Source organism: Halobacillus sp. A5, assembly GCF_024189315.1.
Classification (GTDB): domain Bacteria; phylum Bacillota; class Bacilli; order Bacillales; family Halobacillaceae; genus Halobacillus_A.
This window is the reverse complement of the sequence record NZ_JAIZEO010000004.1, coordinates 230,686-288,356: the sequence shown is the minus strand read 5'-3', so window position 1 is coordinate 288,356 and position 57,671 is coordinate 230,686. Positions and strand designations below refer to the sequence as shown.

Below are 57,671 nucleotides of genomic sequence, written 5' to 3'. Positions count from 1 at the left end.
TGTTCTTAAAAATTGAAACAGATGAAGGAATCAGCGGCTGGGGAGAGCCTGTGGTTGAAGGGCGTTCTCATACCGTGGAGGCCTGTGTTACGGAACTGATGGATTATTTGATAGGCAGGGATCCCCGCCAAATTGAAGATCACTTTCAAGTTCTGTACCGGGGCGGGTTCTATCGCGGCGGCCCCATTCTGATGAGTGCTATTTCCGGGATTGAGCAAGCCCTTTGGGATATAAAAGGCAAGTATCACGATATGCCTGTTTATGAAATGCTGGGAGGTGCTGTACGTGATAATATCCAGGTGTATTCCTGGATTGGAGGGGACCGGCCGGGTGATGTCGGCACCGCTGCTAAAGAAAAAGCAGATGCCGGCTTTACAGCGATCAAAATGAACGGAACCGAAGAGATGAATTACATTGACAGCTATACAAAAGTAGACGCGGCGGTCGAGCGGGTGGCGGCGATCCGCGAGGCGGCAGGGAATGATTTTGGAATTGGGATTGATTTTCACGGACGCGTTCACAAAGGAATGGCAAAAATTCTTGTAAAGGAATTGGAGCCTTATCGTCCAATGTTTATCGAAGAGCCCGTCCTCGTAGAGAACCTTGAAGCTTTTAAGGAAATCGCCAAACATACGACGACGCCTATTGCGACAGGAGAACGAAATTATACGCGCTGGGGATTTAAACAGATGCTGATGGATGGAGTAGTGGATATTGTCCAGCCGGATCTATCACACGCCGGCGGTATCTTAGAGACTAAGAAAATTGCTTCGATGGCCGAGGCGTTTGATGTAGCGGTGGCCCCTCATGCCCCGCTGGGCCCGATCAACCTGGCCGCTTCCCTGCAGGTCGATGCATGTACACCGAACTGCATCATTCAGGAACAAAGCCTGGGCATCCATTACAATAAAGGCAGTGATCTTTTGGATTACCTTGTGGATCCGGAAGTGTTCCGCTATCAATCTGGAGCTGTCACTATGCCTGTCGGGTCCGGTCTCGGAATTGAAATTAATGAAGAACGCGTGAAAGAAGCTTCCAAAGAAGCACATCAATGGAAGAATCCAATCTGGCGTAATGCCGATGGCACAGTCGCCGAATGGTAGAGATTATAAACTGCCAGATTATGAAACTAATTACATTACTATTGAAAGGAGCGGATTAAAATGTCTGCAGCAGGATTAATATTGCTTGCCGCTTTCGGTGTCGCGTTATTACTTTTCCTTGTGATCAGAACAAAGTTACAGGCGTTTATAGCCTTGATTCTCGTCAGTTATATTGTAGGTCTTCTCTCTGGGATGAGTTCTGGAGAAGTATTGGATGCCGTGTCGGAAGGTATGGGAGGAACAGTGGCTGAAGTCGCCATCATCATCGGGATTGGTGCCATGTTCGGTGAAATCCTGAAAGCTTCCGGCGGAGCAGAACGTTTAGCTTTGACGCTTATGAATAAATTTGGAGAAAAACGTGTGAACTGGGCGATGGTGCTGACAGGTTTTATCATTTCTATTCCTGTATTCCTTGATGTCGCTTTTGTAATTTTAGTACCGATCCTGTACAGCCTGGCTCAGAAAACAGGTAAATCACTCTTGTACTATGGAATTCCGCTGTTGGCCGGGTTAGCCGTTACCCACAGCTTCGTTCCACCTACACCGGGACCCATTTCAGTGGCTTCTCTGCTTGGGGCTAACATTGGCTGGGTAATCCTATTTGGTTTCCTGGCTGGAATACCCGCAGCGATTCTTGCGGGGCCGGTCTTTGGTACGTACATCGCTAAGAAAATTCATGCGACTGTGCCAAAAGAGATGATGAGAAATATGGCGGAGGAAGCGAAAGGCAAGCAATATGATAAAGACCTGCCAAGCTTCCGAATGATTGCTGGCCTGATTTTGCTGCCGTTGTTTTTAATCCTGCTGAATACGTTCGGCTCTCTTTTACTTCCGGAGGAAAGTACATGGGTATCTGTCTTGACTTTCATTGGTGATCCAGGTGTAGCATTGACTATTACAGCACTGGTCACTTTCTATTTATTAGGTACACGCCGTGGATACTCTAAGGAAGAAATTCAGGAAATTGCAACGAAATCCCTGGAGCCTGCCGGTGTTATTATTTTGATTACCGGAGCCGGCGGTGTATTCGGAACGGTGCTGGTTGAAGCCGGAATCGGAGATGTACTAGCTGATACGATGAGTAATCTCAACATGCCGATCATTGTATTTGCTTTCATTGTTGCATCAGCAGTACGTATTGCACAAGGTTCAGCTACGGTAGCGATGGTAACAGCCGCCAGTCTGATCTCGCCTGTTATCGATACGCTCGGTATAGAAGGCCCGATGCTGGCCCTGCTCGTGATTACGATCGCTTCCGGGGCGACCATTGCTTCCCACGTGAATGATTCAGGGTTCTGGATGGTTAACCGATTCTTTGGATTATCGGAGAAGGACACGTTAAAGTCATGGACGGTAATGGAAACGATTATCGCCCTGGTCGGGTTTAGTGTCACTCTTGTTATAAGCTTCTTTATTTCATAAAAAAGGAAGCATGATGGGTCCTCTTATATAGAGGGCCTTTTCTCTTTAGAAGGAAGATGTTTTCTCGCGGCAGTATGCTAAGCTGATAAAAAAGGAGGCAGTTTATGAAAATTCATAAAATCATTGTGGCAGGATGCGGAACGATGGCTCATACCTGGTTAGACTATGCTTCTCAGCGTAATAACGCAGAGGTGGCCGGGGTCGTTGACGTAAATGCAGCAGCAGCAAAAGAATTAGCTGAGAGTCACAGCCTGCAGGTTCCTGTCTTTACAAATCTCGCCGACGCACTCGAGCAGACGGATGCCTCGCTTGTATTTGATGTCACTGTACCGGCTGCTCACAAACAGGTTGTGACGACAGCACTTAAAGGTGGCTGTCATGTATTTGGAGAGAAACCAATAGCTGAAACTTTAAAAGACGCAAGTGAAGTAGTAAAAACAGCCCAGAAAACGGGAAAGAACTATTTTGTAATGCAAAACCGCAGGTACCAAAAAGAAATACGGGCGTTTAAATACCTTTTAGACAGCCGGGTGATCGGCCGGATTGGATCGATCCATGCTGATTTTTTCCTGGGACCTCATTTTGGAGGATTCCGGGAAGCAATGAAAAGCCCGCTTATTATGGATATGGCCATACATACATTCGATCAGGCTCGTTTTATAACGGGAGCGGATGCGGTTTCTGTGTATTGTCACGAATACAATCCACCCGGATCCTGGTATGAAGGCGATTCCTCGGCTGTTTGTATTTTTGAAATGAGTGACGGCTCCATATTTACGTACCGCGGCTCGTGGTCGGCAGTTGGTCATTCAACGTCGTGGGAAGCAGACTGGCGGGTGATGGGAAGTAAAGGATCGGTTCGTTGGAATGGCAGCGACGATCCGGCTTGTGAAATCATCGACGAATCTCGTCCTCAAGGTTTCATGGATAGCGTGAAAGTTGTTGAAGAGGAGAATGCATGGTCTGGACGGGAAGGGCATTTCGGCTGTCTGGATGAGATGTTTGCTGCTCTGGAGGAAGCGAGACCCGCAGAAACGGATTGCCGGGATAACTTTAAAAGTATGGAAATGGTGTTTAAGGCAATGGAAAGTGCAAGGTCTGGAAAGAAAATCACATTTTAATACAGGGCAGCAAAGCCTCTCATTCGTTCTAATAACGGTTGGGAGGCTTTTTACGTAGTGTGGATAATTATAAAAACGCATTCATTTTATAAATTTTCAAAAAATTATTGTGTTCAGCTTTAGGCTTTGTTAGTATATTAATTAACATACAATGTTAGAAAATATGACATGAAGGAGAAGGACACAAAATGGATGCTACTTTTTTGATGAATAACTTATGGATTATCGTGTGTACGGTACTGGTTTTTCTTATGCAGGGTGGATTTATTCTTCTTGAAGCAGGTTCGACGAGAATGAAGAACGCGGGTCACATTGCAGGGAAGACAGTGTTTACAGTTGGGATTGTGTCGCTGGTGTTCTGGGCAGTAGGTTATGGTCTGATTTATGGTGAAGGTAATGCTCTTATAGGTTTTTCTGATTTCTTCTATGGTGATGCATCGACAATGGGAGAAGGGCTGGCTGGCTCTGTTGATTTCATGTTCCAGCTTGTATTTGCAGCCATTGCAATGACGATTGCGTTTGGCGGATTTGCTGAACGTGCGAAGTTGATTGCTTATGTTATCTTTGCAGTTCTGTTTTCAATCGTGATTTACCCTGTAATTGCTCACTGGATCTGGGGCGGCGGCTGGTTAGCTGATCACGGTAAACAGGACTTTGCCGGTTCAACCGTTGTTCACTTAACAGGTGCAGCAGCTGCTCTTGCGGCAACGATTATACTTAAACCGCGTTTCGGAAAGTACAATAAAGATGGATCCTCGAATGAAATTGCGGGTCACAACCAGGTATTCACAGCTTTAGGGGTTCTGCTTCTATGGGTCGGCTGGTTCGGTTTTAATGCAGGAAGTACGTTTGGGGTAGAGGATGCATTCTTTGGATACGTTGCTTTGAACACGCAGCTTGCAGCAGGTGCTGGTGCAATTGGTGCAATGCTGATGGTATGGGCTGTAACTGGTAAAGCGGATGTGCCGACGACGTTAAATGGTGCACTTGCGGGTCTGGTTGCGATTACTGCATCTTGTGCGTTTGTTGAGCCCTGGGCAGCTGTTTTGATCGGTTTAGTCGGTGGAGCGTTTGTATTCTTCAGTATGAGGTTTTTTGATAAGAAAAAAATTGACGATCCAATCTTCGCGCTTTCTGTGCACGGTACAGTTGGTATTTGGGGAACGCTGTCTAACGGACTATTTGCTACACCGGAACTAGCTTCTGTCGGCCGTCCGGGATTGTTCTACGGCGGCGGCTTTGAGCAGCTTGGTGTTCAGCTTATGGGAGTTGTTGCTTGTGGTCTTTATGCCTTCCTCGTTTCTTTTATCATTTTGAAGGTTATGGATAAAGTGAAGGGCAGTATACGTGTAACGGAAGAAGAGGAAATTATGGGGCTTGATATTAGTGAGCATGGCGGGTATGGTTACCCAGAGAACCTTACAACCTCTAATACCAAATCTGGAGCGTAATCGCGCTCGAAGGAATGGATACGAATGTTTCAAACCTATGAAGATATAAAGCAATGGCGTCTTGAGACGATACCGTCCATTGCCGATGATCATTTTCAATTAAATGCTTTTCACGATCAAGTAATGTATCAAACCGTAGGGATCGCGAAAACGAAGCTGGAAAGTGAGCAGGGGATACCACCTGCTCCTTTTGCGTTCTTTCTAATGGGCAGCGCCGGACGCTTTGAACAGTCAGTATGGAGCGATCAGGATCATGGTCTTATATTTGAATCCGGTGATCAGGATTACTTTTTAAAACTGGGTGATGAAATCAGTCATGGGCTGGCGGTGGCCGGATACGAGCTGTGTGAAGGCAGGGTAATGGCTTCTAACCCGCTATGGTGTCAATCGGCCGAGGCATATAAAGAACAGGTAGGTGCGTGGCTTGAAGAAGCAAGCTGGCAGTCGATGCGGAACTTTTCGATCCTGTTTGACTCCCGTGTCTTGTATGGGGATGAAGAACTGCTGCTGCAATTAAAGCAGGACGCCTTTACGATGCTGGAGCGTGAACCGCAGCTGTATGCTCGATTGATGGAGAACTTCGAGTTTATTAAAAAGGGTGTCGGTGTATTTGGGCAGCTGCTTACCGAGCAAAGACAGGGGATGAAGGGGGAGATTCATTTAAAGGAAACAGCTTATTTTCCTTACGTGAATGCCATCCGCATCTTAGCACTGAGAAAGGGCGTGAGTGATGCATCTACGCTGGATAGGTTTATATCGCTCGGCGATACGTTCCCTTTTATTAAAGAATATGAACAGGATTTCCGCCAGCTGCTCGATTTCCGGCTGCAGTTTCGAAAAGAAGCAGCCAACTACGAGAAAGTTCATTTACTGCCAATTGAGCGCTTATCAAGAGAAGATAAACAGAAGTTGAAGTATTTGATCAGACGGGGCAACCAGCTTTTTGCCAAAGCAAAATCCATCCTTAAAGAAGAAGGTGCGCTATGAATCCGTTTATGCAATTTGTAAAGGATTTGTCTGATCGGCTTGGCAGCGGATTCTCTTCGATAAATCAGAACGACCCTTCCAAAGTAGCATATATGCGTAATCTTGAGCGGGAAATGAAGAACAGGGATGTGCTCGATATTCCTTTTGAAGAATTAAGCGTGGTCGTTTTCGATTTAGAAACGACAGGCTTCTATCCGTATAAGGGAGATCAGATCTTATCGATTGGTGCAGTTAAGGTGGAGGGAACGACTATTCTTGAAAATGAAACCTTTTATTCGCTCGTGCAATGCGATACGCCTCCTTCTCAGGAAATTGAAGAACTGACGGGCATTACCCAGGAAATGCTGGTGGCAGCAGACCCTTTACGTGATGTGTTGAAGCGTTTCTATTCCTATATTCGAAGCGATGTATTGGTGGCGCACCACGCGAATCATGAGAAGCAGTTTATGAACCACGCAACTTGGCTTGCGCTGAGGAAGAATTTTCAGCACCGCATTGTAGATACGAACTTTTTAACAAAAATTGCACATCAAGATTTGGTGAGCTTAGATGAATGCTGTGCTCATTACGATATATCAATTGAGCAGCGACACCATGCGTTAGAAGATGCGAAAGCAACAGCTAAACTGTGGGTAGAGAGTATTCGGGAAATTAAAGAGCATAACTTTACAACTCTTCAGGATGTGTATACTCATTTAGCAACTTCGAGGTAATTTATTCGACAATTAAAGCATTTCCCGGGAAATATCATACAAGTAATCGACAATAAACCGCCTTTCCTTGGCTGGAAAGGCGGTTAAGTCGCTATATTTTTCGTTAGGGCATTGTCTAACTGATTTAAGTCGTTATTATTTTTGTTGGGGACTTATCTGCTGACATTAGGGTGTTATCGCATGGCGTTATCAACTCAACCCGCATCCAAAAAAAGAAGGGAAGCCTCAGCTCCCCCTACAAATTCTCGCTTTTCCAGTCTAGGAAAGGCGATTTTATTAGCTTGATTTCTCTAAAGCGAGATCCTGTTCTGTGGTACGGACAGTTACAACACTTACAATGCCCATCACGACAAAAGATGTGAGTGAGCTGATTAACATGGCAATAAAAATATTACCGATTAATTCCTGAGTGGTAAACAATACATAAAGAGAGGCTCCGGTAATTAAAGCTGCGATTGCTCCATAGTTATTGGCTTTATTCCAAAAGTATCCAAGCGTGATTGGAGCGATAATCCCGGAGATAATCGCAGAATAGCTGAACTGGATTAAGAAAGCCAGAGAATCTGGACGTTCTAAGGAAAGGTATAGGGAAAGCAGTCCCACTCCAACCAGCGACCATTTTGCAACTTTTAACGATTGATTTTCAAGGTCTTTTTCATCTTTATTTGAAAAGAAAGAAGCAATTACGCCATACAGGTCATTCCCGATGCTTGTTGTTACACCGAGGTAAAGGCTGTCGGTACTTGACAGTATAGCTGATATAATTCCTACGATCATGATCGCAGCGATTAAACTTGGAAAGGCTTCAATTACGTACAATGGAATGGCCGAATCTGCACTATCAAGACTTGGGAACATGACGCGCGCAGCTAAACCGCCGAGTACCATGAGTGTTGAAATTATGCAGAGCACCAATCCTGCTGAAAGTGTGAAGGGTGCGAGGTCCTCTTCGTTTTCAAGCGAAAGGACTTTGTTAAGCAGGTGCGGCATTAAGATGAAGCTGAAGAGCATAAACTGTACCGCCATAATGGCTAATGCACTATTGTATGGTCCTCCGTCTGCGACAGCTGCCGTTAAATTAGGATCGATCGCATGCAATTGATCTGTCAATACACCGAAGACATTTAATCCTCCGCCGATTGTCCATAAAAAGGAGATGACAATAAGGATGGATGTAATGGCCATTAATATGCCTTGAATCCCATCGGTAATCATTTGTGCAAAGGCACCGCCAAGACCAATATAGACGATCGTAATAGCCACACCGATAATGATTCCCCAGAAGTAAGGAATGCCAATGACAGTTTCAAAAATGGTGGCAAGTCCAACGTTTTGACCGACGATATAATACACATTAAATAGAATTAATAATGAAACCAGGATTTGCAGTGCTTTGGAATTATATCGCTTGCCGAGCCATTCCGGTATAGTCGATACACGACCAAGCTTCTTGCCGTACCGCCAAAATGTTTTGGCAAACAGTAATAATCCGATCCAGGACACTCCAAAGCATCCCAGCGTGTACCAAAGGACGGCCGTCCCGTATTGATAAGCAAGACCGGGCACACCGATAAATAAGTTTGCACTTGCATAAGAAGTGGCGAAGCTTGCTCCGACGAGCCATGGGCTGACCTTTCCCCGGGCAGTAGCGAATCCCGCCATGGACTGGCTGTGGGCACGTCCTTTTTTACCTATCCACGTTACAGCGCCAAAGTAGGCAGTCAGCAATATAATTACGGTCCATAGCAGGACACTTGATTCTGTAAGCATAAGTTAATGTTCTCCTTTCTTGCCTGCGTAAAAATATTTCCATAATAGCAGTCCGCCTGCCCAGAATAGAGCGATACATAAGAAATAAGTGAGTATCATATTGTTTCCTCCTTTATTGGTTTGAAAAATGGCAGCGGATGGGGACCGGTGTTCTGGATGTCCATCTCTACTTCCATTTGATAATTGAGTTCGTCTTCGTTTACATTCAAGTGGGTGAGCAGAGATGGCCCTTCAGTGAGCTGGACAACACCGACAACATACGGGGTGTGTTCCTGCCAGGCCGGGTGCCCTGCCCGATGAATGATGCTCCATGTTTTTAATATTCCAGCTCCGGCTGCCTCTTTCCAGGTTAAGGAGCAATGAAAGCAATGAGGGCAGTGTGCCCGTGGATAGAAGATCCATTCGCTGCATTGATCGCACTGCTGAAGCATCAGCCTCCCTTCCTTAATACCGTCCCAAAACGGCTGACTTACTGAGGTGATCGTTGGTGCAGGAAGTGATATGTTTACTTGCTGACTCATTGTTCTCCTCCTAACACGAGAGCATTGGTTTCACTTAGTGTAGCTCCATTGCCTGTAACCAGTGCGTGCCCGGCTTTTGGTATTTGTCTATTGTCGGCTTCCCCGCGGAGCTGGTGAACTGCTTCGATAACGTGAGACATTCCGCCGGCTAAATCCGCCTGACCGAATCCTAACTGTCCGCCGTGTGTATTTAAAGGATATTTGCCATCATGAGAGAAGCTGTGATTTCTCATCAATTCTCCAAACCGGCCGGGCGCACACAGACCGGCACTTTCCAGCTGCACTGCTACAACGCTTGTATAGCAGTCATACAAAGAGAAAAGATCGATATCCTCTACGCTTACCCCGGCCTGTTCCAAAGCACGGGGGATGGAGTAGGTGAACGGCAGCTGATCAATCCGGGGTGCTTGACTGACAGCACGGTGAGTAATTTTTTCACCAGCTCCTTTCAAATAAACCGGCTTGTGCTGTATAACACGCGCGGCTTTCTCCTCAGAGGTGACGATGACAGCCGCTCCGCCGGCCACAGGCATGACAATTTCCAGCAGGTGGAGGGGATCCGCGATCAATGGAGAAGCAGTAATATCTTCAAGTTCGGCCGGTTTTCCATGAAAGATCGCTTTCGGATTCTTTTGTGCATTCTTTCTCGCCCAATAAGCGATACGGGCGAAATCTTCCTGCTGTGATCCATACTCCTCCATATGTTGTCGTTTCAAGAGTGCGTAAGACGTATTGGCTCCTGATGCGCCAAACGGTACATCAAATTCACGTATCGGGTTGCGATTTGGAGAGCGGAGGGTTTCCCCTTTTTCGTTCTTATTGGCAAGCACACAAACGACGGTTTCACACATGCCGGCTTCAATGGCAGCAGCGGCCCGCCAGATCATTCCCGGACCGGATGCACCGCCGAGGTCGACGGTGTTTGACATCGTGGGATCGATTCCTAAATACTCTGAAACTGTAGCTGGAACGTGCTGTGGAGTTTCCCCTACCTGAGGACCGACAAGGAGACCGTCGATTTCATGCTTTGAAATCCCAGCATCCTCAATGGCAAGACGGACTGACTCCGCAATCAGACTGAGTGTAGTTTCTCCTGATGTATAGCGGACCGGCTGTAATTCACCGATTCCTATTATGGCTCCTCTTACGTTACGCTTCATTTACAAATACTCCTTTTCTGGCAGCTCTCGGAATAATTGAAGGCTTAACGGGTTTCGTAATGAAGCTTCATTTTTAACCGTATGGCCTAATGCAGCAGTACGTGCAGCACCTTCAACCTTCTTTCCGTTAATGGTATGAGGAATGCTCTCTACCTGATAGATCCGTTTAGGCACATGACGGGGGGACGCTTTGGACCGGATCAGACGGCGCACTTGATCCGCCAGCTCTTTTGTAAAATGCTTCGTTACGACACAAAGGACGATCTCTTCGTCATTGTCCTTTGGCAGTCCAAACACGACAGAATCCTCAATCTCCGGAATATGTTCAACTACACGGTAGATTTCTGCTGTGCCGATCCGCACGCCTCCCGGGTTCAGTGTGGTATCAGCCCGTCCATAAATAATCAAAGCTTCATCAAGAGTTTGTGCGGCAAGGTCGCCATGCGTCCAAATGTCCCGGCGTTTTGAGAAATAGCTGCGCCGGTACCGTTCATCTCCGTCTTCGCCGACGAAAGTGAGCGGCATGCTCGGGAACGGCTGGGTACAAACTAAGTCCGCTTTTTTTTCATACACTGAAGCACTGCGTTCATCTAAAACATCAACGGCCATACCCAAAGCTTTACAGGCGATTTCCCCGCGTTTTACAGGGTGGACCGGGGATCCCATGACGAAGCAACCAATGATTTCTGTACCTCCGGAAATTGAGGCTAGATGGAGATCGTCCTTGATCGTGTCATAAACCCAGTCATACTGTTCAGGAGCAAGAGGCGCTCCACAGGACATAATACTTTTTAAACGTGAAAGGGAGTGCGTTGATTTTAAATGAACGTCGGCTTTCGCCAGCGATTCTAAATATTTCGGACTCGTTCCAAAATGGGTAACTCCCGCTTCATCTGCTATATCCCATAAATGAGCGATGTTATTTGATTGAACGGGTGAGCCGTCATAAAGCAGCAGGGCAGCCTCACTCGCAAGGCCGGAGACCAGCCAGGGGTACATCATCCACGCTGTGTTGGTGTACCAGAATAAAACATCATTACGCTGAACATCGCAATGGAGTTGATGCTCTTTGACATGCTGGAGCAGCGTGCCTCCGACGGAGTGAACAATCGCTTTAGGGAGACCGGTCGTTCCAGAGGTATAAAGAATATACAGCGGGTCATTGAATCCGGTCTCTGTAAACACAGGGGACTTTGCATCATTCGCACACAACTCAGCCCATGTTTTTGTTTCGACTCCCGGAAGTTCTGCTGTACCGTTTAACGTAATGACAGCCGAAAGGTCTTCAAGATTTTCTGTGGTTTCACGGATTTTCTCTTCAATGTTGAATGGTTTTTCTTTGTACTGGTATTTTAAGGATGCGAACAATACCTTAGGCGCGGCCTGTCCGATCCGGTCCACGATTCCTTTCGTCCCGAAATCTGGAGAACAGGAGGTCCAGACGGCGCCTAGAGAAGTAGCTGCAATTAAGGCAGTTAGTCCATCGATCGTATTTGTCGTTACCCCCGCTATGCAGTCCCCTTTCTGTACGCCTAAGTTCTGTAATCCTTGCTGCGCTTTCGCAACCATCTTTTTTAATTCGCCTAAGGTAATCGTGCGGCTTATTCCTGATTCCCCGGCTTCGTAAGCTGCAAGGCGATCATCGGAACCACGCAGCAGGTTTTCAGCAAAATTCAGTCTGGCGTTTGGAAACCATTCAGCGTCCGGCATAGAGGAGGAAGGAATAATAGTTGTATCTCCTTGATCCCCAATAACCCCGGCATAATTCCACACGCTGGACCAGAATTCACCTATACGCGTAATGGACCAGCGGTGAAACCTTTCGTATGGAAAAAGCGGCTGATTAACGTAGTCAGCAAATGCTTTAATATGAGAGTGATGAGATCTTTCCTCTGAAGGCTCCCAAAGCAGGGGGGAGTGTCTCTTTGATGCAGTTGATAATGTCATGAATGGATCTCCTTTCCAATTACGATTGGGGCACTTCGATAAGAATGGCCATTCCTTGGCCGCCGCCTCCGCACAGGGAAGCGATGCCTTTTCCGCCGCCTCTTCTTTTTAACTCATGAGCCAGGGTAAGTATGAGCCTGAAGCCTGTACCGCCTAATGGGTGACCGAGGGCGATGGCGCCGCCGTTCACGTTGACGCGGCTGTAATCAATTCCAAGATCCCGGCAGCTTGCAATTACTACACTGGCAAAGGCTTCGTTAATTTCATATAAATCGATGTCATCCGTCGTCAGGGAGTGTTTATCCAGCAGATGCTTAATGGCCTGTGAAGGTTTAGTCTGCAGACTCGCATCAGGGCCGGCGACTTCGGACCAGTCCACAATTTCAGCCAGCGGTGTTTTTCCAAGTTCTCTAGCTTTTTGTTCAGAGGTTACAATGCCTATGCTTGCCCCGTCCGTCATTTGGGAGGCGTTGCCGGCAGTGATGGTTCCATCCTTTGAAAAAGCAGGAGAGAGAGAGGCGAGCTTCTCTGAAGTAGTACCAGCCCTCACACCTTCATCCTGTTCTAATAATTCAGAGATCGGGCTGATTTCATCACTCAGCCTTTGATTACTTTGTGCATGGGCTGCACGCTGTTGAGAAAGGGCTGAGTAATCATCCTGGTCCTCGCGGTTAATGTCGAAGCTTCGGTTTTTCTCGTCGGTAAGAGCTCCCATGGAAACATCGGTCAGTGAGCACCATAACCCATCGTTCAGCAGAGTATCCGTAAGTCGGGTATGCCCGATACTTGAGGTTGTGCGGACGGGAGCAGTATGGGGCGCGTTCGTCATCGAATCGAACCCGCCTACGACATAGTACTCTCCTTCCTTCAGCTGAATTCTCCGTGAGGCATCAGCGATAGTAGCAATACCTCCCAGGCAGACATTATTGAGCGTAATGGCCGGAACTGCAGGGTCAAGACCTGCCTTATATGCTGCCTGCCGGGCAGGATTCTGCCCCTGACCGGCTTGAATAACCTGGGCGAGCAGTACTCCGTCTGCCTGCTTTGCTTCAGGCTGTCTTTCGAGTAAAGCCGCCAATGCTTTTTCTCCTAAATCTACGGCAGACAATTTACTTAACGCACCCTTCCATTTTCCAAAAGGGGTACGAGTACCATCTAGTAAAACGGTTTTCATTGGATTTCTCTCCTTTTCATAGAAAAAAGCTCTCCTCGATAAGAAGAGAGCTGGATTCTCTTCTTATCTATCAGGATTTCTCCTGCAGGAATTAGCACCTTTTCAAGCTTCAGCCTGATGGTTGCCGGGCGTCAACGGGCCAGTCCCTCTGCCTCTCTGGATAAGAATTACATATTCGAATGGAAAAAACCTCTCTAATCGTAATGAATAGAGAGGTTTAAGAGATGTATTATTCTCTTATCTTCCTGAGTTAAAACTCAGTAGGATTTGGCACCGTGCTATTTTATATAGCGGTTGCCGGGCTTCGCAGGGCCAGTCCCTCCACCTCTCTGGATAAGAATATCGTTGATTTTATTTTAATTGTGATCATAGCAATTAAATGGTGGAGTGTCAATGCATTTAAAAGAAATATCCGAAAATTGCTTCAATATTTATTCGCAGTGGACAAGAAAGAAGGAAACAAGAGAAAATGAATCCAGGAACTAAATGAGGAAGGTTGGATGCAGACATGAACAAAGATTATTTGGAAGTAACCAGGATTGAAGAAATCGGGGAAGGCATGAGAGTCTGCCTTGACTTAATTGATATTCTCCAGCCGTCAGACGGACTGTATATCGGCAATACAGGGCATGGCTATCTTAAAGTACTCGCTGAGAACCGGGAGTCTAAAGATTATCCCGCTCGGCCCTTTCGTATTAACTGCGGCGCCTTCCACCAATATTTATATCAGAATGCGAAGACTTATTATCTACATGAATTAACCCCGGGCGAGAAACTGACACTGGGTGATGAAGCGGCAGATCGGGAAATTGCAGTCGGACGGGTGAAGATTGAGAAGCGTCCATTTGTACGGGTGGAATGCCGCTGCGGAGAGCAGACGATATCAGCTACTCTTCAACAGTCTTCCAGTGTTTATTTATTAGAAGAAAACTTAGGCGAGGTTTCGATTTTAGATTTGAAGGAAGGACAGAAGGTGTTGGGATTATTGGATAAGCCAGGCCGGCATTTAGGAGAACAGATTGACGAGATTATTGTTGAGAAATAGAGAGGTGCCTCTCTTTTGATGTGTTTTCGTGATTGTGCGAAGATATGGGGAGAATTAATAGAAGCATCGCATAATGAGGTGAATTTCTTATGAAAAAACAAGACGTAGATGATTATTTACAGGAAGGTATCTACGGCGGCAGACAGACAAAACCAGGGGAACGCAAGCAATACCTTGGCACTCTCCGGGAGCGGATCGTTCTTGTTTTAACAAAAGGACAGGTGATGCAGGAAGCTGGAGTAGAAGAATTAAAAGAGAAGATGAAAGAGCATAAGGACGCTCAGCTGCTGTTAAACGGCGAAGTCAGCTATCGTTTTCGAAAACCTTATAGAAATATAGCTGATCAATATGATATTCACCATACGACCATTTCCAATCACGAAACAGACACCGATGCAGGGGCAATTCTGACCGTGGGTTATGCCATCGAGAAAGAAGACATTTACCTGGAAACAAAGGAAGAGCCTCGAGAGGTAAATCGTGAAAATAAAGGGGTAATTGGCTTCCTGAAGTCGTTGTTTAAATCCTCGGAATAAACGTGCATAGATTAGTAGGTCTTTAGCATTAATGAGTGGAAATCGACTGTTTTTAATAGACCTGAGCTCGTAAATGCGGTAGAGTAGACTACAAATCATTTCCAAAATTTAATAGTAGATTCACTAGGGGTGCCTTTATATAAGGGCTGAGATCAAAGTACAACTTTGGGACTCTTTGAACCTGAACTGGCTTTAACACCAGCGGAGGAAAGTGACCGTATGACAAGCGTGATATTAGAGCGATCTATATACTGCGTGCTGTTTACTCATAGACATGCCACTTTCCTAACCGGAAAAGTGGCATTTTTTAATGTCTAAATTAAAGGGGGGACGTGATGAAGCTTACTGCTGTCACGAATGGAAAATTGAATGAAGAACAGCTGCTGCCAATCATTAAGGAAATCGAGCCGCTCGTAGATTCCATTGTGTTACGTGAAAAACAAAAATCGCCTCAAGCATACCTGGAGTTCGTAAATGCATTACTAAAGGCACGGATTCCTGCCGGGAAGCTTAGGGTTCATAGTCATGCAGATATTGCTTGTATGACTGGAGTTCATAACCTTCATCTCCCGGAAAAAGGCATGACAGTAAGAGAAGTGAAAAAGGCTTATCCATTTCTTCATACAGGGCAGGCCGTCCATTCCTTATCATCCGCTATACAAGCGGAAGAAGAAGGAGCAGATTATATCATGTTCGGTCATATCTTTCCTACCGAGAGTAAGAAAGGAATGAAGTCAAGAGGGCTTAAGCAGCTGAGGGAGATCACATCGGCTCTTAGTATTCCAGTCATTGCGATTGGAGGTATCACCATAGAGAACATAAAGAAGCTGACTTCAACAAAGGCGGAAGGAGCCGCGGTTATGTCAGGGATTTTTAATGCCTCATCCCCGATTGAATCCGCACGTCTCTACCAAAAGGAGGTTCGTGAGCTGAATGAATAAGGTCTATGATGTATTAATTATTGGCGGAGGAATTATCGGTCATTCCATTTCCTTTTTCTTAAATAAATGCGGTGTTCATACCGTCGTGGTGGATAAACAGGCGAGTGGAAATAAAGCTACTCAGGCCGCAGCGGGCATGCTTGGAGTCCATACAGAAAATGAAAAAACAGGTGCCTATCACAAGTTTTGTGAAAAAAGCAGAGATTTATACGGGGGCTTACACAAGGAATTAAGAGAGATTACTTCAATCGATATTGAGCTTTCCAAATTTGGGATGGCAGAAGTGGCCGTCCATCCTGATGAAAAGAAAAGGCTGCATTCGAAAAAAATGAGCTTTCCATATCTGACTTGGGAGGAAGGACAGTCGCTTCGTGAGCGGATTCCTGCCCTGTCTGAGAATGCATTAGGAGCCCTTTTTATGCAAGAAGATGGTCACGTCGAACCACGTCAAGTCTGCGAAGCTTTGAAAAGGGCGGCCCTTTATTATGGCGGGGACGTTCTTGAAGACCAGGCCGTAATAGGTTTTAAAAAGAAGGGGGACTCCTTCACTGTTAATATGGAACACTCTACGGTTTCAGCCGAGCATGTGGTTGTTGCTTCCGGTGCAGACAGCGGGCGGTGGTTTAAAGATACCGGCCTGTGCAATCCTATCGTACCGACGAAAGGAGAGTGCTTTTCGATCAAGATGCGGGAAAAATTTTTCAACGAAGCTTTATTTTTTCGTGATTTTTATGTTGTTCCTAAGGCGGATGGACGCTGTATCGTAGGAGCTACTTCAAAGGCGGGCGACCAAAGTACAGATACTTCAGCAGGAGGTCTCTCCGATTTGATGAACCGGGTGTTTTCCCATTTCCCTGAGTGGAGGGAAGCAGCTTTTCTAAATTTTTGGTCTGGTGTCCGGCCGGGGACGGAAGACGGTGTACCTGTAATAGGAGAGCACCCTTCCATTTCGAAGCTTTACTTTGCGACAGGACATTACCGAAATGGCATTTTGCTGGCTCCGGCCACCGGTCAGCTGCTTAAAAACATGATTACTAAGAAGAAGATTGATCCGTCGATTCAAGCATTATTTTCCGCAAACCGCTTAGTTGAGAGAGGAGAGAGTACGTATGAATATTCTAGTTAACGGTCGTACGCTTGATTTTCCAAATGAAAAGGCGACCATTGCTGAGCTTCTGGAGAGTTATCAAATACAGAAAAAGATTGCAGTTGTGGAGCACAACAAACAGATTGTGAAGAAAACAGATTATGAACATACAAAACTAGCAGACGGTGACCATGTGGAAATCGTCCACTTTGTAGGAGGAGGATAAGACATGTTGAAAATAGGAGACCACACCTTTCAGTCCCGCTTAATGCTGGGAACAGGTAAATACCCGAGCTTTGCCAGTCAAAAAGAAGCCGTAAACGTATCAGGTACTGAGATATTAACCTTTGCCGTCCGGCGGATGGATATTTTTGATTCGAACGAACCGAATTTGTTAGAAGAGCTTGATTTGCAGAAATATTCCCTGCTGCCGAATACAGCAGGTGCGAAAACGGCGGAGGAAGCGGTGAGAATAGCTCGCTTAGCCAAAGCTTCCGAGCTGTGTGACATGATTAAAGTAGAGGTGATCGGCTGTGATAAGACACTGCTGCCAGATCCTTTTGAAACGATGAAGGCCTCAGTCCAGCTGCTGGAAGAAGGATTTACCGTTCTTACGTATACGTCCGATGATGTGGTGCTGGCGAGACGCTTAGAAGAGGAGGGCGTCCATGCGATTATGCCGGGGGCCTCTCCAATTGGATCCGGGCAGGGGATTGTGAACCCGCTGAACCTGCAGTTTATTATTGAGCAGGCAAACATCCCTGTAATTGTAGATGCGGGGATTGGCTCGCCTAGTGACGCATCATGCGCGATGGAGCTTGGAGCTGACGGTATTTTATTAAATACTGCGGTTTCCGGGGCTGAGGATCCGGTGAAAATGGCAGAAGCGATGAAGCTTGCGATTGAGTCCGGCCGCTTAGGCTATGAAGCGGGAAGAATTCCGCAGAAAACCTATGCGTCTAAAAGCAGTCCGGAAAGTGGGATGATCGGTTGATGACAGAGCGCTATTCCCGTCAGGAACGATTTACTCCGATCGGCCCTGGCGGTCAGGCTCAGCTCGCAAATAAGCATGTCTTTATTGTTGGTGCTGGCGCACTAGGTTGTGCTAATGCGGAAATGCTGACTCGAGCCGGAGTTGGAAAAATCACCATTATCGACCGTGATTACATCGAGTGGAGCAACCTTGGACGGCAGCAGCTCTACACCGAGAATGATGCGGCCTCGCTGAAGACGAAAGCGTCGGCAGCTGAACAGCGATTGCGGGCAATGAACTCTGAGATAAAAGTTCAAGGCATCGCACAGGAATTTGAAGCGGAAACAGCTGAAGCATTAGTAGACGGAGCAGATTTTCTAATCGACGGCACTGATAATTTTCAGACGCGTTTCGTCATTAATGATGTGGCAGCAAAGATTAAAGTGCCATGGGTTTACGGCGGGTGCTTGAAAAGCTATGGAATCGTACTGCCTATAGTTCCAGGGACAACCCCCTGCCTGCATTGTCTCATTGATCACCTGCCACAGGAAGGAAGTACGTGTGATACTGTCGGAATTATCGGGCCGGCTGTGCAGATGACAGCCGCTTATCAATCAGCTGAATGCCTGAAATTTCTTACGGGCCATTCAATGACCGTAGAAATGGTTTACGCTGATGTGTGGGGGCGTGAGTATTCTTCGATTAATATAAGCGGGCTCCTTAACCCAGAGTGCCCTTCCTGCTCCAGGGACGCCGTTTTCCCTTATTTGAAAAAGGAAAAAGGATTAAAAACTGCAATGCTTTGCGGGAGAAATACTGTACAAGTCAGACCTGATCAATTGTCTACACTCTCTCTATCAGATCTAAGCAGCCACTTAGAAAATGTGACTGATAGAATGAAAGAAAATGCAGAGCTTCTCATGTTTCATGTCGAAGACGTTCGATTCGTCGTTTTTAAGGATGGGAGGACTTTAATTCACGGTACAGAGAATGTGGAGGAAGCGAAGAAGCTGTATCAGAAGTATATCGGGGCTTAACTAGTTGATCCGCTCTTTCACTCTATTCATTGGAAAGGGAAAACTGTTGAACTGCCAAATCCAGATCAACAGATCACGAATTCTGGTATTCTAGTGTTAAAACAAGTGAAGGAAGTGATACTATGGCTGCTAAGAAAATTGTAATGATCGGTGACAGCATTACAGATGCCAATAGATTAAACGATCCAGAAGGAATAGGAGAAGGCTACGTGAAAATCCTGAGGGACCATTACATCACGAAGCACCCGGAAACAGAGGTTCACTTCGTGAATAAGGGAGTATCTGGAGACCGCATCACAGATCTAGAAGAACGATGGGGTCTGGACGTAATTGAGGAAAAACCGGACTGGGTTTCAGTCTCGATAGGCATCAATGACGTATGGCGCAAGCTGGATCAACCCGGGATGGAGCAGGTGGACCCTGACCATTTTTTAACCGTTTATCAAAGGCTGCTTGAGCGGACAGTCGAGGAAATAGGAAGTAACCTCATTCTGATGCAGCCGACAATTATAGAAGAAAACCCAGCATCCCGGGGGAATCAAATGCTCAAGCATTATGTTGAGAGTGTGAATCAACTGGCTGAGAATTATCAAGCAATTCTCGTGCCTGCACATGAAGCCTTTATTGAGCTTCTGGAGAAAAACCCAAGCCCCGGCTTAACGACTGACGGGGTTCATATGACATCAACAGGGAATATGCTGATGGCAAAAACTTGGGCGCGGACAGTGGAGAGAGCGATAATCTAGTTGTTTATTCATAACCTCTTCTAAACTACTGTTTTAGCTTAGAAGAGGTTTTTTTCAGAATTGAAATAAAGGTGAAAACTCCTCCATGAAGAATATATGAAATAAGGAAATCGTAATATATCTGAAGAGAGGTGTGCCGCTTGTCCGTTCGAGCCAAGGCATATGGAGCTTTTGTAAAAAAAGGCGATCACATTTATCGTAAATCGGCCTATTTACAGTGGGGCAAGTCAGATGAATCGTTAGGAGCAAGTTTATTATTGAACCCAGGCTCTGCTGCTTTAGCAAAGGAAGTAGAACATTCTCTTAAACAATACGGGGAAGGCAGTGGACTAATTCCCGCTGGAGATCCTACGATGAAGCAGCTTATTAAAATTGTTGAATGTATTTATGAGAAAAACGGTGAACTGACCGGACGTTTTCATATCTATAACCTCTTTAATTTGCGCCATCCGAGTTGTGTTCCTGCAGTAAATCTATTTGAGGAACTCACGAATAACGGGGAGTATTCTGTTCAAGCTTCTATAGTGTCGAGAGAAGAAGTACAGCAGCACTCCTGGATACTTCTAGGCTGGGGGTTAAATCATCAAAAAAAATGGAAGAACCTTAAATTAATTAAACGAGAATGGGTGCAATTGATTCAAGAGGCTGGTATTCCCTCTATTGGTGTCAAGGACATAAAAAGCGGGGGATATTATCACCCTTGTCCTCATTTATATACCAAAAGGAGAGAAATGGTGAATCACATTGTGGCTCAATATAGGAAGGAGTTCAAACAAGATAACAAGAATATTAGTAAAAGGGTGTCGTTTATGAATTTTGAAGAGTACCTCTTGAATCGTCATAAATTCATCAAGGGTGAAAAGCCAATAAAAGAAACGTCTGCTAAACAATATAATAATAGATTAGTTAATTTGAAGAAGAAAAAGATTTATAAAGAGGAACGGCAGATTAATAGTCAGACACTGGCTAATATTAAAAGGCATTATAAGGATACAACAAACCATTATCCGAGAACAATTAAATATTACATAGAGTACTTAGAACATCTGGATAAAAAAGCTTAGGATAAACCAACCAGCTTTAATCTTCTCCGTTATTCTGTTTGGAAATCGTAAAGTCAATTTTGTAATCTGATAATTCCTTTTGTGATTTGTGAAAGCTGGTCTTTTCTTGTTCCTTGGCCGAATTTCCCTGCTTAACAGCCTGCGATCTCCACCAAAGGAACTTAAGGTAAGTGGGGTGAAACAAATATAACTGCTTAGCTGGCTTCACAAACCTGTTCAATTGTTCAGCAGTCGCCGCTTCTCCTTCAGTCACTCCGTTAGAAGTGTATTTTTTTCCGAAGAAATCCACATAGACGAGAATAAACTCCGCCTCTTCATCCCAGTTAGGGCCTTTCTTAATCGTGAACTCAATTACGTCATCTGAATCGATTTCTCTTACTGGTTTGGAGAGGTAATATTTCATGTTATTATTTTCATCTTTTTCCCGCAGTAACAGTAAAGAGTCAATGCAAATTCCGTTCCCGATGTTTTTTGCAGTGATTTTAAAAATATTCTTTTCTTCATCTTCTGATATGCGGTATTTTCTGTTTTGTATAGCTATAATCGGGGCGTGACTTGCTCTGTAATTCAGTCTGGATAACATAAAAGTGATGATGGAAAGAAGGAGCAGTAATAAGCTGAGGATTTCTGATGTGTTTAAGGCAAAACCTGCAATCATCTTTAACCTCCTCATTATTTCTATTACTAATAACTTCCACAGTGGTTATGAAAATCCTTTAAAAGTTTAGTATTCTCTTTATATATCATTCATAAAGGAGAGTTTACTATGTTTATCAATAATACGTCGTCCATATTACTGCCGAATCATTTAAGAGGAAGAAGTCTTCGCGAAAACGTTATACCAACAGTAAGTAATTTGAGAAATATGCTGATAAAGCTGGAGGAGGTAGACGGAGAAGTAAGCCGATTAAAGCCTTGGGATAAACGAAGCTATGCTGCGTATCATCTAGCTACTATTAAAGAAGAAGCTTTGTCAGCGTCTTCTGAAGAAAGAATTGAATTAGTTAAAAATCATGTTTTACAGACGGACCCAGCTCAACTAGGGGCGAACTGTATCGATATTTATTTAGTTGCGTATGCTGCTGAAACTTTTGGTGCTGGTAAACAAAAATTTTTTGAATACATATTTGATAATGAAGTTACTGAAAAAGAAAACTCAGCTCAAGCCATCTGGCAGGTGGGGAAAGGCGACGGAGTTTACTTAGGTGTTCTAAACGAGGACGGTTCTATTTGTGACTGGAACTTCTTCGCTCATTGGGTAAAAGGAGGATAAAGGTAAACCGCTTGGATTTTATTGTTCAAGCGGTCGGTTTCTTAAATTGTCTCGTGAAGCTAAAGCTGCCTTTACCCGTTTTATGCAAGTTCCTCTGGTAAAGGTGGTTCGAAGGTTTGTATCCACTCCTTAAGTTTAGCTTCGGGTATAACAAAACTTTCATCTGGTTTGTGAGCATTTCTATTCCTTAAACGTTCAAATAGCACCTTTTCTGGTACATCCATAAAATGAATTTTAATGTCGGCCCCTAGTTCCTCAGCACGACAACGAAGCTCTTCTCGTTCCTTTCTGCTCCATAACCCAAAATCCAAAATGACATCAACGCCAAGAACTAAAACTCTAGCTGCAACCTTCCACATAAGAGATTCAACTGCATCGTGTCTGACATTGTGTAATGATTCGTCCGATTCAGTCATGTTATACCCATAATGATGACCTAAACCCGCATGCCAGTCATCGGGGGTAAGGCGAAGTGCAGAGTGTTTTGTTTCAAGTTTGCGAGCAAGAGTAGTTTTACCACTGCAAGGGAGGCCCACCATTAAGTGGAGGGTTGCCATGTCATACCATCTCCTATTCAATAAATTTAGTAACATTACTATATTAATCTGCTTTGATAGTTCGATTGAATTGCTTCACATATTATATATATTTATTTTATCATATACGCTATTTCGCCATCGGTTTATAAGGTTATAAAAGGTTTGTCATTCATAGAAACGTAACACCAGACCAATTAATTTTTATAGTACATTTTAACCATAAAAAAACAGGTCATCTTTATTAAAGATAAAATTACAGTCAAATACGTGATCTCTACTCACACAACCAAATCACTAGTTTTTATAAATTTCTGAAAAATATATTGTAATCGCTTTCAAAATTCGATACAATTCTTATTGAAACGTTTCAATAAATTGATTTCATCCGTAAGTTAAGAGAAGAGGGAAAAGCTTGTCCACGTTAAAAGATGTTGCAAAAAAAGCAAATGTTAGTGTAGCCACGGCATCCTATGTCATGAATGGGAGTGATCTGATTACGAAGCAGACAAAGGAAAAGGTGCTGCTGGCGGCTAAGGAGATTGGCTATCGACCAAATGGAAATGCCAAAAACCTGAAGAAAAATAAAACAAACATCATAGGCCTCTTCTTAAGTGGGTTTACGGGTCCGTTCTTTAATGAACTGTTGGAAGGCATTCAGGTTGCAGTGATCAAGAGAGGGTATGAGATGGTCGTCTGTGCTTCAGATGACAAGCACCGGTTGCTGGTGGAGCGGTATGTGGATGGAGCCATTATCCTCAATTACCATATCAGCAATGAATTATTGGACAGTCTGGCCAGTGAGAAGTTTCCGATTGTAGTTCTCGATCGTGAATTAGAGAATCCTCATGTGAAGGAGGTTTTGCTGCCGAATAAGCACGGCATGGACTACACAGTGAGCCATCTGGTGGAACAGGGACACAAGCGGATTGGTTTCATTGCTGGTTCCAGGGAATCGTTCGACGGGGAAAGCCGCTTGGAAGGGTTCCGGGAATCTCTTTCGAAACATGATCTTCCCTTTAAGGAGACGGATTTAATTCGAGCGGACTTTACGGAAATTAGTGGATTACTCTGCATGGCTAAGTTTTTAGAGGAGAACGAGAATTATCCGACGGCCTTTGTATCTGCGAACGATGAAATGGCGATGGGAGCGATCAAAGCTTCTCAGCAGACAGGTTTAAAGGTTCCTGACGATATTGCGTTTGTCGGATTTGATGACATTGACTTATCGAGATACGTGCAGCCGGCTTTGACGACGGTCCGCGTTCAAAAAAAGCAATGGGGACAGACGGCAGCTGAAGCTTTATTCGCTATGCTGCAAAAGAAAGAAGGAATCGATGAAGCGGAGATACCTATTGAGTTTATTCCGCGTCAATCAAGCTAGAAAGGAGGTGTGAACGATTAAAGTAAAAGATGAGAAGATCATGATCAATGGTACAGAAACGATCGTTTTTGGTGCGGAGCTTCATTATTTTCGAATTCCAAAGGAGGATTGGCTGGATCGTGTCCGTCAGGTTAAGGAAGCGGGGGTTAATATGGTCAGCACCTATGTGCCATGGATCTTTCATGAATACGAAGAGGGGGCCATCGATTTGACAGGGGAGACGAGAGCTGAGCGTGATTTTCAAAGCTTTCTTCAGCTGCTGGCGGATGAAGGGATGTACTGTCTGGTCCGCCCCGGTCCTTACGTTATGGCAGAAATTGTGGATCACGGAGTTCCGACATGGTTTATCGACCATTACCCTGAGGCGCTGGCCTACACGGAGAAGGGGGACGGCCACCCGACACGAGTCGTCAGTTACATGCACCCGGCGTTTTTAGAAAAAGTGGAAAGGTGGTATCACTCGGTTTGTTCTGTAATTGAGCCGTTTCAAATTAAGCATGGCGGTCCTGTCATTATGTTTCAGCTCGATAATGAAGAAGGAATGTTTCACTGGGTGACGAACGAGGGTGATTATAATGAAGTGACGAAGCAGCAATTTGAACAATACTTAAAAGAAAAAGATAACCAAATCGATGCACCCTTTGCGTATATGAGGGAGCACCCGGGAGATCAACAGGCTGAGGTTATAAAAAAAGAGTATTACCTGTTTATGCGCGAGCATTACAAAGTGTACCTGGAGCATTTAAAGATGCTGGCTCATGAGGAAGGCATATCGGTTCCTTTCATTATTAATATTCATGGATTTCATACGATTGACTTTTTAAAAAGAGGAACGCGCTACCCAATTGGCGCTGCCCAGCTGATTGAAGCAGCGAAGCTTGAGAACACGCTGGTGGCAGGAGACTATTACATTGGGAATATTGAATTCGATAACTACGTTGATATTGTCCTCGCTAATTCGTTTACAAAAGCGATCCAATCTCCGGATCAGCCGTTGTTTTCGGCGGAATTCCAGGGAGGTTCGGCATCGGACAAACCGAGGCTGCAGCCGAGTACATTTGATCTGACAACCCGCCTTTGTTTTGCCAATGGCATGAATGCTGTGAACTATTACATGTTTGTCGGCGGCGAGAATTACGAAAACATTGGGTTAAACGGCAGGAGGCATGAGTGGCAGGCACCATTAAGCGCTTCCGGAGAAAAGAAGCCCCATTTTCAAGTGATCCAGCATTTAGGGCGGATGTACCGTACCTATGAAAAACCACTATCAAATGCGAAGCAGAGGACCCAGACGTGCTTTGCTTTCTATCCGGATTACTACATGACGGAATATAGTAATCTTTTTTCTTCACCTTTAATTGAAACGTTTCAATCTGAGCTTGATTTAAACATCTACAATGGTGTTGCCAAAGGGCTTAGAGTTAATCGAATCGTTTTTGACAGCTTGAATATTCAAGATAATAGGAAGATAAACGTGGAAGAAGTGCCGACGCTGTGGATGTTTTCGATGAAATGGATGGACAGCCATGTACAGCAGAAGCTAATCGATTACTTGGAAGACGGTGGTCAGCTTATTCTTTTCCCGTCGATTCCGACTAAAGATCTCAATAATGATGAATGCACTTTGTTAAGAGATTACATTGGTGTGGAGTTGAATGGAAGAAGAAAGGGGTTTGTTACAGTCGGTGACATTGACAGCGTACAGACGAAGTATATGGAAACGTTCGAGGTAACAGAAGGAGCCTTTGCCTGGTCAGAAGACGAGAATAAAGATGTGGCTGCTTTTGAGAAGAGACTTGGAAAAGGCCGTCTGCTTATGTTCGGGATCGGCATGGAACTAAATTTTCACCATCAATACGATGTCATTCGCGAACTTGCCGAACGAGCAGGTGTAATCAGCGAGTTTATCGTAGATGAGGAATTGGACGTTTCCATACGTGAAGTTACCGCAGAAAGTTACTTTGTCTTTCTTCACAACTTGGATGAAGTGGAAAAGGTTACTCCTGTCAGAAGACACAATCAACTATTGTTCGAAGGAACTGCTGTTACCGTTCCCCCAAAAAGCGGGCTCATGCTTCCTGTTAATATTCCGCTTACAGAAGACCTTACTGTCACCTCTGCTACAGCAGAAGTGTTTAATGTGGACCAATCAAGAGAGGGTATATCGGTGGAAGTGAAACTAAAGCAGTCTAAAGAATTACTTATTTTTGAAACGTTTAAATACAAGCCGGTTGAAGCTTTTGGAGTGAAGGTCGAAAGAATCTCCGAAGGACGCTTTACTGTTCATTTGCCGCGGTCTTTAGAAAAAGAAATAACGATTGACTTTGTAAAATCAAATTGACGGCCCTGGTTACTAAAAAAATCGAAGAGGTGGATGTAATGAAAAAATGGTTTTCTATCGTTACGTTGTTGACAGTCTTTGCCCTGCTGGCTGCATGCTCAAATGATTCAGAAGGAGAAGGTGATTCAGGCGGGAGTGAAGACGGTGATGGAGTAACAATAAGTATTGCCAGCTGGGCATTCGGTTCGGAGGGGGAAACCAACCTTGACCGGATGATGATTGACGCCTTCATGGAGGAGAATCCGGATATCAATGTTGAGATTGATGAATCGATCAGTGATCCTTGGGAGGAATCTCTGGCTTCTGCAGCTAGTGCCGGGGAAATGCCGGACGTGTTCGCTCTTTCTCACGTACCGACAGGGATGGCAAATGACTGGATGATGGATGTGAGCGAGTATGTTGAAGAGGATGATGAATACGACATGCTGCCGGATTCAGTAAAAGAAGCCGTGACTTATGGTGATAGTGTTTATTCGGTCCCTTCTTCCCAAAATATCCTTGGCTATTTCGTCAACAAGGATTTATATGAAGAGGCTAACCTCGATGTTCCGTCACTTGGATTAAGCATTGACGAATTCGAAAGCGCTGTCAGTGATATTACCAACGTCAATCAGGGTGTGATTGGTTTAAACGAAGCGAACGCGATCCCTGAATGGTACCCGGCTGCTGCAAGTGAAGAGCTGGGCTGGTACACCTTTAATGAAGGATTCCATTTAGATAGTAATGAGTTTATCAGCGGGGTTGAACTGGCTAACAACATAAACACAAATGGTTATGCTTATGCCACGCTGTCTGAAGATGAAATGGCTAACTTCAATGGAGAAGATGCCAATGAAGTATGGATGAACAATGAAATCGGCATCAGGTGGGATGGAACATGGGCCATCGGCGGATATGAGCAAAACGCAGACTTCGATTGGGACTTTATTGGTATTCCGGGAGACAGAACTGTCATCACCCACGACTTCTATGGTCTTTCCAGTTCTACGGAACATCCGGAAGAAGCATATAAGCTGGCAAAATGGATGGGCTTCGGTAAAGACGGCTACATGAAACGTATGGAGCTTGCTGATGAGGAAGAAGAAGTAAGCTTGTCAGGCGTACCTTTAATTACTGATGAAGAAGTACTTGATGCTTATTTCGAGCGAGTTGACGTGCCGGGTCTTAAGGAAGCTTATGGCAACATTGAGAATGCTGTGATCGAGCCGTATAAGACAACTCCAGGCTATGGACAAGCCCGCTGGGAAGCACCGACAGGCGTAGAAGTAGGCGATGAATCTAATGCTACGATGGGTGCATTAATTGATGCCAGTGTATCAGGGCAGGTAAATATAGAAGATTATGCAAGTCAAATTAACGATTTAGCCAATCAGAAATATGAAGAAGAGTTAGAAGCGATTGGTGAAGAATAAAGTTATGGGAATCAGTTGAGGAGGTAACGTCATGAAGTCTAAAGTGCTGATATGGTCGCTGTTTACCCTGTTATTCATCCCTCACGCCGTTTTGGCAAACGGCGAGGACGAAACGGAAGCCAATGAGCAAATAGAAGAGCAGAGTTATCGCCTCGTACTCAACGAATGGAAGGAACAAGGTGTAGATAGTGCCGCTCAATTTGAGCGGACTATCTCCCCTTCTTCATTTACAGATATGGATGAAGAAGAATTATTATCTTCATCAGAAAGTAAGGGTTATGAGGATCGCGTATTCTATTGGCATAATCAAGAATCATTAACAGTTGAAGTCGAGGTGGAAGAAGAAGGTTTATATGAAATTGGGTTTGATTATTTACCACAAGGTGATTTGATCATGCCAATAGAGGGTGCTATCCAGGTGAACGGGGAGTATCCTTTTGGAGAAAGCCGGCAAATTGAATTCCCAAGTAAATGGAAGAACGAAACAGAAGACTTTGAAACGGATCGATCGGGGAATGAAATCATTCCTGATCAGGAGACGATCGAAGAATGGTCACATGTCAAAGCGGAAGACTCTACATATATGTATAAGCGCCCGCTTCAATATCATTTAGAAGAGGGCACTAACACAATTACCCTCAGTAATCTGCGTGGGGAAATGCTTGTAGGAGATGTTCATGTGACTTCTCCAGAGTCTATCCCTGCTTACGAGGACTATGTAGAGGATTACCCGGACGCTGAAAAACAAGAAGACCTGCAGACGATTGAAGCCGAACATCCGTCTGAGAAAAACAGCTCCTATATCCGTCCTGAAACAACCGAGGATCCTTCGGTGAATCCGTATGACAGGGAACAGCTGCTGTTAAATACATTAGGAGGAGATTCCTGGAGTGAACCGGGCCAGACGGTGAGTTGGGAAGTAGAAGCCGAGGAAGCAGGATTTTACCAATTGTCCTTTAAAACGAGACAGGATAACGAGTCCCGCTCGCCTGTATATCGACAAGTGCTTATTAATGACCGTGTCCCATTTGAAGAGGCACAGTCATACCCCTTTTCCTATAGCAAAGAGTGGAGAAATGAAACGTTAAGCAGTGAGGAGGGGGAGCCGTACTCCTTTTATTTAGAGGAAGGAACGAATACGGTCAGCCTAAAAGCTGATCCGTCTCCTCACGCCGATGTTTTATTTACGATTGATGAAGTGATGCAGGAGATTGATGAGCTGTCGCTGTCGATTCGTAAGCTTGTAGGGAATCAACAGGGATCACGTGACTGGGAGATCGAGGAATACATTCCGGATATTGAGGACCAGTTAAATGGCTGGGCGCACAGACTGAATGAACAGGTCGATTATTTGCTTGAGCTCAATGACGGCGAAGAATCGACGGAAGTATCGTCTATGAAAATTGCCATTGATAAATTAGACAACTTAGCTGACAATCCGGATGAAATTCCGAATAAGCTCACTCAGCTGTCTACAGGGTCTAACTCATCCGCACAGTTACTGGGGGATATATCTATGGATCTATCAGCCCAGCCGCTGCTGCTCGACCGCTTCTACGTTCATGGGGAGGATGAAAATCTCCCGAGTGCCGAGGCTGGATTTTTTGATAAGACGAAGGATTCTGTGTCCGGCTTCTTCCAATCCTTTACGGAGGATAATCTTGCCACCTCAGATGTAGACGATGACACGATTGAAGTCTGGGTGAACCGTCCGAGGCAGTACGTAGAACTGCTGCAGAATATGACAGACCAGAACTTCACGCCAGAAACTGGGATAAAAGTGAAATATTCATTAATGCCGGATGAGCAGAAGCTGGTACTGGCCAGTGCCGCCGATACACAGCCGGATTTAGCGTTTGGTATTAGTAACTGGGTCCCTTATGAGCTGGCCATCCGTGGATCAGCTGTTGATTTAAGAGAATTTGATGATTTCGGTGAAGTCGGGCAGCAGTTTTCACCGGGCGCTTTCCTTCCTTTAACGGTGGAGGATAGTGTCTATGCACTTCCTGAAACGCAGGATTTCTTTGTTCAGTTTTATCGTAAAGATATTGTGGAAGAGCTCGATGTGCCTGTGCCGGATACGTGGGATGAGGTCACTAATATTCTTCCCGAGCTGCAGAGGTATGGAATGAATTACTATACCCCATTAGCAGAAGAGTCAGCGTTTAAGCCATTTCAAACAACTTCTCCATTTATTTATCAATTTGGAGGAGAGATCTATGAAGAGAATGGACTCGGGACGACCATTGATGAAGAAAATGCACTCGAAGGTATACAATATATGGCTGATTTAAGCACCATCTACAGCATGCCGCTTCAAGTGCCAAGATTCTATAACCATTTCCGCTATTCGACGCTGCCGATGGGGGTTGCTCCATTTAGTACGTATGTTGAGCTGACGACGGCCGCCCCTGAAATATCCGGCTTGTGGGACATTACACCACAGCCTGGAATAGAACAGGAGGACGGCACAGTGGAACGCTGGGCCCCGGGATCCGGCCAGGCTTCCATGATGTTTGATAAGAGCGGCAAAAAGGACGACTCCTGGGAATTAATGAAATGGTGGATGTCGACGGATACGCAGACCGAGTTCGCGTCAACATTGCAGACGTTATACGGGCCGGAGTACATGTGGAATACAGCCAACCTGGATTCCTTTGCCCAGCTGCCGCTGCCGCAGGAGCATAAAGACGTAATTCTGGAGCAGTGGGAGTACATGAGGGAAGTACCGAAGACACCGTATTCATATATGGTCGAGCGTGAGATTAGTAACGTATGGAACAAGGTTGTATTTGACGGGGAAAATGCCCGTGCTTCTGTGGATGACAGTGTTATTCTAATTAACCGCGAAATGAGGCGGAAGCTTGAGGAATTTGATTATATGGAAGATGGAGAAGTTGTCAAACCTTATGAAATTCCAACGATCGAAAAAGTAGAAAGGTGGATGGAGACGGATGAATAACAGAGAGAATTTAAGTACATCTGTGTTTCTTGCACCCTATTTAATCTTGTTTTCTATGTTCATCATCATTCCGGTGGTGATTGCCGTCGGATTGTCTTTTACGTACTTTAATACGATCGAATTTCCGTCCTTCATAGGGCTTGCCAACTATGTCAATATCGTGACTCAGGACAATACCTTTATGCAGTATGTCCTGCCCAATACATTGATATTCTCCCTTATTGTAGGCCCCGGAGGCTATATTATGGCCTTTTTGTTAGCCTGGATGCTGGCGCAGATATCAAAAGGCCCCCGGACGATTCTTGCTTTAATTCTCTTCTCGCCGTCAATGACGGCAGGAGTGGCAATGGGTGTCGTCTGGAAGATTATTTTCAGCGGGGATCAGACAGGCTATTTGAATAATTTATTGATCTCTATGGGATTCATTACTGAACCCATTCAATTCCTGCAGTCTCCTAATTACTTAATGTTGATTATGATTCTCGTCACGTTATGGGGCAGCATGGGAGTCGGGTTTCTCGCGATGCTGTCCGGCGTGCTTAATATTGATAAGGAAATTTATGAAGCGGCTTATATTGACGGGATTAGAAACCGTTTTCAGGAAATTATTTATATTACGATTCCTTCGATGAAACCGCAGATGCTCTTTGGAGCGGTGATGGCCGTAGTGACCACATTTCAAGCCGGAGCCATCGGGGTTGAGCTTTCGGGACAGAATCCGACGCCGCAAAACGCGGGTCAGTTAATAGTGAACCACTTGGAGGATTTTGGGTTTATCCGTTATGAAATGGGTTATGCGGCTGCCTTGTCCGTATTGCTGCTTTTATTCATATATGGGTTCTCGCGGGTAGCTATGAAGCTGTTTGCTGAAAAAGACTAATCGATTAGGAGGTGTAACAATGGCATCCTTTCACGGGACAAAAATTAATCCAGATAAGTTTCATAGAAGCCAACTGAAGTTCTACTGCGTGCTTATTCCGATGGCGCTGTTAATGATGATTCCGATCGTCTATATTTTCTCCCATGCGTTTAAACCGATTGATGAACTGTTTGCTTATCCGCCCCGTTTCTTCGTGCAGAAACCGACGCTCGAAAACTTTGTTGACTTAGCAGGCAACACCAACGCAACGGGCGTGCCAATGACGAGGTATTTGTTCAACAGTGTAGTCGTCACTGTGATTGTTGTTTTCTTAACAGTGCTGATCAGTACGATGGCTGGATATGTGTTTTCCAAAAAGCAATTCAAGTTTAAGAACACGATTTTTGAAATTAACACACTGGCATTAATGTTCGTTCCAGCTGCAGTCGTCATTCCGCGTTATTTATTAATTGACGAAGTTGGGCTGCTCGATACATTTTTCGCTCATATCCTTCCTTTATTAGCGATGCCCGTAGGACTATTTTTAGTTAAACAATTTATTGATCAAATTCCAAATGAACTCATTGAAGCTGCAAAAATTGATGGAGCAAATGACTTTCAGATTTTCCTGAAGATTATCGTGCCTTTAGTCAAGCCTGCGATTGCCACCATCTCCATTCTGGCGTTTCAGGCCGTGTGGAACAACGCAGAGACGTCAACGTTATTTGTTGATGATGAAAACTTAAAGACATTTGCCTTTTTCATGTCAACGTTAGCGGCCGACACAGAAGGAAATACTGTTGCCGGGCAGGGGATGGCAGCAGCGGCATCATTAATTATGTTTGTTCCTAACTTGATTATTTTCATCTTTATGCAGAGTAAAGTTATGAACACGATGGCCCATTCAGGAATTAAGTAACGATGAGGAGGAAGGGAAATGAGGGGATTTATTACAGCTGTCATCTGTGTTTGGTTAACCATATTGTTTCCCGCACTTTGCTCTGCTTCCGTTTCTGTACCCTATCCAACAGAAACTTTAACAGCTGATGGAAATGTTATCGAAACCCAAACGGCTTACACACCGATCGGGTTGTTTGCAAAAGGAACGGAAATTATCAATCCAGAGGACATTTATATTGATCAACAGGGTCATATCTATATTGCCGATTCGGGTACACAAACCGTTATGAAGTTCGATGAAGAGGGGAATGAACTAGCGGTATACGGTGAAGAGGAATTGAATCAGCCGTTAGGAGTATACGCAGAGGAGAACGGCGATGTTTATGTGGCTGATTACGGCAATGAAAAAGTCGTGAAGTTCCAGGAGGATGGAGAGCTGATCGACGAGTTTGAACGGCCGGAATCTCCGTTGTTTGGTGCCAATGCGCCTTATAAGCCGGAAAAGGTGTCCGTTGATACTCGCGGCAATATCTATATTATTGGTGAAAGTGCGACGAACGGTATTATTCAACTGAGCGAGGACGGAACCTTTCTAGGGTACTATGGAGCGAATACGCTTGCGCCCTCTGTCGGGACGTTTGTTCAGGATATGATCACCACACAGCGTCAGGAAGCCAATCTATTTATGAAGGAACCCCCGGCTCCAGGGAATATTTCTATTGATGATCAAGGGTTGGTCTATACGACAACATCAGGAACGACGTGGGAAGCGATTCGGAAGCTGAACATTGAAGGGGGCAATATTCTACCTCCTGCAATGACAGAGGAAACGAACTTAGTTGATCTCGCAGTCGGTTCGATTGGAAATATTTATACCGTAGGAAACGACGGCATGATCTATGAATACGACAGCTCGGGCAACCAGCTCTTTTCCTTTGGCGGTAAGACGAATGAGAACAACCGCCTTGGTTTGACGACGCAGCCGTCCAGCATTGAAGTCGATGACGTCGGCCGTCTCTATGTAACCGACCGGGAGCAGGGAAATATTCAAGTCTATGAACCTACGGAATTCACATCCGTCCTTCACCAGGGGCTGGCACTCTTTGAGGAAGGCTACTATATCGAGAGTGAAGAGTATTGGAACGAAATTCTCCGGTTGAATTCATCATTCGGACTCGCTCATTCAGCTAAAGGGGAAGCTCTTTATAAGCAGCAGGAGTACGATGAGGCGTTAGAGGAATTTGAATTAGCCAACGATAAAGAAGGTTATTCCAATGCCTTCTGGGAAATCCGCTATCGCTGGATGGAAGATAATCTGGCGGGTGCGTTTATGATCATTTTTGCATTCTTTGCAGTAAGGTATACGGTTAAGTTCACAGACCGGAAGAAGAATATTCTCGAGCCTGTACGACATACTTCAAGAACCATTAAACGGCAGAAACTAGTTTATGAGCTATTGTTTTTAACAAGATTTATTAAAAGGCCGATCGACAGCATTTATTATTTGAAAAATGGAGAACGGGCGTCGATTCTATCTGCGAGTATTTTATATCTCGTTCTTGTCGTTGAATACTTACTGAGAATCTATTGGACAGGCTTTCTATTTACTGACCGGACGCTGGAAAATGTCAACGTATTCTTTGAAGCGGGGGTCGTGCTGCTTCCTCTTCTCCTATTTATCCTCGTCAACTATTTAATCAGTACGATTACCGAGGGAGAAGGAAGGTTCAGGGATGTTTATATAGGAACGATTTATTCGTTAGCTCCGATTCTATTATTTATCATCCCTGTCACCCTTATTTCAAACATTCTTACTTTTAATGAAGCGTTTATTTATACGTTCTCGATGCAGGTGATCATCATCTGGTCGATGGTTATCCTCTTTACCACCATTAAGGAGGTTCATGATTATTCCTTCTGGGGGACAGTAAGAAACTTTTTGGTCACATTGTTTGGTATGTTCCTGACCGTCTTAGTATTCTTTGTGCTTTACGTACTATTTGATCAATTATTTGACTTTGTCAGCTCGATCATGGAGGAGGTGATGCTGCGTGTTTAATAAGTGGAAGTGGGTCATTCTCATGATCGTCTTACTGTTTCCGGTAACGGCGATTGCCAATTCGCTGTCGGATAGCGATCCTGATACGGATATAAAAGAAGAGGAAGAGCAGCGTGCAAATGAAAAGCTTCGTTACCAGTCGAATCAGTTTACACAGCCTGAGCAGGAGGATGGCTCCTCCCCTGAGACATCAGTAAATGAAGCTTATACTCAGGTGGCAGAAAACGAGGACTTGGTGCTTTACCTGGAAGAGGACTCCCTCGCCCTGCAAATCGAGAACAAGCAGACAGGGTATATATGGAGCTCGGGTCTGAGTGAGGATAAAGAATATAACCTGAATGAAACATGGTCGGATATGGCTCATTCAGCCGTCACGATCGATTACATTGATGGAGAGGATAAAACCTCTTCCGAAAGTATATTGACAAATGAATCCGAGGTGTCGGTTAACGAGCAGGAAAATGGTTTTACTGCATCCATTGATTTTGAGGAAGCTGGAATCTCCATGGAACTCGAGGTTATCCTTGATGGCGGTTCGATTGAAGTCCTTATCCCAGAGAGTGAAATTAATGAAGAAGATCGAAAACTTGCGACAATGCGCGTGTATCCCTTCTTAGGAGCATCAGAAGGAACAGACATGGACGGTTATACGTTCATCCCCGACGGAAGCGGGGCGCTTATGCGCTTTGACGAAGAACAGCCGTCGTCTATGGCTCCCTATCAGGCTTCCATTTATGGAGAAGACGAGGGCTTTAAGCGAAGCGACTCTGAAGAAGGGGAAGACCGGGTCAACAGCGCCCAAAAAATTACGATGCCTGTATACGGTATGACGAATGGCGTGGATGAGAACGGCTACCTTGCTGTGATTGATGAAGGACAGACGTTTGCCGATCTGATCGCCTATCCATCCGGTGTTGCGACCGATTTCCACTGGGTGACCGCGCAGTACAATTACCGTTATCAATACTATCAGCCGACGAGTCAGAATATGAGCGGCTACAACGTTTTTCAGGAGGAAATGAATGAGTTCGATGTAAAAGAACGAATAACGTTTCTCAATGACGACGAGGCCAACTATGTAGGAATGGCTCAGACTTATCAGCAGTACTTGCTGGACAATGAGAGGCTGGTGTCGGGTAAAGATCAAGTTGACCTCCGTCTCGAATTTCTGGGTGGAGAAGTAAAAAGCGGTCTGCTGCGTGATTCCATTCAGGTAATGACCGAAGTGACGGACCTGCCTGACTATGTGGACCGCTTAAAGCAGCAGGAGGTTGACGATATGCATGTTGTCTACCGTGGCTGGACTAAAGGAGGTTACACCGGAACACTCCCGAAGAAATTCCCGCTTGAGAATGATTTAGGAAGCGATCGGGATTATGAAGACGTGAATGATTATTTTGCTGAAAATGAGATTCCTATGACCTATTACACAGATTATACGAAAGCATTTGATGGAGCATCAGGATTCTCAGGAAGGACGGACGTGGCGAGAAAGGTCAATGCCGAAACGATTACAAGCCGTGGAGAGTCAGAAGATTACTTTTACCTCAGCCCTCAAAAAGCGCTGGAAATGGTAAAGGAAGAACGAAGCGAATTTGAGGAAAGAGAGATGTCCCACTTAGCTGTAGATACGAGTGCGAATGAATTGTTCTCCGATTTTACGAGTGACTCGTTCAGGCCGCAGGTAATGGACACCTATCAGGAACTGGCTGGGGAGTTAAAGGAAAGCATGGATTCCTTGTCCTTCTATCAGCCGAATGATTACATGTGGGCTCAGACGGACAGGTACTTTGATATCCCGATGTATTCATCGAACTATAGTTTTGTCACCGATACGGTTCCGTTCCTGCAAATCGTACTCAAAGGTCATGTGCCTTATTACGCGTCCTTTACCAACTTTCATAACAGCCCGGAGGACGAGCTTCTCCGTATGATTGAATACGGTGCTAATCCATCGTTTTATTTAACTGGTGAAGACTCTCATGAACTGGTCCACACTCCTTCAGAGGATCTGTACACCTCTCAGTTTGATAACTGGGAAAGCACGATTGTTGAGCAATATGAAGCAGTTAAGGAAAGCCTCGGAGAAGTAGAAGGAGAAACAATAACGGACCGTATTGTCCATGACGCTGATCTGGTTGAAGTTGTGTATTCAAATGACAAAGCCATCCTTGTGAACTATAACAATGAGGCAGTTGAAGCAGACGGGACAGAAGTAGAAGCCAAAGGGTATCAGGTGATTGACCGGGGGGATCCATCATGATGAAGCAAATGACATTAAAGAAGAAGAAAAGTCTAATGGGTTTGACCTTTTTATCTCCCTGGATCATAGGTTTTATCGTATTTACGGCTTTTCCGTTGTTTTATTCTCTGTTTCTAAGCTTCCAACAGGTCAAAATTACGCCGAACGGCATTCAAACGGAGTTTGTTAAGTTTGAAAACTACATGTATGCCTTTACGGTAGATTCCCAGTTTACGCAGGTACTGCTCACATTTTTACGGGAGCTGCTGATATCAACACCTATTATTATCGTGTTCTCTCTCATTATTGCTCTGCTGCTGAATCAGCCGATCCGGATGAAAGGATTTTTTAGAACCGTATTCTTTCTTCCCGTTATCATTGCCAGCGGACCTGTAATTACGGATTTAATGGAGCAGGATGTTACTTCTATACCTTCTATTGAAGAGTACGCTCTTTTTGCCACATTTTTATCCAGTACAGATGGTTTTATTAACACAGTGCTCACCTATTTAATGGATAACCTGATTATCATTCTTTGGTATTCCGGCGTTCAAATCTTAATCTTCCTGGCAGCACTGCAGAAGACCGACCGGCAAATCTATGAAGCTGCCAAAATCGACGGCGCCTCGAACTGGGAGTGTTTTTGGAAGGTAACCCTGCCGACACTGTATCCGATGATCATTGTGAATTTAATCTACACGATTGTTACGTATTCCATATTTGCTTTAAATCCAGTCGTCGATCACATTCAAAGCAACATGTTCGAAGTCTCCACAGGGTTTGGGTATGCCTCGGCGCTCTCATGGGTGTATTTCCTTGTGATCGCACTCGTATTAGCCATTGGTGTCGGGACGATGGCGGTAAGAGGAAATAAAAAGTACAGGTAAAGGAGGGAACGTGTATGCTCGATACGAAGCTGTCTTCTGTGCAGAGAAAAAAAGCAGATAAGTACTTTTCCAAAATGAAAAGCTTCCTGCTCGGCGTACAGGGAAACAATGGTTTTCTATTTAAGATTTGTGTGTACGGGCTGTTAATAGTAATTGGGTTCGTCTATTTGTTTCCTATTATTTACATGAGCTCGTATAGCTTTAAGTCTCTGGAAGACCTGTTAAACCCGTTGATCAGCTGGATACCATCCACCTTCTATATGGAAAATTATGAGGTGGCCTACAGGGTGCTTGATTTGTTTCCCACCCTGATTGAAACGTTGTATGTAACGGTCATTCCTTCCCTTGCGCAGACAGCGGTGGCCGCCGTAATCGGTTATGGGTTTGCCCGTTTTGAATTTCCTTTTAAGAAAATTTTGTTCGGGCTGGTACTGGTTACATTTATCATTCCACCGCAGGTGCTGCTTATCCCGAGGTATGTTTTCTTTAACGAGATGGAGCTGATTGGAAGTATCCTTTCTTTCCTGCTTCCGGCTTTGTTCGGTCAGGGGTTAAACAGTGCCATCTTCATTCTGATTTTCTATCAGTTTTTTAGAATGATTCCTAAAGCTCTGGAGGAAGCAGCTCATTTAGATGGTGCCGGCAACTTCCGAATCTTTCTAACGATTGCCATTCCGATGGCTGTACCCGCGATCATTATATCCTTTCTGTTTTCGTTTGTATGGTATTGGAATGAAACAGCGCTGGCCAGTCTTTATTTCGGAAATGAGCTGACCACACTGCCGATTGAGCTTGGAAAGTTCAATGCGACTTTTGACCAGATGTACACCGGCGATACAGAAGCCGACAATATCAACGAAGGGATAAGCATGGCCGGAACGATGCTGTCTATCCTTCCACTGCTGATTGTATATTTCTTTACGCAGCGCTGGTTTGTTGAAGGAGTAGACCGGTCTGGAATTACAGGTGAATAATCCATCGGTAGTGCGCTGCATGGAAGAAGCTGTGTATCACTGCTTTATTGGAAAATAATTGGACTTTAATTGGGGTGCGTGGAGCGACTCGCTTTTCGTGGTTTCTCTCTTCCCAATTGAGTTTGGCCTGGAATCGGGAGCCCAGCTTTCATTTTTGAAACGTTTCAATGAAACTACTACTGGAGGTATGAGAAGTGACAGTGACAAAAGAATCAATCATTAATTTGACAGCCGGAGATTTACAGTTTTCATTTTTACCAAGCGGCGATCTGACCGAAGTGGTTTATAAGAATATTATGATTAACCAATTAACAGCTAATCCATTGGACGGGTCTCTTAATAATATATACCTGCGTGTTCATAAAGAAGATGGGATTCAGGCTTATCCCCTTCTTGGTGTACATTCCAACAGCGAGACCGCATTTGGAGAAGATCATGCGGTCTGGACAGGAACTGTCGATAACATTAATTATGTAGTAACCTTTTATTTAACAGAACAGCAAGTCTGGTTCTGGGATGTGAAAGTCGAAGGGTATGGGGCAGAGGTGGACGTTGTATACGGCCAGGATCTTGGCATTGCCGATGTCAACGCCTTGAAAAATAATGAAGCCTACATATCCCAATATTTAGACCACCAGGTTTTTGAGGATGACGATAGAGGCTGTATAGTATGTTCACGTCAGAACCAGCAGCAGTCGACCGGATTTCCTTACCTCCAGCAGGGGGCATTGACGGGGACCGTCGGCTACACTACGGACGGCTTTCAATTCTTTGGAAAATCTTATAAAGAGACGAATGAACCGGAAGCCTTAACAGAACCATCCCTTCCAAGTGAAGTGTATCAATATGAATTTGCCTATATGGCTCTGCAGTCAGGGAAGGCAGGATTGTCTGGAGAGCAGCGTTTTACCTTTTACGGATATTTTCTTGAAAATCATGAAAAAGCTGTAACAAGCGCCGACTTTGAGGAGATCATTACCGAAGCCTGGGAGCAGGTGGAGACAAAGGAGCTTTCTGCGGCAGTAAAGGTGGATAAAGTCGAGCGGGCGCCTGGGATTGGAAATTTCCTATCAGGAGACTCGATGACGATTGCGGAGATAGACCAGATTTATCCTAAGCGCCATCAGGAGGAGTGGGACGGAAATACGCTGCTTTCCTTTTTCACAGACACACATAAGCACGTCGTCTTAAAGGAAAAAGAAAATCTGGTGGAACGACCGCACGGCCATATCATTATGTCGGGGGAAAATGATCGATTAAAAGAAAATACGATTACCTCAACGTCGTGGATGTACGGCATCTTCAATGCTCAGCTCGTTGTAGGCAATACCAATTTCAATAAATTGCTGACGAATGCAAGGAACGCACTTAATCTAATGAAAACTTCGGGGCAGCGGATTTACGTAGAAATGGATGGAAGCTATCAGATCCTGACGATGCCTTCCTTATATGAAATGGGCTTTAACTATGCCCGCTGGTATTACAAAAAAGGGGAAGAGACGTTCATTATCACCAGTTATACTACCGTAGATTCTCCGGAGGTCAGACTTACAGTAAAGACTTGCAGTGGCACAGCCTACCGTTGTTTGGTAACGAATCAGTTTGTGATGCATCCGAATGAATATGAAGTGCCTTATCACGTTGTTCAGGAAGGAGCGTCACTAACGGTAACTGCCGATGAAGATTCAATGAGCGCTGAGGTATTTCCTGAACTGGCTTATACTCTGTACGTCGAGGGAGCTGAATTTGAGGTCTCCGATGAACAAAAGCTGGCATCCTCCGTCAAACCAGGATCTGCTTCGCTGGTAGTCTTAGAGCTTGAGGCTTCAAGTGAATGGGAAATGACAGTTCAAGGGCGGCTGCATGGTGAAGAAATCGGAGTTAAAAAACGTTCGGCCGAGGAAGAAATTGAACGTTACCGAGCGTACTATCGCCGCATTATGAACGGGTTTAGACTCTCAGAAAAAGGTGAAGTCACAGAAGAATTCAACAAAGTAAATGCCCTGGCCTGGTGGTATACGCACAATATGCTCGTTCACTTTTCTGTTCCTCACGGGCTTGAGCAGTACAGCGGGGCTGCCTGGGGCACAAGAGATGTATGTCAAGGACCGATGGAATATTTTATGGCCACACAAAACTATGAGTCTGCCAAAGAAATCTTAAAAACCGTCTACAGCCACCAGTTTGAAGAAGACGGCAACTGGCCGCAATGGTTTATGTTCGATAAATATTTTCATATACAGGCAGGAGAAAGCCATGGCGACGTAATTGTCTGGCCGCTGAAGGCTCTGGGAGATTATTTAGCGGCGACGAAGGACTTTGACATTCTGCAGGAGAAATTACCTTATACCAAGCGGGACGCTGGATTTGCTTTAACGAGTGAGACGGAGTCTATCTACGACCATGCGAAGAAAGAAATCGATTATATTAAGAGCCATTTTCTCCATGAGACGTATTTGTCTTCTTATGGAGACGGTGACTGGGATGATACGCTGCAGCCGGCGAATGCTCAGCTGAAAAAATATATGGTCAGCAGTTGGACCGTGGCTCTGACGTACCAGGTGGTGACTAAACTGGCTGACGTCCTGGAATCCTTTGATGAGCAGCACGCTGCAGAGCTCGCCGCTCTAGCTTCAGGGATTGAAAAAGACTTTAAGACTTATATGCTGCAGACAGACGTCCTGCCAGGGTTTGTATATATGGAAAAACCAGGGGAGGCCGAGCTGATGCTTCATCCGAATGATACGACGACCGGCATCGATTACCGGCTGCTGCCGATGCAGCGTGGAATTATCAGCGAGCTTCTGACAGCCGATCAGGCAGAGCACCATTACCGTATCATTAGAGAAAAATTGTACTGCCCGGACGGCGTTCGCTTAATGAACCGGCCGGCAAATTATACCGGAGGAGTAAGCACCCACTTTAAACGAGCAGAGCAGTCTTCGAATTTCGGGAGGGAAATCGGACTGCAGTATGTACATGCCCACATCCGGTTCGTCGAAGCGATGGCGAAGCTGGGCAAGAAGGAGGAAGTATGGCACGGACTTCAGAAAATTAATCCAATCGGCATCCAAAAAGTAGTACCTAATGCAGAAATTAGACAAAGCAATGCTTATTTCAGCAGCTCGGATGGAAAATTCAATACACGTTATGACGCCGAAGCGAATTTTGATAAGCTCAGAGCCGGCACCGTGGCTGTAAAGGGAGGATGGCGCATCTATTCGAGCGGTCCCGGAATTTATATGAATCAGCTGATCTCCAATTGTCTGGGTATTCGTCAGGAAGACGGTGATCTCGTGATCGATCCTGTTCTTCCGGAAGATTTTAATGGGCTGCATTTCGATTTTCAAATCAATGATAAAGCAGTCACCTTTGTTTATTTACTTGGAAAAGGGGAGAAACGCGTCGCCGTTAATGGACAGCGGGTAGAAAATGCGGGGCTTCTAAAAAATACCTATCGTGAAGGCGGGCTGCGCATCGATCAGCAGGAGTTTGAGCGATTGTGCAGTGCGGAAGATAATGTGATCGAAATTTTCCTTCCCTAATGGGGAGGGGAGATAACGCCCTAACGCAAGACGATAGCACCCTAACTCAGTGTGATTACGCCCTAACGAAAGAAATAGCGACTGAACGCTACAGAAGGGAATGAGACTTTAATGATTGAAATTACGGATAAGCAGATTGTAATTGACGGCGAGCCCCAAATGATTATGTGTGGAGAAATTCATTATTACCGGCTCGACCGCTCAGAGTGGCAGGATCGGATCAATAAATTGAAGGAGGCCGGCTGTAACGCCGTCGCCTCCTATGTTCCGTGGCTGTGTCATGAAGAGTTTGAAGGAAGGATCGACTTACAAGGAAAGACACGTCCAGAGCTTGATTTGGAAGGGTTTATAGATCTATGCGTGGAAAATGAGCTTTACTTTTTCCTGCGTCCTGGTCCTTTTATCATGGCCGAAATGAAAAATGAAGGCATTCCTTACTGGGTGATTGATAAACATCCCGAGATTGTTCCTGTGACGTGGGATGGAAAACAGACATTGGCTAAAACCCTCGACTACACCGCGCCTGCTTTTTTACAGGAGACGAAGAAGTGGTATACAGCGGTGATGGAGATCGCGGCTCCAAGACTGCAGCCCAACGGTGGGAATATTATCGGCGTGCAGCTCGATAATGAAGTCGGCATGCTTTCCTGGGTGAGCAACTGCCCGGACTTAACCGACCATGTGCTCGATGATTTTACCGGCTGGCTAAAGATGCGCTACGGTTCATCTGGACTGCAGGCACGCTACCCATTTGATGTAGACGGTAATTATTCAGCCTTTCGCTCTCCTGCGGAAAGCTATGTAACCCAGCTGCACTTCGATCTCGGCTATTATATGCGCCACCGATTTGCCAAATATATTGCGGCATTAAGAAGCTTTGCTGAGGAATTTGATGTAAAGGACATTCCTTTTATCGTTAATATACACGGAACTGATGGAGGGCGCGGCTTTACGTATCCGATCGGAATCAGTCAGCTGTATGAGTCGTATACGCAGGATGAAGGTTATTTATCAGGATCGGATATTTATTTTGGCGATTTAGACATGACTAGTTTTCAAGATTTGTATTTGATTAATGGTTTCATGGATGCTGTACATCGACCGGAACAGCCGTTAACGTCTGTTGAGTTTAACTGCGGGGATGGCAATTTTGGCAATAATTTCAGCGGCCGCATGGATCCTTCGGCAGCTGACTTTAAAGCAAGAATGTGCATCGCCCAGGGGAACAGACTCATTAATTATTATTTAATGACGGGAGGTAAAAACTACCGGTTGAACGATAAGCGTAATGATGGCAACGATCGGATCGCATCTACCGGGGAACGACACGGATTTGCAGCGCCAATCAGCCCAGAGGGAGAACTTAACTATACGTATCCGAGGATGGCGCGCTCCATTCAAACGATCATGGCGGTCTCCGATAAACTTGCGGTAATGGAAGAGGAGCGAGATGATGTCGCATTTGCCTTTATTCCTGATTACTACATGACCGAAGGCTGTTATCCAAACAGCGGGAAAATGAAGGAAATCTATCAAAACATTGAGGCTAACCGATCGACGGCTGCTTGGGAAAATATGGCGCGGGCGATGCTGCTGGCTGGATACAGATACGGATCGGCCGATATCCAAAATCAGCCGGTCGATCCAGAACAGGTATCAGTTTTGGCCGTCCCATCCGCACGTTACATGGCGGCGGATATTCAGGAGAAACTAGCAGTCTATTTAACGAATGGGGGAAGTCTCCTTTTGTATGGAGAGCTGCCGGAATACGATATGGAAGGCAGCCCATGCCGACTGCTGGCAGACGCTTTAGGCGTACAATCAACAGGAATGCGTCTGGCCGGACCTCAGTACGATTTATCAGTTTATGCCGATGGATGGGCAGAGGGGAGAGCGGAGATCCGTGTCCACAAAGCGCAGGTTTTTGAAACTGGCGATAATAGTGAAACGCTTCTCCGCGTTTATGGCACTGATGAAATATGCGGATTTGATGCAAGGGCAGGGAAAGGGAGAGTCATCGTGATCGCAGCTCCATATACGTGTGATATCGATCTTTTTCAAAAGGCGTTAGGAAGGTTAGGTGCTGATCCCCAGCTGACGAACGACAGTGCGTACCATGGCGTGTTCATGACATCTACTGCCAATAAGCAGGGGGAGAGGTTCCTCCACATACTGAATTTGGACAACTTTGATAAGAAGATGCATGTTTTTGAAAAAGGAAGGAAGCTCTTTGATGAGCGGAAGCTTGAACTGCAGGCAAAAGAAGGTGTGATGCTTCCGATTAACATCACGATAGGAGAAACGGTCATTTGTTATGCCACGGCAGAAATAAGAGACAGGCGTACGGATGAAATTCAATTCCGTCTCACTCAATCAGAGGATGTGATTGCCTTGCGAACTGACCGGCAAGTGCTGCCGAGTAAGGAGTATACGGTCCAGCACGAAAATAATTTGACGTATATATTCTCTAAAAAGCATGCCAAAGTTGATGATCAACTTATAGTGAAATTTCAATAAATCCAAAATAAAGAAAGGAAGATTCAAATGAAAATCCTTTATCTCGATATTGATTCTCTACGTCCCGACCATCTTGGTGCTTATGGGTATCATCGCAATACCTCCCCGAACATCGATAAGATTGCAGAAAAAGGGGTGAGGTTTACGAATTATTATGCTTCAGACGCACCGTGTGCCCCTTCAAGAAATGCGCTTTTCAATTCTAGATTTGGCATTCATACGGGCTCGATTAACCATGGCGGTTTGGATGCAGATGTACGTCCAATCGGAGCGGCCCGACCGTTTAACCATCACCACAGTCCTTATCAGGCATGGGTGGAAGAGCTGCGATTTAAAGGTCATCACACCGCGATGATCAGTCCTTTTCCAGGACGTCACGCCAAGTGGAATGTGCTGGAAGGTTTTCTTGAAATGCATGATACCGGCAAGCATGCAGGTGAAACAGCGGACGATGTGTCTAAAGAAGCGCTGCGATGGATTAAAGGACGTGGTACGGAGAAAGACGACTGGTTCCTGTACTTGAATTTCTGGGATCCGCACACGCCTTACCGGACGCCGGAAGAATACGGCAATCCTTTTGAAAATGATCCTGCACCGGACTGGCTGACGGATGAAATCATTGCCGAACACCGCGAAAGCTATGGTCCGATGAGCTCCCGGGAGATTCCTGACCGCAACCAGTGGCCGAATCTGCCGGAGGAAATTGCTTCGGTTGACGATTTTAAGCGGTGGATTGACGGGTATGATACAGCGATCCGTCACGTTGATGATCATATCGGCCAGCTGCTGCAGGCTCTCGAAGAAGAAGGGATTTTGGAAGAAACGACGATTATTATCTCGGCTGATCACGGAGAAAACCAGGGAGAGCTCAATGTGTACGGCGACCACCAGACGGCCGATCACATTACGAGCCGTATCCCGTTAATTATCTCCGGTCCGGACTTAAAACAGGGTCATGTCGATGACGATTTTCATTATCAGCTTGATGTCGGACCGACGTTGATCGATCTCATTGGAGGAACTAAGCAGGAGCGCTGGGATGGGACAAGCTTTCTTCCGGCTATTACAAAAGGGGAAGAGGCAGGCCGTCCGTATCTTGTCGTCAGTCAGGCTGCATGGAGCTGTCAGAGGGGCGTCCGGTTTGACAATTGGATGTTGATCCGTACGTATCATGACGGATTAAAGGATTTCCCTGATTGGATGCTGTTTGATATTGAGAACGATCCTCATGAAACGAACAACCTCTTCGATGAAAAACCTGAAGTGGCAGCAAAAGGAATGAGGCTGCTGGATGAATGGGTGGCCGAGCAGATGGCAACATCAGAATCACCGACGGATCCGATGTGGAATGTTATTCATGAAGGAGGCCCCTTTCATACGCGTGGAAACTATCCCAACTATGTGGAGAGACTTCGTGAAGAAGGACGATATGAAGCCGCCGGCCGATTGGAGAAACGTCATGAAAAATTCCAAACCATTTATAAACGGCAGGGAGGCGTGAACGTTTGACGACTACGACTGATTTATATACTCAATTACCAGACCGTGTGAGGAGATTTTTCGACCGCCAGTATGAAGATGCTTATCGGTTACTGGACGCATCGAGGCACCCGGTCACCGGGCTGTACGCGGACAGTTACCGGACGCTGGAGGATAATCCTGAAGAGAAGTGCTCGATTGCAGCCACAGGTGTTGGAATAATTGGTTTATGTGTAGCGGATATGGAAGGCTGGGAAGACGAAGCAGCAGAAAAGGTTATCACTACGCTGCGGGCGGTTACAGGTAAGATCGACGGCTGTGACCCTGCCCGGGATGAGAGTGCGGGATTTTATGCCCATTTTGTCCATATGGAAACCGGGGAGAATCTTAAATCTGAAATCTCTACAATTGATACGTCGTTACTGGTAGCCGGCGCCTTATTTGCTGGACAGCACTTTAAAGATACTCATCCTGAGATTGACACGATGGCGCGCGCCCTGCTGAAAGAAATCGACTGGAGCATCGTTGTGGCGGATCGGGATAACGGCTCAATTAATATGGTTGTAAAAGACGGCCAGGGCACACTGCCGCTCCCTGCTTACAACGAATATGTATTAGTTGCTCATCTGGCTCTACTCGGACAACCTGAAAATGAAAGCATTCAAGACTTATGGCATAAGAATTTTTCTGAAGATAAGATAGAAGATCTTCCGCAGGTTCACTACCGTGATATTCCTGTATTGACCGATACAAACGGGAAGCGAGGACAGGATTCCTTTTTATCATCATTTGTTCATCAGTTCCCTTTCTATCTTGTCCCTGAATACGCAGAAAGTCCTGTGTATCGCGAGTTTTATAAAAATGCTTGTCTCGCCGATCAATTAAAATGGAAAGAGCTTGAGGACGTTCCTTCTTATGTATGGGGATACGGAGCAGGTCCGAATGACGGATTGCATGGAGGCTATCATGCCGATCAGATTAATAATTCGCCGGGTGATATCGCCTCTGCCTATATTGTTGCGGGATTTTTACCTGTGAACCCTTCTGGCCTTTATGATTTATATGCGCTATATCGCCTGCACCTGCCATACGATACGTATGAGAATCCAGATGATCAGGAAGATGAGAAAAAGCTGAAAGCAGCCTATCGCTTTGGACTACACCGCTGCTCATGGTGGCACATGGAGCAGCCGGTCCGCTGGTATCCGGCGAAAATCACATTAATTGACTGGAGCTCTATGCTTTACGGGCTGACCGCGTATAAAAGGGGTATGTCCTTTTTTACAGACCGGCTGATCCGCTGATAATTGTTAAAGACAGGCTTTATTCGGGAAGTAGATAAGTATGAGTCTATTATCTCTGGAGACAGTCACTGCGTGGACCAGCCATGTCCGACAGTTTCCCCGGATCGTCTTCCCTTATCTATCGATTTTCAGTGCGGGTAGGGTAAACGGGGCAGTCTATTCATGACTGCAGAGACAATGCTTGAGGCTCAACTAGATTATTAGTTGAGCCTTTTATACATAATAGAAAGAAGGTTTGAAAATGGAGTTAAAAATCGGTACCTTCAATATAAGAGTGAATCTTGAACAGGATGGTCTTGATTCGTGGAAGCACCGTGCAGATAAAGTTTCAGCTTTGATTGAGGAACACGATCCAGTGGTGCTCGGCGTTCAAGAAGCCCTGCTTCCCATGACGCAGGATATGGAAACGGCTTTACCTGATTATCGATGGATCGGGGAGGGACGCCGCGGCGGGATGAGCGATGAGTTCTGCCCGATTTTTTATAACCACCGGCTGGTTGAATGTGAGTATGAGGGGCAGTTCTGGCTGTCTGATCAGCCGGAGGTCCCCGGCAGTATCAGCTGGGACAGCGACTTTCCAAGAATATGTACGTGGGGTCACTTTCGCTTCAAGCAGGCGCCCCGCGATGAATTTATTGTTTACAATACGCACCTCGACCATATTAGTTTACAAGCAAGAGAAAAGGGGATTGCGCTGATCTGGGAGAAGATTTATTCTCATTATGTAAGCAGGAAGATTCCGGTGGTTTTAATGGGTGACTTTAACAGCATTCCCCGGGATAGAGCGATCCGATTCATCCGTGGAAAATTATTGGTGCAGGATGCGTTTTCCTCCCTCGAAGCTTTACCGGGGAAAACCTTCCATCAATTTAAAGGCGGAACAGAAGGGGACCCCATTGATTATATTTTTTGTACAACAGATGTGAAGGTAAAAGAAACAGAGATAGACCGCAGACAGATAAAGGGACGCTACCCTTCTGATCACTATCCAGTATTCACAACGTTAGAAGGCTGAAGGAGGAAATACCATGGAGAAAGGAAACAGGCGCCCGTGCTGCCATGCCAGCCGCTCCGATGTGGAGGCGGGAGGAGGTCGCAGCAATTCGCCTAATGAAGTACCGGCAGCTAAGAAAGTAAAGTTAAAAGAAAGAATGGTGTACCTTCCGGGCGGGGAATTCTTAATGGGTACCGAAGATAAAGATGGCTTTCCGTTTGATGGGGAAGGGCCTGTCCGGAAAGTCGAGGTCGATTCTTTTTATATTGATGCCCACACGGTGAGCAATGCTGATTTTCAACAATTCATCAAAGAGACTGGGTACAAAACGGAGGCCGAGCAGTATGGCTGGTCGTTCGTATTTTACCAGTTTATCCCCGATGAACCTGGCTTTCAAGTACAGCAGCTGCCCCAGACACCATGGTGGATCGCAGTAGAAGGAGCTTACTGGTATCAGCCGGAAGGCATTGGGTCAACGATAGAAGATCGGCTGGATCACCCTGTTATTCATGTATCATGGAATGATGCTCTTGCTTTCTGCAATTGGGCAGGAAAAAGACTTCCGACTGAAGCAGAATGGGAATATGCAGCCCGCGGCGGCCTTGAGCAGAAGAAGTATCCCTGGGGCGATGAACTGCACCCGGACGGCGAACATTATTGTAATATTTGGCAGGGGAGATTTCCTCAGGAGAACATAGAAGAAGATGGATACTTCGGCACTGCGCCGGTAACGACCTTTCCAGCAAATGGCTACGGCTTGTATCATGTCGCAGGGAATGTATGGGAATGGTGCGCCGATACGTTTACGGTCCCCGGCAGGGCAAGCCGTGACACAGCTTCAAAAGTAATGAGAGGCGGTTCCTATCTATGCCACCACTCCTATTGCAATCGTTACCGCGTAGCGGCCCGAAGCTCAAACACCATGGACAGTTCAACAGGAAACATGGGTTTTCGATGTGTGGCGGATGCCTAGGTTACACAAAAAACAGCGCTTTTGCCTGCCTTCGCAAAAGCGCTGTTTTTTTATAAGCCTTTGATCAGCATACTGTCTTTTTCCCGTACAAGGTCATAGGAGTCGATCAGCGATTCAGGCACAAGCCGCCGCCCATAGTCCCACGCATTCCTTTCAATCTCCGTTTTAAGTTCTTCAATTTCTTCATCTTCCCCGTACATAAGAGTGCGCAGGTCGTGCTTATGCTTTCTGAATGTTAAAAAATATCCAATCTCATGATAAATCATAATCTGAACGATATTCTTTTCAGATTCATTGATTTTTATTTTTCCTATATATCCGTTTACTTCTAAGTAGTTAAAACTGATCGTATTCGTGGATACGTTAAAGCTCATAGGAGCAGAAAGATTGTTGTTGAATTCGTAATTAATCGATAATTGGTGCTCTTGTAATATATTTTTAATGAGTTCTTCGATGTGCCAGATATAGAGCATCTTCTTCATCACTATCCTTTTTTGTACTTATTTCCTATTAGATAAGTTTAAATATATCCTTGTTTAACCAATATAATAAAATTTTTAGTTAATTGAAACTATTAAAGGTCTTAATAGGAAAAATATACTAATGATGATCCTATATTTTGTGAATAGTCAAGACTTTAAGCATGCCGCACCCTCAGAGAAAATTAAGAGGTATATCTATAGGGGGATTAATGATCGAAGCGTCATCTGGTTCATAAAGAACTTCAATAAGTTGATACTTATTCTCCGGCTGTACGTGCTCAAACATTAGACTCTAACACCAACCGGGCATATAATAGAAGTTATTCATAAGAGTCAGGAGTTTTAAGAAATGAAGAACGGTTCCATGTATGCATATGCCGCCATTGTAAATTTATATATCGTATTGTTCTACATCACCCTTCAGGTGGAGAATGACCTGCTGTTTAACGTATTATCGGTCTTCGGTTTGTTATCTTTGTTGTTCTCGCTGTTTTATTTACCCGGAAGCAAAAGAATGCTTCCTTTATTTTTGATTGGGTTTGCCTTCTTTATTTTAATCATGTCGGATTCGTCCATCACGGAGGGTCTCCTTGAAGGATTCCGGCAGATGACGAGCTTGATTGCGATTCTGCTGATTGTACCGATTATCAGCTGGATTCTTAAGGAAGAGCCTTACATAGAGAAGATTATGTCGTTTGCGGGGAATTCATTAAATACGAGCCGGCGTTTTTACTTCGGTATTATGTTAATTACGCAGATTTTATCATTCTTTCTTTTGTTCGGTTCGATACAGACGGTGTATCAGTTCATCCAGCAGCTGCTTGGCGATCGGAAAGGCGAGGCTTGGGAGAATTTTAAAGGAACGGCGCTCCTGCGTGCTTTTTCCCTTTGTACACTATGGGTTATCAGTATTCCCAGCTTTGTTTTCATTGTCAACTTTCTTGATGCTTCGTTGTGGCTGTCTATGCTTCAGGGAGGCGTGATTTCGCTTTTTGCTGTACTGCTTGCGGTCATGTTCTCTTATTTTGAAGAAAAACATTACCAAATCGATATCAGCTCCGCGCTGAAGGAGGAAATTGAGAAGGCGATAGGATCTGAAGAGAGAGGGAAGCTTAGCCGGGAAGTTGTTGAGTTTGCCAGTCTGTTTGTCCTGATCTTCGGAACGATTTTCTTCCTGCATGGGGTGTTCGGACTGGAAATTCTCGAGATTATTCCGCCAGTAATTATGGTATACACGCTTCTTTATTTTATTGTAAAAAGCAGAACGGTAAGCTTGAGGAAAAATGTAGAGTTTTACTTTACCGAATATACGCAGGGAAAGGCCCAGCAGTTTAGTATATTACTATCGGTCGGGCTGGTGATTGTGGCGCTGAATCTCTCGGGATGGGGAGAAATCATGATTGACGGCATTTTAGTCATGGAAGAAACCATTCCTTTTGTAAATATTCTAACCCTTCTGCCTTTTATTCCTATGGTGCTGAGTTTCTTCGGTATTGGACCGCTCCCGGTGTTGGTACTCGTCGGCGGGGTTCTGCAACACGTATCTCTGCCGTATCCGCCGGAATTGCTTGTTCTGTCGATTACATCAGGCAGTGTGATTTCCGCGCTCCTGTCTCCTTTTATTCTGCCAGCCATTGTGCTCAGCAGTGAGAATGGATTGAGCATCTTTAAAAATGGCTTCCAGTTCAACATTTTGTATGCGGCGGCGTTTTATCTTTTCGTTCAAATGTATTTACAGATCGTTTCTGTGGTACTCTAAGTGTGAGCTTTTGGCATAGAGGGTTTTACACACAATTTCCACATTTAATATATTTTTCACTAATGAGTCTACAAAACCCTTCTATGACGGGGTTTGAGAGTTTGTTTAGAGCTCTAAAGCCCTTTTTTGAGACGATTGAGGTATTTTACATGGGGAGCTCAGATGTTACAATGACAACCATCATGAATCGGAAAGGGGAATACATTTTGAATAAGAAATGGTTATTGAGTTTACTTTTAGCGGCATTTGTTATGTTCCTTGCTGCCTGCAATAGTGATGATTCAGCAGAAGGTGATGAAGGCGGCAGTGAAGAAGAGAATACAGAAGAACAGGAGAGCGGTGAAGGAGAAAGTGAAGGCGAAGGCGAAGGAGAGCAAGCTGAAATGCCTGAACCGGATCTAGAAGACGTTCCTGATGTAGTAGCTGAAGTTAATGGAGAAGAAATCCAAAAAGATGAATTCGAAACAACATATGAAAGCCAATTCCAGCAAATGGCAATGCAGTCTCAAATGTCCGGAGAAGAGGTTGACCAGGATCAGCTGAAGGAACAAACAGCTGAAAGTCTTGTAGGTCAGGAACTTCTAATCCAGGAAGCAGAAAATGAAGGATATGAAGCTTCTGAAGAAGATATTGATGAAACATTGGACGAGCTGGCTCAGCAGAACCAGTTAGAATCTAAAGATGAATTCCTATCAGCCCTTGAAGAGCAGGGCATGAGTGAAGACGAAGTAATGTCTCAGCTTGAAGCAGAAGTAAAAGTTGAGCAGCTTGTAGCCAGCGAAGCTGGAGACATCGAACCGACTGAAGAAGAGCTTGAAGAAGCTTATGAGCAAATGGAAGCCCAGCAAGAGCAAATGGGTGAAGAAGCTGGCGGAGAAATGCCATCTTATGAAGACGCAAAGCCGGATCTAGAAGAGCAAGTGAAGACTACGAAAGAATCTGAAGTAACACAGAAACTTGTTGAAGAACTTCGTGAAGAAGGCGACGTCACAGTTCACCTATAAGATTAAACTTAAGAACCAGGTCCTACTTTGGACCTGGTTTTTTTAATGCTTTTACAAAATACGAACATTTAGTGGCCATTTTTAATTAAAATTCGGATTTTATATTGAGGAGGGGTGCTGGGTTTGCTATAGTAAGGCTCGTATTCATTTTTATATAGTAACAACTCGTATATTCTCGGTAATATGGACCGAGCGTCTCTACCCAGTTCCCGTAGAAAGAACTGGACTACGAGTTAAAGTAACCGGCCGGGGGAGAGCTCTGTCTTACTTTAACCGTAAGTGTGGTTTCGCCCATAAAGACCATATTTCCGCCCATAAAAAGCAGGAGACGCTCCGTTCCACTACCATCACCCAAGAATATACGATACACAACAAGGAGGAGAACAGAATGATTAAGAAAAATGCAGGATTCACCGTTTTTGCATTGCTAGTATTATTCTTATTTGCAGGATGCAGCTCGACTTCACAGAGTGAGGAAGGTGATGAAAAGGACGAGCAGCCGATCCTCGTACAGGGGCCAATGCCGATTGAAGCAGAAGAATTTGCGGAAAGGCTAGACGATGTGGAGGAAGAAACATCAGGAAACTTTGTTTTTTATAAAGGGACTGTGGACGATTATCCGGTCATCGTTGCAAAAACAGGAAAAGGCATGGAGAATACAGCTGCCGCTACCACACTGGCGATTGAAAAATACGATCCAAAAGCAATCATTAACCAGGGTACATCCGGCGGACATGACCCGGACCTTAACGTGTACGATATCGTATTAGGGGAAAGAACAACGAATATCGGTGCGTTGAAAACCGGTGATCGCGATAAAGGAGAAGGAATCGAAGCTACCGAATGGATTCCAATGGATTTAATGGCTTCTGAAGGTAGTGCCGGAGAGGACCCGGATGCTGAGAACATCCGCTATTATAAAGGGGACCAACAATTACTTGAAGCCGCACAGGCAGTAAAAGATACACATGAAGATGGAAAAGTAGTGGAAGGTACAATCGGTTCGGCCGATCTCTGGAACAATGAAGTGGATCGGATTGAGTGGTTCCATGAGAAGTATGAAACGTCTGTAGAAGAAATGGAAGGAGCGGCTGGAGCGCAGATGGCCGACGCCTACGATGTTCCGTACCTGGGTATTCGCATCCTGTCCAACAATAAAACTAATGACGGAGAATACGATCCTGATACTGCACAATCCAATCAAGCTTACGTTTATGAAGTCGTAAAAGAGTACATTTCAACACAGGCTGAATAGAGAGGGTGATTCGCCCAGGTAATTTAACAATTCATCGACACTCTATCCAAAAAAACAACCCTAACCAGTTCCGGCAGGAATCGGTTAGGGTTTGATTGTTGTTACATACGTCCTTTCATCATCCCGTGCCAGTACATCGCAGGTAAACCGTACTTTTTCAACCAATACATGCTTTTTCTTTCTTTCCCCTGGTCGACAGGGAACGTTTCAGAAGGTACATTATTATACTTAAATTCTGCCATTACGAGCGAGTTGTAGCCAGTTACGAGCGGACATGAAGTATAGCCGTTATATTTCTTCCATGGCTGCCGGCCCTTTAACATTGAATACAGGTTAGAGACAACCGCGGGGGCCTGTTTTCGAATGGCGGCCCCCGTTTTGGAGGTTGGAGCACTGGAGGCATCGCCTAAACTGAATATATTTTCGTATTGATTATGCTGCAATGTATAGGGATCAACGTCGACCCATCCAGCATCATTTACTATGGGACTACTTTTTAAAAAGTCTGGTGCACTCATATGAGGTACAACGTGGATCATCTCATAGTTTAATGTTTCTTCTTCGTTGGTCTCTAAATCTTTAAATGTAGCCCTTCTATTCGGACCGTCAATCTTTATTAAATCTTTCTTGAAGTCAGCCTGAATACCGCGCTTTTTAATGATATCGTTTAATGTCGCTGCATATTTATCTACAGAAAAAATAGAAGCATTTGCCGATTGGAAGAAGACTTCTGATTGTTCCCGCACACCTTGTTTACGGAATGCTTCTTCTGCTAAATACATAATCTTCTGCGGGGCTCCTCCACATTTCACTGGGGAATTAGGGTGCGTAAATATCGCCCGTCCTCCTGCAAAGCTGCTTATCAATTCCCATGTATAATCTACATGCTCATATGAGTAGTTGCTGCAAATCCCATATTTTCCTATGCTGCCTTCCAAGCCTTCAATCTTATGCCAGTCGAGCTGAAGACCAGGGCAGACCACTAAGTATTTGTAATAAATGTTAGTGCCCTCTTTCGTCTTCACTAAGTTCTCCTCGGGCTGAATTTCAAAAGCTTGCTCCTGATACCACTCTACGCCTTTAGGAATTAAGCTGGATTCATCGCGCTCTGATTCTTTCTTATCAAACACGCCTGCACCCACCAGGGTCCACAGAGGCTGATAATAGTGTTTTTCTGCTGGATCTACAATGGCAATGTCCAAACTGCTGGATAATTTCTTTAACTGAGACGCGACCGATATTCCTGCTGTTCCACCACCAATTACAAGTACCTGATGAAAATTCAACATTCTACTCCTCCTCAACGGGTTCATATTTAGCGGACATACAGTATTTACATACCCAATTAGGTATACATGAAAACGAGTTCATCTTGTTGAGGGTTTTGTCATTATACCTCCATTATTAATTGACATTGATAATCATTATCAATTAAACTGAAGGCATATCATTAGAAGGAGTGTTAATGATGCCTAAAGTAGTCGTGTTGTTTACCAGTATGTCAGGGAATACCGAAGAAATTGCAGAGATAATTGAAGCTCAATTACAGGCGTTGAATGTCTCTGTGTCCCTGGTTCAAATAGATATAGATGAATTTGAAGTAGAGGACCTGCTTTCCTATGATGCGATCCTGTTTGGGACGTATACGTGGGGCGACGGTGACCTCCCTTACGAATTGGAAGATTTCTATGAGGAGCTGGCAGATATAGATTTAAGCGGAAAGGAAGCCGCGTTGTTCGGCTCATGTGATTCAATGTATCCAGCTTACGGAGGAGCAGTCGATAAGGTTGAGGGTCAGTTAACAGCATGTGGAGCGAAGATTTTGCTGCCTTCATTGAAGGTGGAATTAACACCGGATGAAGAGGACGCGGAACGCTGCCGGCAATTCGCTGAAGACTTTACACATAAGCTTCGCACTCCGTCTACACGTTAATTATTGAAAAGGTTACTGTTACTAGTACTTAAGAAGATTGCAAGGAAGAACCCTTTTAGTAGTGAAAGGGTTCTTCCTTTTTTAAGAGAGAAGGAATTTATCAAGGAAGATCGAATAATTAACTAAGAGAGCTTCAATTTAAACGGGGAGGATTGTGACGTGCAATTCATGATGTGGGTGCAGACCATCGTCTACATAGGGCTGCCCCTGTTTTTAATCATAAGATTGATGAAGACAGACACAAGCCAGAGGCTGTGGTTTATAGAGTGGCTTTCCACAGCCATGTTTGTGGCTTTTATTTTTGTTCTTGGGCCATGGCATATTTTTATTTATTATTTGAGGTATGTATGGGTGGTCTTCTTTATAATCGTTTCTATATTATCCTTTAGAAGAATCCGTAAATTGCCTGTAAAAGGTCCTGAGAAGGATAAGGGTTATAAATTTTCTATGACGGTCAGTATAGTTCTGGCAGTTTATTTCGGTTATTTGGCTGCCGGCGGTTTATCGGGATATGCGGTGAAAAGCGAGCATGAGTCGGTTGAGCTGGAATTTCCGATGGAAGAGGGCGTGTTTGCTGTCGGCCATGGAGGTTCCGATCCATCAATTAACTATCATAATGCTCACCTCAGCCAGCAGTATGCGTATGATATTCTTCAGCTTAATGGCTTTGGGCTGCGGGCGTTCGGAATTACCCCGTCGAATCTGGATCAGTATAAGATTTACGAAGCTGCTCTTTATAGTCCATGCAGCGGAGAAGTGCTGGAGGCAGTAGATGAGTATGAAGATATTTCTCCTCTTCAATCGGAGAGCGATCCTGAAGAGCCAGCCGGTAACCACGTGATCCTGTCGTGTGAAGACACTGAAATTCACATTGCTCACATGAAGCCTGGGACGGTTGAAGTGGAGCAGGGGGATGTTGTAAATACAGGGGCTCAACTTGGCGAGGTGGGAAATACCGGCAACACGACCGAACCGCATCTCCATATACACGCAGAACGAGAGGGAGAAGGCGTGCCTATCACGTTTAACGATCGTTTTTTAAAGCGTAACAGTTTAGTATTTAACTAGAAAGAGCCTCTCAGTTTTTTTGCTGAGAGGCCATTCTTTTATTCTAGACATTCCAGGTCATCATTTAATTTTTTCGATACGTTTTTAAAATAAAGGTAGAAGCAGATCCACATTACAGTATACGTGACAAGTGCAATTCCTAAAAATAAGAGAATACTCTGCCCATCAAGAGAAATCCAGCCGATACCTAACGCCATAATAAAGTAAAGAATCATCACCGTTCCAAAATGCAGAGCCGTCTGCATAGGCAGCCGGAGCGAGCGGATCTCAAAATAAAGGGGACTTACACTGAACAACCACCCGCAGAAGATCGAGCCGAACGAGTTTTTTATAAAAAGACTCCCGTCAAGCATTTCCTGACCTCCGAAATACACCATCCCATTTACTGTTATCACTGTTACAAATGCGCCAAAAAAGATGCCGATCATACTTCTGAAAAGAAAAGTTTTCATTTCTTATCCCTCCTGTTCATTTTTAATACTTCCTTAATCCTGCTGACGTAGTGTCTTGAAGCGTACTCTTTATCACCGGATTTGAAATGTACACCGAGAGTACCGTTAAACGAGGGCTCGAAATGGCTGATTTCATATAGATTAGCAATGACGGACTTTGAAATACGAATGAATTTGCCGGCGGGAAGCTGTTGTTCCAGTTCATACAGCTTTTCCTTTACTTTAAACGTACCTTTGGAGGTAGCTGCGAGTACCGCATCACCTTTCGTATGAAAATAA

At 44.9% G+C, this 57,671-nt stretch carries 48 protein-coding genes and 4 riboswitches (2 of these 52 only partly in view); of the genes, 37 read left to right on the top strand and 11 right to left on the bottom strand.

Annotated elements, in window-relative coordinates; all coding sequences use genetic code 11:
* The 6 genes from dgoD to LF822_RS16620 all read left to right on the top strand — a co-directional run.
* On the top strand, positions 1-1,103 hold the 3' portion of the coding sequence (gene dgoD, locus LF822_RS16645) for a galactonate dehydratase (protein ID WP_253925207.1). Its footprint begins 46 nt before the window's first position; 1,103 of the gene's 1,149 nt are visible here — the last part of the coding sequence; the start codon falls outside the window, past its left edge; it ends in the stop codon at positions 1,101-1,103.
* Positions 1,104-1,163: 60 nt separating this feature from the next.
* Positions 1,164-2,525, top strand: a complete 1,362-nt coding sequence (locus tag LF822_RS16640; protein ID WP_253925206.1) for a GntP family permease — start codon at positions 1,164-1,166, stop codon at positions 2,523-2,525.
* Between the two features lie 104 nt (positions 2,526-2,629).
* Positions 2,630-3,646 carry a Gfo/Idh/MocA family protein gene (locus tag LF822_RS16635; RefSeq protein ID WP_253925205.1) on the top strand — a complete coding sequence of 339 codons (1,017 nt, stop codon included), beginning with the start codon at positions 2,630-2,632 and terminating at the stop codon, positions 3,644-3,646.
* A gap of 188 nt (positions 3,647-3,834) precedes the next feature.
* A complete protein-coding gene (locus LF822_RS16630) occupies positions 3,835-5,097 on the top strand; it encodes an ammonium transporter (RefSeq protein ID WP_253925204.1) in 1,263 nt (420 codons plus the stop codon).
* Between the two features lie 24 nt (positions 5,098-5,121).
* A complete protein-coding gene (locus LF822_RS16625) occupies positions 5,122-6,084 on the top strand; it encodes a DUF294 nucleotidyltransferase-like domain-containing protein (RefSeq protein ID WP_253925203.1) in 963 nt (320 codons plus the stop codon).
* Positions 6,081-6,797, top strand: a complete 717-nt coding sequence (locus tag LF822_RS16620) for an exonuclease domain-containing protein (RefSeq protein ID WP_253925202.1) — start codon at positions 6,081-6,083, stop codon at positions 6,795-6,797. The genes LF822_RS16625 and LF822_RS16620 overlap by 4 nt, the downstream gene beginning before the upstream one ends.
* A 276-nt stretch (positions 6,798-7,073) precedes the next feature.
* On the opposite strand, the gene LF822_RS16615 is transcribed toward LF822_RS16620, so the two are convergent.
* From LF822_RS16615 to LF822_RS16595, 5 genes are all read right to left on the bottom strand, one after another.
* Positions 7,074-8,567: a sodium:solute symporter family protein gene (locus LF822_RS16615; RefSeq protein ID WP_253925200.1), complete on the bottom strand. Its 1,494-nt coding sequence runs from the start codon at positions 8,565-8,567 to the stop codon at positions 7,074-7,076.
* Positions 8,568-8,662: 95 nt separating this feature from the next.
* A complete protein-coding gene (locus LF822_RS16610; protein ID WP_253925199.1) occupies positions 8,663-9,088 on the bottom strand; it encodes a Zn-ribbon domain-containing OB-fold protein in 426 nt (141 codons plus the stop codon).
* Positions 9,085-10,248 carry a thiolase family protein gene (locus tag LF822_RS16605; RefSeq protein ID WP_253925198.1) on the bottom strand — a complete coding sequence of 388 codons (1,164 nt, stop codon included), beginning with the start codon at positions 10,246-10,248 and terminating at the stop codon, positions 9,085-9,087. Before LF822_RS16605 ends, LF822_RS16610 begins: the two co-directional genes overlap by 4 nt.
* Positions 10,249-12,195 (bottom strand): acetoacetate--CoA ligase, encoded by a 1,947-nt coding sequence (locus LF822_RS16600; RefSeq protein WP_253925197.1) that lies wholly within the window; start codon positions 12,193-12,195, stop codon positions 10,249-10,251.
* A 19-nt stretch (positions 12,196-12,214) separates the two neighbouring features.
* Positions 12,215-13,369 (bottom strand): acetyl-CoA C-acyltransferase, encoded by a 1,155-nt coding sequence (locus LF822_RS16595; protein ID WP_253925196.1) that lies wholly within the window; start codon positions 13,367-13,369, stop codon positions 12,215-12,217.
* Between the two features lie 60 nt (positions 13,370-13,429).
* A riboswitch (SAM riboswitch) is annotated at positions 13,430-13,536 on the bottom strand.
* A gap of 67 nt (positions 13,537-13,603) precedes the next feature.
* Positions 13,604-13,709: riboswitch (SAM riboswitch) on the bottom strand.
* 168 nt (positions 13,710-13,877) lie between these two features.
* Between LF822_RS16595 and LF822_RS16590 the strand changes: the two genes are divergently transcribed.
* From LF822_RS16590 to LF822_RS16550, 9 genes are all read left to right on the top strand, one after another.
* Positions 13,878-14,414 (top strand): 3-dehydroquinate synthase II domain-containing protein, encoded by a 537-nt coding sequence (locus LF822_RS16590; protein ID WP_253925195.1) that lies wholly within the window; start codon positions 13,878-13,880, stop codon positions 14,412-14,414.
* 89 nt (positions 14,415-14,503) lie between these two features.
* A complete protein-coding gene (locus LF822_RS16585; protein ID WP_253925194.1) occupies positions 14,504-14,950 on the top strand; it encodes a YueI family protein in 447 nt (148 codons plus the stop codon).
* A gap of 115 nt (positions 14,951-15,065) precedes the next feature.
* A riboswitch (TPP riboswitch) is annotated at positions 15,066-15,177 on the top strand.
* Between the two features lie 108 nt (positions 15,178-15,285).
* A complete protein-coding gene (locus LF822_RS16580) occupies positions 15,286-15,891 on the top strand; it encodes a thiamine phosphate synthase (protein WP_253925192.1) in 606 nt (201 codons plus the stop codon).
* Positions 15,884-17,017 (top strand): glycine oxidase ThiO, encoded by a 1,134-nt coding sequence (thiO, locus tag LF822_RS16575; protein WP_253925191.1) that lies wholly within the window; start codon positions 15,884-15,886, stop codon positions 17,015-17,017. The genes LF822_RS16580 and thiO overlap by 8 nt, the downstream gene beginning before the upstream one ends.
* Entirely contained in the window at positions 17,001-17,204 is a 204-nt protein-coding gene (thiS, locus tag LF822_RS16570; protein ID WP_253925190.1) for a sulfur carrier protein ThiS, read from the top strand. Before thiO ends, thiS begins: the two co-directional genes overlap by 17 nt.
* Before the next feature lie 3 nt (positions 17,205-17,207).
* Positions 17,208-17,972 (top strand): thiazole synthase, encoded by a 765-nt coding sequence (locus tag LF822_RS16565; protein WP_253925189.1) that lies wholly within the window; start codon positions 17,208-17,210, stop codon positions 17,970-17,972.
* Complete coding sequence (locus LF822_RS16560; protein WP_253925188.1) at positions 17,972-18,988, top strand: ThiF family adenylyltransferase; 1,017 nt, start codon at positions 17,972-17,974, stop codon at positions 18,986-18,988. The genes LF822_RS16565 and LF822_RS16560 overlap by 1 nt, the downstream gene beginning before the upstream one ends.
* Positions 18,989-19,110: 122 nt before the next feature.
* The gene (locus tag LF822_RS16555; RefSeq protein ID WP_253925187.1) at positions 19,111-19,734 is read left to right on the top strand and encodes an SGNH/GDSL hydrolase family protein; all 624 of its coding nucleotides are present in this window, start codon (positions 19,111-19,113) and stop codon (positions 19,732-19,734) included.
* Between the two features lie 140 nt (positions 19,735-19,874).
* Positions 19,875-20,798, top strand: a complete 924-nt coding sequence (locus tag LF822_RS16550) for a hypothetical protein (protein WP_253925186.1) — start codon at positions 19,875-19,877, stop codon at positions 20,796-20,798.
* Positions 20,799-20,814: 16 nt separating this feature from the next.
* Here the strand turns inward: LF822_RS16550 and LF822_RS16545 are convergent, their stop codons facing one another.
* Positions 20,815-21,456 carry a hypothetical protein gene (locus LF822_RS16545; RefSeq protein WP_253925185.1) on the bottom strand — a complete coding sequence of 214 codons (642 nt, stop codon included), beginning with the start codon at positions 21,454-21,456 and terminating at the stop codon, positions 20,815-20,817.
* Positions 21,457-21,564: 108 nt separating this feature from the next.
* Here LF822_RS16545 and LF822_RS16540 point away from each other — a divergent pair, with 108 nt between their 5' ends.
* Positions 21,565-22,071, top strand: coding sequence for a hypothetical protein (locus LF822_RS16540; RefSeq protein WP_253925184.1), 507 nt, complete (start codon positions 21,565-21,567; stop codon positions 22,069-22,071).
* Between the two features lie 80 nt (positions 22,072-22,151).
* On the opposite strand, the gene LF822_RS16535 is transcribed toward LF822_RS16540, so the two are convergent.
* Positions 22,152-22,628 carry a P-loop nucleotide/nucleoside kinase family protein gene (locus LF822_RS16535; protein ID WP_253925183.1) on the bottom strand — a complete coding sequence of 159 codons (477 nt, stop codon included), beginning with the start codon at positions 22,626-22,628 and terminating at the stop codon, positions 22,152-22,154.
* A 394-nt stretch (positions 22,629-23,022) separates the two neighbouring features.
* Here LF822_RS16535 and LF822_RS16530 point away from each other — a divergent pair, with 394 nt between their 5' ends.
* The 16 genes from LF822_RS16530 to LF822_RS16455 all read left to right on the top strand — a co-directional run bounded on the left by LF822_RS16530 (position 23,023) and on the right by LF822_RS16455 (position 49,439).
* Complete coding sequence (locus LF822_RS16530) at positions 23,023-23,991, top strand: LacI family DNA-binding transcriptional regulator (RefSeq protein WP_253925182.1); 969 nt, start codon at positions 23,023-23,025, stop codon at positions 23,989-23,991.
* Positions 23,992-24,031: 40 nt separating this feature from the next.
* Positions 24,032-26,332 (top strand): beta-galactosidase, encoded by a 2,301-nt coding sequence (locus LF822_RS16525; protein WP_253925181.1) that lies wholly within the window; start codon positions 24,032-24,034, stop codon positions 26,330-26,332.
* Between the two features lie 38 nt (positions 26,333-26,370).
* Positions 26,371-27,744, top strand: coding sequence for an ABC transporter substrate-binding protein (locus tag LF822_RS16520; protein ID WP_253925180.1), 1,374 nt, complete (start codon positions 26,371-26,373; stop codon positions 27,742-27,744).
* A 31-nt stretch (positions 27,745-27,775) separates the two neighbouring features.
* On the top strand, positions 27,776-30,706 hold the full coding sequence (locus LF822_RS16515) for an extracellular solute-binding protein (RefSeq protein WP_253925179.1): 2,931 nt from the start codon (positions 27,776-27,778) through the stop codon (positions 30,704-30,706).
* Entirely contained in the window at positions 30,699-31,586 is an 888-nt protein-coding gene (locus tag LF822_RS16510) for a carbohydrate ABC transporter permease (protein ID WP_253925178.1), read from the top strand. The genes LF822_RS16515 and LF822_RS16510 overlap by 8 nt, the downstream gene beginning before the upstream one ends.
* A gap of 19 nt (positions 31,587-31,605) precedes the next feature.
* Positions 31,606-32,484: a carbohydrate ABC transporter permease gene (locus LF822_RS16505; protein WP_253925177.1), complete on the top strand. Its 879-nt coding sequence runs from the start codon at positions 31,606-31,608 to the stop codon at positions 32,482-32,484.
* 18 nt (positions 32,485-32,502) lie between these two features.
* Positions 32,503-34,524 carry a hypothetical protein gene (locus LF822_RS16500; RefSeq protein WP_253925176.1) on the top strand — a complete coding sequence of 674 codons (2,022 nt, stop codon included), beginning with the start codon at positions 32,503-32,505 and terminating at the stop codon, positions 34,522-34,524.
* Complete coding sequence (locus LF822_RS16495; RefSeq protein ID WP_253925175.1) at positions 34,517-36,787, top strand: DUF5696 domain-containing protein; 2,271 nt, start codon at positions 34,517-34,519, stop codon at positions 36,785-36,787. The genes LF822_RS16500 and LF822_RS16495 overlap by 8 nt, the downstream gene beginning before the upstream one ends.
* Positions 36,784-37,653: a carbohydrate ABC transporter permease gene (locus LF822_RS16490; protein WP_253925174.1), complete on the top strand. Its 870-nt coding sequence runs from the start codon at positions 36,784-36,786 to the stop codon at positions 37,651-37,653. The genes LF822_RS16495 and LF822_RS16490 overlap by 4 nt, the downstream gene beginning before the upstream one ends.
* 14 nt (positions 37,654-37,667) lie before the next feature.
* The gene (locus LF822_RS16485; RefSeq protein WP_253925173.1) at positions 37,668-38,627 is read left to right on the top strand and encodes a carbohydrate ABC transporter permease; all 960 of its coding nucleotides are present in this window, start codon (positions 37,668-37,670) and stop codon (positions 38,625-38,627) included.
* Positions 38,628-38,821: 194 nt separating this feature from the next.
* The gene (locus LF822_RS16480) at positions 38,822-42,172 is read left to right on the top strand and encodes a GH36-type glycosyl hydrolase domain-containing protein (RefSeq protein ID WP_253925172.1); all 3,351 of its coding nucleotides are present in this window, start codon (positions 38,822-38,824) and stop codon (positions 42,170-42,172) included.
* A gap of 111 nt (positions 42,173-42,283) precedes the next feature.
* Positions 42,284-44,689 (top strand): beta-galactosidase, encoded by a 2,406-nt coding sequence (locus LF822_RS16475; protein ID WP_253925171.1) that lies wholly within the window; start codon positions 42,284-42,286, stop codon positions 44,687-44,689.
* 27 nt (positions 44,690-44,716) lie between these two features.
* Entirely contained in the window at positions 44,717-46,198 is a 1,482-nt protein-coding gene (locus tag LF822_RS16470; protein WP_253925170.1) for a sulfatase family protein, read from the top strand.
* Positions 46,195-47,472: a hypothetical protein gene (locus LF822_RS16465; RefSeq protein ID WP_253925169.1), complete on the top strand. Its 1,278-nt coding sequence runs from the start codon at positions 46,195-46,197 to the stop codon at positions 47,470-47,472. The genes LF822_RS16470 and LF822_RS16465 overlap by 4 nt, the downstream gene beginning before the upstream one ends.
* A gap of 241 nt (positions 47,473-47,713) precedes the next feature.
* On the top strand, positions 47,714-48,487 hold the full coding sequence (locus tag LF822_RS16460) for an endonuclease/exonuclease/phosphatase family protein (RefSeq protein WP_253925168.1): 774 nt from the start codon (positions 47,714-47,716) through the stop codon (positions 48,485-48,487).
* A 13-nt stretch (positions 48,488-48,500) separates the two neighbouring features.
* A complete protein-coding gene (locus tag LF822_RS16455; protein WP_253925167.1) occupies positions 48,501-49,439 on the top strand; it encodes a formylglycine-generating enzyme family protein in 939 nt (312 codons plus the stop codon).
* 50 nt (positions 49,440-49,489) lie between these two features.
* Here LF822_RS16455 and LF822_RS16450 read toward each other — a convergent pair whose 3' ends face one another.
* Positions 49,490-49,921, bottom strand: coding sequence for a hypothetical protein (locus LF822_RS16450; RefSeq protein WP_371925939.1), 432 nt, complete (start codon positions 49,919-49,921; stop codon positions 49,490-49,492).
* Between the two features lie 349 nt (positions 49,922-50,270).
* Between LF822_RS16450 and LF822_RS16445 the strand changes: the two genes are divergently transcribed.
* The 3 genes from LF822_RS16445 to LF822_RS16435 all read left to right on the top strand — a co-directional run bounded on the left by LF822_RS16445 (position 50,271) and on the right by LF822_RS16435 (position 53,939).
* On the top strand, positions 50,271-51,680 hold the full coding sequence (locus LF822_RS16445; protein ID WP_253925166.1) for a hypothetical protein: 1,410 nt from the start codon (positions 50,271-50,273) through the stop codon (positions 51,678-51,680).
* Between the two features lie 206 nt (positions 51,681-51,886).
* Entirely contained in the window at positions 51,887-52,684 is a 798-nt protein-coding gene (locus LF822_RS16440; RefSeq protein WP_253925165.1) for a SurA N-terminal domain-containing protein, read from the top strand.
* 145 nt (positions 52,685-52,829) lie between these two features.
* A riboswitch (purine riboswitch) is annotated at positions 52,830-52,933 on the top strand.
* A gap of 139 nt (positions 52,934-53,072) precedes the next feature.
* The gene (locus tag LF822_RS16435; RefSeq protein ID WP_253925164.1) at positions 53,073-53,939 is read left to right on the top strand and encodes a 5'-methylthioadenosine/S-adenosylhomocysteine nucleosidase; all 867 of its coding nucleotides are present in this window, start codon (positions 53,073-53,075) and stop codon (positions 53,937-53,939) included.
* Between the two features lie 101 nt (positions 53,940-54,040).
* Here LF822_RS16435 and LF822_RS16430 read toward each other — a convergent pair whose 3' ends face one another.
* Entirely contained in the window at positions 54,041-55,228 is a 1,188-nt protein-coding gene (locus LF822_RS16430; protein WP_253925163.1) for an NAD(P)/FAD-dependent oxidoreductase, read from the bottom strand.
* Positions 55,229-55,404: 176 nt separating this feature from the next.
* Here LF822_RS16430 and LF822_RS16425 point away from each other — a divergent pair, with 176 nt between their 5' ends.
* Together LF822_RS16425 and LF822_RS16420 are read left to right on the top strand one after the other, a co-directional pair.
* Positions 55,405-55,872: a flavodoxin gene (locus LF822_RS16425; protein WP_371925938.1), complete on the top strand. Its 468-nt coding sequence runs from the start codon at positions 55,405-55,407 to the stop codon at positions 55,870-55,872.
* A 168-nt stretch (positions 55,873-56,040) separates the two neighbouring features.
* The gene (locus tag LF822_RS16420; protein WP_253925460.1) at positions 56,041-56,940 is read left to right on the top strand and encodes a M23 family metallopeptidase; all 900 of its coding nucleotides are present in this window, start codon (positions 56,041-56,043) and stop codon (positions 56,938-56,940) included.
* Positions 56,941-56,978: 38 nt separating this feature from the next.
* On the opposite strand, the gene LF822_RS16415 is transcribed toward LF822_RS16420, so the two are convergent.
* Both LF822_RS16415 and LF822_RS16410 read right to left on the bottom strand, forming a co-directional pair.
* Positions 56,979-57,392, bottom strand: a complete 414-nt coding sequence (locus tag LF822_RS16415; RefSeq protein WP_253925162.1) for a DUF3021 domain-containing protein — start codon at positions 57,390-57,392, stop codon at positions 56,979-56,981.
* Positions 57,389-57,671, bottom strand: partial view of a LytTR family DNA-binding domain-containing protein gene (locus tag LF822_RS16410; RefSeq protein ID WP_253925161.1) — the 3' portion only. The gene runs 176 nt beyond the window's last position; 283 of the gene's 459 nt are visible here — the last part of the coding sequence; the start codon falls outside the window, past its right edge; its stop codon occupies positions 57,389-57,391. The genes LF822_RS16415 and LF822_RS16410 overlap by 4 nt, the downstream gene beginning before the upstream one ends.

Coding starts and splice junctions, on each gene's coding strand:
- LF822_RS16640 (WP_253925206.1), top strand. CDS start 1,164: ATGTCTGCAGCAGGATTAATATTGCTTGCCGCTTTCGGTGTCGCGTTA.
- LF822_RS16635 (WP_253925205.1), top strand. CDS start 2,630: ATGAAAATTCATAAAATCATTGTGGCAGGATGCGGAACGATGGCTCAT.
- LF822_RS16630 (WP_253925204.1), top strand. CDS start 3,835: ATGGATGCTACTTTTTTGATGAATAACTTATGGATTATCGTGTGTACG.
- LF822_RS16625 (WP_253925203.1), top strand. CDS start 5,122: ATGTTTCAAACCTATGAAGATATAAAGCAATGGCGTCTTGAGACGATA.
- LF822_RS16620 (WP_253925202.1), top strand. CDS start 6,081: ATGAATCCGTTTATGCAATTTGTAAAGGATTTGTCTGATCGGCTTGGC.
- LF822_RS16615 (WP_253925200.1), bottom strand. CDS start 8,567: ATGCTTACAGAATCAAGTGTCCTGCTATGGACCGTAATTATATTGCTG.
- LF822_RS16610 (WP_253925199.1), bottom strand. CDS start 9,088: ATGAGTCAGCAAGTAAACATATCACTTCCTGCACCAACGATCACCTCA.
- LF822_RS16605 (WP_253925198.1), bottom strand. CDS start 10,248: ATGAAGCGTAACGTAAGAGGAGCCATAATAGGAATCGGTGAATTACAG.
- LF822_RS16600 (WP_253925197.1), bottom strand. CDS start 12,195: ATGACATTATCAACTGCATCAAAGAGACACTCCCCCCTGCTTTGGGAG.
- LF822_RS16595 (WP_253925196.1), bottom strand. CDS start 13,369: ATGAAAACCGTTTTACTAGATGGTACTCGTACCCCTTTTGGAAAATGG.
- LF822_RS16590 (WP_253925195.1), top strand. CDS start 13,878: ATGAACAAAGATTATTTGGAAGTAACCAGGATTGAAGAAATCGGGGAA.
- LF822_RS16585 (WP_253925194.1), top strand. CDS start 14,504: ATGAAAAAACAAGACGTAGATGATTATTTACAGGAAGGTATCTACGGC.
- LF822_RS16580 (WP_253925192.1), top strand. CDS start 15,286: ATGAAGCTTACTGCTGTCACGAATGGAAAATTGAATGAAGAACAGCTG.
- thiO (WP_253925191.1), top strand. CDS start 15,884: ATGAATAAGGTCTATGATGTATTAATTATTGGCGGAGGAATTATCGGT.
- thiS (WP_253925190.1), top strand. CDS start 17,001: ATGAATATTCTAGTTAACGGTCGTACGCTTGATTTTCCAAATGAAAAG.
- LF822_RS16565 (WP_253925189.1), top strand. CDS start 17,208: ATGTTGAAAATAGGAGACCACACCTTTCAGTCCCGCTTAATGCTGGGA.
- LF822_RS16560 (WP_253925188.1), top strand. CDS start 17,972: ATGACAGAGCGCTATTCCCGTCAGGAACGATTTACTCCGATCGGCCCT.
- LF822_RS16555 (WP_253925187.1), top strand. CDS start 19,111: ATGGCTGCTAAGAAAATTGTAATGATCGGTGACAGCATTACAGATGCC.
- LF822_RS16545 (WP_253925185.1), bottom strand. CDS start 21,456: ATGATTGCAGGTTTTGCCTTAAACACATCAGAAATCCTCAGCTTATTA.
- LF822_RS16540 (WP_253925184.1), top strand. CDS start 21,565: ATGTTTATCAATAATACGTCGTCCATATTACTGCCGAATCATTTAAGA.
- LF822_RS16535 (WP_253925183.1), bottom strand. CDS start 22,628: ATGGCAACCCTCCACTTAATGGTGGGCCTCCCTTGCAGTGGTAAAACT.
- LF822_RS16525 (WP_253925181.1), top strand. CDS start 24,032: ATGATCAATGGTACAGAAACGATCGTTTTTGGTGCGGAGCTTCATTAT.
- LF822_RS16520 (WP_253925180.1), top strand. CDS start 26,371: ATGAAAAAATGGTTTTCTATCGTTACGTTGTTGACAGTCTTTGCCCTG.
- LF822_RS16515 (WP_253925179.1), top strand. CDS start 27,776: ATGAAGTCTAAAGTGCTGATATGGTCGCTGTTTACCCTGTTATTCATC.
- LF822_RS16510 (WP_253925178.1), top strand. CDS start 30,699: ATGAATAACAGAGAGAATTTAAGTACATCTGTGTTTCTTGCACCCTAT.
- LF822_RS16505 (WP_253925177.1), top strand. CDS start 31,606: ATGGCATCCTTTCACGGGACAAAAATTAATCCAGATAAGTTTCATAGA.
- LF822_RS16500 (WP_253925176.1), top strand. CDS start 32,503: ATGAGGGGATTTATTACAGCTGTCATCTGTGTTTGGTTAACCATATTG.
- LF822_RS16490 (WP_253925174.1), top strand. CDS start 36,784: ATGATGAAGCAAATGACATTAAAGAAGAAGAAAAGTCTAATGGGTTTG.
- LF822_RS16485 (WP_253925173.1), top strand. CDS start 37,668: ATGCTCGATACGAAGCTGTCTTCTGTGCAGAGAAAAAAAGCAGATAAG.
- LF822_RS16475 (WP_253925171.1), top strand. CDS start 42,284: ATGATTGAAATTACGGATAAGCAGATTGTAATTGACGGCGAGCCCCAA.
- LF822_RS16470 (WP_253925170.1), top strand. CDS start 44,717: ATGAAAATCCTTTATCTCGATATTGATTCTCTACGTCCCGACCATCTT.
- LF822_RS16460 (WP_253925168.1), top strand. CDS start 47,714: ATGGAGTTAAAAATCGGTACCTTCAATATAAGAGTGAATCTTGAACAG.
- LF822_RS16455 (WP_253925167.1), top strand. CDS start 48,501: ATGGAGAAAGGAAACAGGCGCCCGTGCTGCCATGCCAGCCGCTCCGAT.
- LF822_RS16450 (WP_371925939.1), bottom strand. CDS start 49,921: ATGAAGAAGATGCTCTATATCTGGCACATCGAAGAACTCATTAAAAAT.
- LF822_RS16445 (WP_253925166.1), top strand. CDS start 50,271: ATGAAGAACGGTTCCATGTATGCATATGCCGCCATTGTAAATTTATAT.
- LF822_RS16435 (WP_253925164.1), top strand. CDS start 53,073: ATGATTAAGAAAAATGCAGGATTCACCGTTTTTGCATTGCTAGTATTA.
- LF822_RS16430 (WP_253925163.1), bottom strand. CDS start 55,228: ATGTTGAATTTTCATCAGGTACTTGTAATTGGTGGTGGAACAGCAGGA.
- LF822_RS16425 (WP_371925938.1), top strand. CDS start 55,405: ATGATGCCTAAAGTAGTCGTGTTGTTTACCAGTATGTCAGGGAATACC.
- LF822_RS16420 (WP_253925460.1), top strand. CDS start 56,041: ATGATGTGGGTGCAGACCATCGTCTACATAGGGCTGCCCCTGTTTTTA.
- LF822_RS16415 (WP_253925162.1), bottom strand. CDS start 57,392: ATGAAAACTTTTCTTTTCAGAAGTATGATCGGCATCTTTTTTGGCGCA.